The following is a 55,293-nucleotide window of genomic DNA, read 5'->3' on the forward strand; positions in this document are numbered from 1 at the left end:
GCCGAGGATACGAGCTGCGTAGCGGTCGATGAGCATGGCAGTTTTCGCGAGCAGGTGAACAGGGTAAACACCATGCAACGAAACTCCGCCATGTCAAGCCCAACTCGTGTTTGGTTCCGGCTACGCCGGGTTAGGGAATAGCCGGCAACGGCGGGCCGGATGCCGCTACTGCTGGCCCAGGTTCCGTGAGCAAGGGTCTTCGCAGCAGGTGGGGAACTCACACAGAGTCGACGGAGCCGGCAGAGGGCTCGATCCTCTGTTGACTCTGCTGACTCTGTGTGAGCCATCTTCACTTCAGGATATGCATCACTCCGGCGGCACCAGGATGCAGTCTTCCATCCGCACGCAGCCGCACTCCATGCCGGCCAGAATGGCCTGCTTCATCTGCCCGGCGCGGGCGATCAGCGCGTCCAGCTCGCGCAGCTTGGCGTTGGCCAGCGACCTCCACCGCTCGCCCAGCGGCGTCTGCGCGCCAAAGCCGTGGAACAGCGTGCGGATCTCGGCCAGCGTGAACCCCGCCTGCTGCGCGCACCGCAGCACCTGCACCCGCCGCAGCACCTCAGCGTCGTACCGCCTGCGCCCGCTCACCCGCCGCGGCGCGGGAAGCAGCCCCGCATCCTCGTAGTACCGCAGCGCCGAGGCCGGCACCCCGGTGCGCCGCGCCACCTCCCCGATCGACAGCTCCTCCATCCCGTGCTCCTTGACTTCGAGTCCACTTGAAGTTGTAGCCTGCTCCGCGGATGAGGGCAATCGACCCAACTGGAGAGGAGCGTGGATGATGGACACGGAAGCAGCCGTGCCGCTGGCGTGCGCCCCCGGCGCAATCCCCGCGGACGAGCGGCCGGCGCACTTCGCGCTGGCCGCGGAGCTGTTCGGCACCGGCGTGCGGGAGCGGCGGGCGCTGGAGGATGGATACGCGTTCGCCTTCGATGCGGCGTGGCTGGAGCGCGTGATGCGCTTCGTCCACAATGAACGGCGGTGCTGCCCGTTCCTGGAATTCGGCATCACCGTCTCGGCGGCGGAGGGGCCGGTGTGGCTGCGGCTTGCCGGGCCGCGGGGGACGCGCGCGTTCCTGGACGCGGAGCTGGGGCGCTGACGGGCCGGCGGATGGCTTGCGCGGGCGGCCGCGGATGCGCACCATCATCATGACGAGTGTGCACTCTGCTCATTCATCCGCCGGACTCCCATGCCGCGCATCCGCATCGACATCGACGAGCTCGCCATCGCCCTGAGCGACCACGACTCCGAATGGGTGCTCGACCTGCAGACGGGAACGACCCTAATGAAGGAATGGCTCCGCGACCCGAAGCTGCGTGGAGACCTGGACCTGGATCTGGACGAAGACGACGATCTGGATGACGAGTTCGGCGATCTGGACCCGCTGGAGAGCGGCCGATTCCTTTCGATCGAGCCCCTTCCCTCGCACCAGCGCTTTCGGTGGATGGAAGAGTTCGCCCGCGAACAGGAAGAGGAACGTGTGCGCCGGCGGCTGCTGAACGCGCTGGATCGTCCCCGGCCGTTCCGGAGCTTCAAGGATGCGCTCCACGAGCTTGGACCCGTCCGCGACGCGTGGTTCGCGTACGAAGAAGAGAAGCTGCGGGCGTGCGCACGCGCCTGGGTAGAGGAGCGCGAGCTGGACGCCGAGCTGTTTCAGGTACCGCGCCCGCCGGCCGCGTAGCCGCGGCCGCACGGCATTCGTGCCCATCAGCACACCAATCAACCAATCTCCGATCGGATCCATGTCCCAGGTTACCGTAGGCGCATCCGCCCTGGTCCATGCGCCGCCCGCGACGGTGTACGGCATCCTTGCCGACTACCACGACGGGCATCCCCACATCCTCCCCCGTCCGCCGTTTGGCGAACTCGTCGTGGAAAGCGGCGGCACCGGCGCGGGAACGGTGTTCCGCGTGCAGACGCGGCAGGGGATGAAGATGCGCACCTTTCGCATGGCCGTCACCGAGCCGGAGCCCGGGCGCCTGCTGAAGGAGCAGGACCTGGAGTCGGACCTGTTCAGCACCTTCAGGGTGGACCCGGCGGAGGGTGGGCACTGCCGCGTGACCATCACCACCCAGTGGATGCGCGGCGGCGTGCAGGGATGGCTGGAGAGCCTGCTGCTTCCGGTGCTCGCGGCGCCCGTCTACAAGAAGGAGATCGCGAACCTGGAGCGGCTGGCGCGCGAGTGGTCCGGCGGCTGAGGGTGGCGGCGCTCCCGCTGGCGCTGAGCCTGCTGGCCGCCGCCTGCGCCGCGCTCGCCGTGTGTGCGGATCGGCGTGCGGACCGCCGCGCGTTCTACCTGCTCAAGCCGCTCACCACGGTGCTCATCCTGGCGCTGGCGGCGACGGCGGCGCAGTCGGTGGGCGGCGGATATCGGGCGCTGGTGGTTGCCGGCCTGCTGTTTTCGCTGGCCGGCGACGTGTTCCTGATGCTGCCGCGCGACCGCTTCGTGGCGGGGCTCGCCAGCTTTCTGGTGGCGCACCTGTTCTACGTGGCCGCCTTTGCGCCGCGTTCGCCCAGGCTGGCCGCGCCGCTGGTCCTCGCGGCGCTGCTGGCGTACGGGGCCGTGCTGCTGCGGGCGCTGTGGCCGCGGCTGGGCGGCCTGCGCGCGCCGGTGGCGGCTTACGCGGCGGTGCTGCTGGCCATGGCGTGGCAGGCCGCCGCGCGGTGGGGGGTGGAGGATACGACGCCGGCGCTGCTGGCGGCGCTGGGGGCGGGATGGTTCGTGGTCTCGGACTCGGTGCTGGCGTGGGAGCGCTTTCGCGGGCGCCACGCGTACGGCCAGCCCGTGGTGCTGGGGACGTACTACGCCGCGCAGTGGCTGATCGCCACGTCGGTGTACGCCGCGCCCTTCGGGTAGGGGACGCGCGGACGCGGACGCGGCGGGATGGCCCCGGCGCGTCCGCGATCCGGCGGATGCGGTGGCTAGTTGGAGCCGCCGGAGCCCTTTACCTCCACGTCGGGCGCCTCCACCTGCGGCACGTTGACGTTGATGTCGGCGTCCTCACCGCCGCCGCGCATCACCAGCCAGATCACCAGCGCCAGCACCGCCAGAACCAGCAGCCCCAGGATCATCGTGCTGCCGCCGGTCCCGCGACCCGTCCCGGTTCCGCCGTCGGGTCCGCGGCCCGTGCCGCGCGTGTTCACGTACGCCATGCGCTTCTCCGTGGATCGCGTCCGCCCCTCCGCCGGCCCGGAGTGGGCCGGCGGCACCGTACGGTGCGTGCTCCGTGCCATGGGCTCGATCCTCATCCCCCATCCCCTTGTCCCCTACGATTCCGGGGCACGGACCGTGGACTCCAGACGGCGCCGGCCGGATCAGGGCGCCTTGGGCCAGTCGCGGCATCCGGCCCGCCCTTGCCGGCTATTCCCTATTCCCTATTCCCTATTCCCTGTCAGCCCGATCCGCTCTTGTGGAGCAGGCCGCCGCGCGGGATGTTGATGCGCCGACGGACGTCCGCCCGCCGCCGCCCGTCTATCCATCCACGGGAATCGATCGATGCGCATGGTTCCACGACTCGCCCTGCTGCTTCTTGCGCTCGCCACGATGGCGCAGGTGGACGCCGCCGCGCAGGATGCCGTGCACACGCTGGCGCCGGGCGACACGGTGCGGGTGCTGGCGCCGGCGTGGGGGCCGCGGATGGTGGAGGGCGAGGTGCTGGTGTACCACACGGACTCGCTTGCCGTGCGCGAGTCGGCGACGGGAAGGCGCTACGCGGTGGCGCTGGGCGGTGTTCAGGAGCTGATGAAGAACGAGGGGCCCAACCGGCGCCGCTCGGTGCGGCGCTCGGCGCTGGGCGGGCTGTTCGTGGGCTTTGCGCTGGGCGTGGTCGCCGGCCCGCTGCTTGCCATGGGGCGCAAGGACGACGACTTCCTCGGCACCACCGTGCTCACCAGCCTGGGCGGCGGCGCGATGGGGCTTGGCGTGGGCGCGGCGGCGGGCTCCGTCTTTGCCCGCGACCACTGGCAGCCCTTCCGCACCCCCATCCTCCCCGCCGACGTCTCCGCGCCGATCAGCTCCGTTCCCTGATCGGTTGTGTAGCTTCGGGGCTCGCTCGTGAAAGTCACTGGTCGCACACCCCGGACTGTCATTCCGAGGGAGCGCCTACCCGGTCTCTCCGCTACCTCCACGGCTGGTGCGCGACCGAGGAATCTACCGTCCGGTTCCTCGTGGCCTGCCGCGACGCCCCACACGGGCCCTGTCTGGCCGTTTCGCCGCCGCGGCGATGGCGCGGGCTGCCGCGTCCGGCCACGAGGAGGCCGAGAGTAGATTCCTCGGCCCCGCAATCCATGGCGCGAGCGGCTGGCGACAGTGCGGACGGGCCTCGGAATGACAGGCTGTCGCATCCGGCAGGGTGGGCCGGGCACCGCCGTATCCAAGATGACGACCTGTCTCGCCATCCGAGAGTGGCGGACCCTCTCACCAGCCGCTTCGCGTCCAGTAGTTGATCATCCCGCAGTGCGGTTGGGCGTACTGCCGCAGGTCCGGCGGAACGTCGCCGGGGACGTGGTATACCTCCACGCCCACGATGTCGCGCGGACGGAGCCAGAAGTCGATCTCGTTGTGGCCGTATTCGGGGTTGGAGGCGCCCAGCCGCGGCGGCACGCCGTTGAGCAGGGTGGTCATGCATCCCCAGCCGCGCGTGCTCACCGGCTTGCGCGGCGCCAGGCGTCCCGCGCAGCCGCTCCACGGCGACCTGCTTCCGCGGCGGGGCACGCACACCGGCGCCACCACCGCAAGGTCCGGAACGCCCTGCAGCAGGTCGCCCAGGTAGGTGGAGTGGTAGCGCCCGGCCAGGTACGCCGGGTCCAGGAACACTCCGTCCTCCGTAAGGCTCCGCCGCAGAAACGCGTCCCGCCCGCGCTCCGGGCCCCCGCCGGGCGCCACCACCCGCACCGTGTCCAGCGCCAGCGGCCGGGGCCGCAGCCGCACGTCCAGCGACACGCCGGCGCCTTCCACGCGCAACGCCGTACTCCCCTCCTGGTACCCGGCGCGGCGGACGATCACCTGGTACGCGCCGGCGGGAATCCGCAGCCGCACCGTCCCGTCCGGACGCGTGAACCCCGCGCGCACCACCCCGCCGGCCCCGTCTTCCACCCGCACCATCGCGGCGGCGACGGGGGCGCCGCTCTGCGCGTCGTGCACCGACACGCGCGCGGTCTGCGCGGCGGCCGCGCCCGCGCCCAGCTGCAGGAGCAGCGCGAGCGCGAAAAACCATGTGTTTCGGGAGAGGACCGGCAGGCGCGGGCGGGTGGGTTTGCGGGGCATGGGATGCGACGGGGCAGGGGACGAGTTCGCAAACCAGCGGAGCGCGCTGTCTACCGCGCCCCTTCGAGCGGAGTTCCCGGTGTGATTCCGCCAACTGCAACCGTTGCAGTTATGCGTCCTGTCCGCCTATCTTTCCGCCGTGAGCGCGTGCGACTCATCCTCGCATGCCGAACAGGATGCGGAGCGATGCCGACGCCGCTTCCGCACTCCCGATCCGACTCGCCACCGTTCCGGAGCGTCCGCCCGTGCCGATGCCGCGCATCATCCTCCCGATCCTTGCCGCCGCGCTGGCCGCGTGCGACGGCGGCAGCCCCACGCGCCCGCCGGTGGATGGCGGCGCGGACACCACGGGGCTGGGCCCCGGCGCCAGCCTGAACGGCCGCCGCCCCTTTCCCGCGGACAACGCGTGGAACACGGACGTCTCGGGCGAGCCGGTGGACCCCAACTCGGCGGCGCTGATCGCCGCATGCGGGGCCAACCGCGGGCTGCACGCGGACTTCGGCACGGTGTGGAATGGCGCGCCCAACGGCATTCCCTACGTGGTGGTCTCGGGCACGCAGGCAAAGGTGCCCGTCACCTTTGACTACGCCGACGAGAGCGATCCCGGGCCGTACCCCGTCCCCGCCGGCGCGCCCATCGAGGGCGGGCCTGGCGGCACCGGCGACCGGCACGTGCTGGTGATCGACCGCGACGCCTGGAAGCTGTACGAACTGTACGATGCGCGGCCGGTGAACGGCGGGCAGAGCTGGACGGCGGGCTCGGGCGCCGTGTTCGACCTGAACAGCAACGCGCTGCGGCCGGCGGGGTGGACGTCGGCGGACGCGGCGGGGCTCCCCATCTTTCCCGGCCTGGTGCGCTACGACGAGGTGGTGGAGCTAAAGGAGATCCGCCACGCGCTGCGCTTCACCTGCCCGACCACGCGGCGGGCGTACGTACACCCCGCGCGCCACTTCGCCAGCAGCCGCACGGACCCCAACCTGCCGCCCATGGGCATGCGCGTGCGGCTGCGGGCGGGCTTCGACGTGTCGGGCTTTTCGCCCAACGTCCGGGTGATCCTGGGGGCGATGAAGAGGTATGGGATGCTGCTGGCCGACAACGGGAGCGGCTGGTACGTGAGCGGCGCCCCCGACCCGCGCTGGAGTGACGACGAGCTCGCCACCCTCAGCCAGGTGCGCAGCAGCGACTTCGAGGTGGTGCGGATGGGGACGATCGTGACGCAGTGAGCGCGCAGCCGTTCCACCCTTTGATGATCCGTGTCATTCTGAGGAAGGCGCCGCCCCGAACCGTCCGGAACGCCCGGCAGCCCTGTGCGCCGACCGAAGAATCTCCGTCGGGAACGGGCGCCGGTCTCTCGCGCGGAACCCCATCGCAGCCGACGGGGATCGTGCGCCCCTCCGGCAGATTCTTCGGTCGGCGCGACAGGCGATGGTGCATCTAGAGGGACCGGGTGCGCGCCTTCCCCAGAATGACACAGGTCCGCCGGATTTCGTATCCCGCGCTTCTCCGCATCCGACATTCTCCCCGTCGCGGACGCGGAGACCGCCGCGTTCCGATGCGCAGCTCGCCACGCCGCCCTCGAGCCTCTCAGCTGCCGGGCGCCCAGACGGTCACGTCGTCACCTTTGCTGGGGAGCGCGATCCCTCCCCGTTCCGCGAAGTTCGGGATCGGGATGCGGCATCCGTGAATCGGTGCCGGCCTGGGGATGAATCGGGATACTTGCATCGACGCGCGTATTGGGACATTATATTTAGGAAGAACAGGAATTGATGAACACGGGTGGACGACGATGCACGAAGCAAGAATCAGATTGGCAGGGGCAGTCGCCGCACTGCTGGTTGTGGCGGCATGCGGCGACGGGGGATCGGGTCCCGGGCCTCGGCCGCAGCCGCCCCAGCCCGCCGCCGTAGCGCCGGTTTCCCCCACGCAGTCCACCTCGCCGGTCGCCAGCACCGTGCAGGCGCGCGTCAAGGTCACGGACGCCAGCGGGGCGCCGCTCTCCGGTGTGACGGTCGCATTCTCCGTGGTGTCGGGCGGCGGCTCGGCCGGCGCCGCCGCGCCTACGAATGCCACCGGCGAGACGGCGGCCACGTGGACGCTCGGCACACGCGCGGGGGAAAACAGGCTACGGGCGAGCGTGGGAAGCCTGGCGCCCGTCGAGTTCACCGCGACGGGCACACCCGGCCCCGCGGCGGCGCTCTCCGTCCGGGTGCAGCCGGAGGGTGCGCGCGTGGGCGCTCCGCTGGCCACGCAGCCAGTGGTGGAGGTGCAGGACGCGCACGGCAACCTGGTCGCGGCGTCGGTCCAGGTGACGGCCTCCGTATCCGTCGGGACCTTGGCGGGGACGGCTTCCGGCACCACAACCGGGGGCGTGGCCGCGTTCACGGACCTGGTACTCACGGGAGCGGTCGGGACCCGGCAGCTGACGTTCGCCTCGCCCGGGCTCACCTCCGCGTTCGCGACGGTGCTGCTGCTGCCGCCCCCCCGCTCGGGTACCGACCGGGCCGACGAGATCGTCGGGGCGCAGGTGCGCGTGCTGTACGTGATTCCCAGCGACGGTGAAGACCGCGGCTTCGACACGACCACGCACATTGCCTACACCGTGGCGTCGTTCCAGCGCTGGCTGGCGGGGCAGACGGGTGGGCGCGCGTTCCGCATGGACACGTACGCGGGTGTGCTGGACGTGGGCTTCTTTCGCCTCTCCCGCACCAATGCCGAGGTGAAGAGCCAGGGCGCGTTCGTGCGCAACGAGATCGAGCGGCAGCTGAGCGTGGCGGGGCTGATCTCGACGGGCAAGGTCTACCTGGTCTACTACGACGGGGGAAGCACCTACTCCTGCGGCGGCGCCAGCTGGCCGCCCAGCGTGCCGGGACGGGTGGCCGCCATGTACCTGCACGGCACACCGCCGGGTGCCTCGTGCGGGGAGAACACGTTCGTCACCGCGCCGGACGCGTTTCCCCGCTACTGGGAGTTCGCGGCGGTCCACGACCTCATCCATACGCTGGGGATCGTCTCGCGCGCAGCCCCGCACCACACGGCCGCCTACCCCGCGCACGTGCCGGAGCCGGAGGACCTGATGTACGCCGGTACCGCGCCGTGGGTGATCGGCCCTTCGACGGTCGTGGACGTCGGCCGCGACGACTACTTCGGGCCCGCGCTGCCCGCCACCCTCCCCACCCTGGACAAGAGCCCCTACCTGGCCTCGGTCCCTGCCAGCTTCTGGAGCGCGAGCCTGCAGAGCGCTGTGGCGCAGCAGGGCGCACCGGTGCAGGCCGCCGGGCTGCCGCCGCACCCGCCGTTCCCGGGCGCTCCGTGATGCGCCGGGCCGGGGGGCGGACGGGGTTCCTCTGTGCGCTGGTGCTCCTGGCGACGGCCGCGCGCTGCACCCCGGCGGCCTCCGCGCCGGGGCCCGGTGCGGGGGCCGCGGCCGGCGCGCTTTCCGCACTGGTGGAGCTGATGGCGGCGCGCGCAGGGGCGGACTCGGTGGCGGTGGCGCCTGCCCCGGGGTATTCGCGAGACCGGGTTCCGCTCGCGGTCTGGGGGCTGATCGCCAGCCTACCCGGGCTGGATCCCACCACCCTGACCGACTTCGAGCGCAGGAACGCGGCTCCCGCGCCCTTCCCCCGCCTGGCGTCCGCGAGCGTCGTCATCCGCCAGGACGCCTCCACGCCCGGTACGCTGGCGCTGCGGCTCTCGCCGGCCGGCATCTCCGCGTCGGGCGCGCAGGCGCTGGTGGTCGCGGAAACCGTCTGCGGCGCCGGCTGTATGCAGGGCGAGGCGTTCCTCCTCCGGCGCGAGGGGGGCGCCTGGCACGTGGCCACCTCGGCGACGCTGTTCATCTCCTGATTGCGCGGATGCTTGCGGGCTGCTGCCGTTGCAGAGACTGCGAGAGTGCCACCGATCTGCATTCCGCGGCTTCGACGTGTCGGGCTTTTCGCCCAACGTGCGGGTGATCCTGGAGGCGATGAAGAAGTACGGGATGCTGCTGGCCGACAACGGCAGCGGCTGGTACGTGAGCGGCGCCCCCGACCCGCGCTGGAGCGACGACGAACTCGCCACCCTCAGCCGTGTGCGCAGCAGCGACTTCGAGGTGGTGCGGATGGGGACGATCGTGACGCAGTGAGCGCGCAGCCGTTCCACCCTTTGATGATCCGTGTCATTCTGAGGAAGGCGCCGCCCGACCTGTCCGGAGCGCGCGGCAACCCGTGGCGCCGACCGAAGAATCTCCGTCGGGAACGGGCGCCGGTCTCTCGCGCGGAACTCCATCGCAGCCGACGGGATCGTGCGCCCATCCGGCAGATTCTTCGGTCGGCGCGACAGGCGATGGTGCATCTGGAGGGACCGGGTGCGCGCCTTCCTCAGAGTGTGCTGCCAAACCTCCCAGCGTGATTGATATGACTTCCTGAGGGAGGCGCCGCCCCGTAACTCGCTTGTACACTGCACCCTGGCGCCGACCGAAGGACCTCGCCAGCAGAACGGCGGGGCGGGTCCCGTGCCCTGATCTGGCCCCTGCGCCACCGAGACGAGGTCCTTCGGTCGCGCGCAATCTGTTGTGTGGCTTCTGATTACACGTGGTGCGCTCCCTCAGGAAGTCACCGCTTCGTTATGAATCTGAGGTTAGCAACAACACCCTCTCAATAACACCGATCCGCCGGGTGTCGTATCCCGCTTTCCCGGATTCGACAGTCTCCTCGTCGCGGACGCCTGCGCGGATATGGAAACCGCTGCTTCCGGATGCGCGGCTCGCCACGCCGGCCGCGAGTCTTCAACCGGCATCGGGGTCGGCGCCGCGCGAGGTGGAGTTCCAGCCGTCTTCGGTCCAGTAGACGATGAGGCCGCAGTAGCCGCGCTCCGCCGCGTACCGCCGCAGTTCCATGGGAACGCGGTCATAGATGGGGTACACCTCCACGGCCACCACGTCGCTGCGGCGCAGCGTCTCTTCCAGCGCCACCCAGCGCGGCCAGCCGCCGTAGAAGGGAAGCCCGTTCACCAGGTATGACAGGCAGCGCCCGCCCAGCCGCGTCGCCGGGCGGCGGATGCCGCGGGGCCCCGGCACGCCCCGCACCTCGATTCCCGGTACGGAGTACAGCAGGTCGCCCGGCCAGGTGGCGCTGCGCCGCGCCACGTACGCCGAGTCCAGGTAGATGCCGTCCGCCGCCGCGCGCCGCCGCTCGAAGCTCTGCCGGCCCACCTCCCGCTCGCCGGTTTCGGTGCGCACCACTTTCACGGTGTCCAGCGTCAACGGGCGCACGGCAAGGCGCAGCACGGCGTCGGTGCGGCCGGCGGAGGCCACGTCCACCGGCTGCGCACCTGGCGCGTACCCCGCGCGCGTGGCGCCGACCGTGTAGAGGCCGCCCTCCGGCAGCCGCAGCTGAACGGTGCCGCGGGCGTCGGAGAAGCCGGCGGCCGCCAGCGCCCCGGAGTCGGATTCCACGCGCACCATCGCACCCGCCACCGGCGCACCGGACGCCGCGTCGGCCACCGTCACGCGCACGGTCTGCGCGGCGGCCGGCGCCGCCAGCAGAAGCCCCAGGAAAAGAAATCCCGCACGCATCATCGTTCCCCTGCCAGCCGCTGGGTCGTGGAGTGCGGGAAGACTACCAACCGCGCTCCGCCTGGTCGGCCTGGTTCTCCTGGTCGGCGTCGTAAGCGTCGCTGGTGGGATTGCTCGCGTCGCTACGATCATCGTTCGGCGATCGGTCCGGCGAGCTCCCGCCCCTGTCTTCACCCGAACCGCCGCTCTGTCCGCCGCCTCCGTTGCGTGCCATCACAACCTCCCGCATCCAGGTGTCCGCAAGGCATTCCGGCCCGAGAGTCGGAAGGGAAGCCCGCGACGTGGATCATCAAGTTCAATGCCTTGATTTCGCCGGATATTGACGCCAGTTTGGCGGCCGTCCGTCTGCAGTTCTTCTCACCGGGCGATCACGTCCTGCTCGCCCGTCCGATCTCCATCCCTTCCCTCTCATCCCCACACGACCCATGCGGAAGATCATCACGGCGGGTGCGCTGGCACTGGCGCTTCCCGCATCCATCGCCGCGCAGGAGGCGGATACCACGCCGCGGCTTACGTTCGGCGCGTTCGTGGACGGCTACTACGCGTACGACTTCGGGCGGCCGGCGTCGCACGACCGGGCGTGGACCACGCAGGCCGCGCGGCACGACGAGTTCAACATCAACCTGGCGCACGTGGCGGTGCAGTACACGGCGCCGACGACGCGCGCGCGGCTGGCGCTGCAGGCCGGCACCAGCGTGCAGGTGAACTACGCATTCGAGCCGGACGAGATCGCCGGGCAGACCAACTACCTGCCGCTCATCCAGGAGGCCACGCTGGGGGTGGCGGTGGCGCCCACGCTGTGGATCGACGGGGGCATTTTCTTTTCGCACATCGGCAGCGAAAGCTGGATCAGCATCGACAACCCCACCTACACGCGCTCGCTCCCCACCGAGTTCGCGCCGTACTACCAGGCCGGCGTGCGCGCCACCTGGAACGCCACGCCCGCGCTGACCGCGCAGCTGAACGTGATCAACGGCTGGCAGGTGATCGCCGAGAACAACGAGGACAAGGCGGTGGGCGTGCGGCTGGACTGGGCCGCGTCGCCGGCGCTGACGGTGTCGTACAGCAACTTCGTGGGCCGCGAGCCGCACGCTGATACGGGCGAGCAGGGGATCCGCTTCTTCAACGACGTCAGCGCCCGCTTCGCCCCCACGGAGCGAACCACGCTGGTGGGCACCGTGGACGTGGGGACGCAGGAGGGCGACACCTGGTTCGCCGGCTCGCTGCTGGGGCGCCACTGGGTCACACCGGGCGTGGGGATCACCGCGCGCGTCGAGCGCTTCGACGACGAGGACGGCGTGGTTGCGCCGGGGCTGCGCACCTGGGGCGCGTCGGCGGGCGTGGACGTGGCGCGCGGATCGGCGCTGTGGCGCACCGAGGCGCGCTTCTTCAGCGCGGACGACGAGATCTTTCCCGGCCGCGACGCCGAGGGTGGTTTGTCGAAGGCCAGCACCACGCTGGTGACGTCGCTGTCCATCCGGATCTGAACCGCGGGCGGGAAAAGCATCACGCAGAGGCGCGGAGACGCGGAGAGAAGAACGAGGCGACGCTCTCTCCGCGTCTCAGCGTAATGCGAGTCTGCTGGTCATCGCAAAGAAGCCCCGTCCGGCCAGGGACAGGGCTTCTTTGCATCCGGCCGGCAGGGGTCCGCCGCTAGAGCTCGAGCTCGCGCGCGATGGCCACCTGGTCGGCCAGCACGCAGTCGATGTCGGACTCCTGCGTAAGCGGGTTGGCCAGCACCACGCGCAGCGCCACCATGGGCTCCGCGTCGCCCTTGTCCAGCGTGGTGCGCGAAACGAAGGTGCGCCCCAGGTCCCACTGCTGCTTCTGCAGGCGCGCGTTGAACTCGTTGAGCGCGTGCAGCTCCGCCGGCGTCAGCGTGCCGGCGTGCGCCCGCTCGCGCAGCGGCTCGGGAAGGTAGCGGTACAGCAGGATGTTCAGCTGCGGCTCGGCCACCAGCTGGAACTCGGGGCGCTGGCGCAGGCGGCCGGCCATGTACGCCGCCTTGCGCACACCCTCGTCCACCAGGTACTCGTAGCCGCGCCGCCCCAGCAGGTGCAGCCCCGCGTGCAGGTGCACCGCCGCCGCCGGGCGGGAGCCCTCCAGCGAGCGCCGCCCCAGGTCGCCCGAGCCGCGGCGCAGCACGTAGCTGGCCGTCTTTTCCACCGAGCGCGCCAGGTCCGGGTCGCGGAACAGGATGAGCCCCGTGCCCAGCGGCGTGTACATCTGCTTGTGGCCGTCGATGGTCACCGAGTCCGCGCGCTCGATCCCCGCCAGCACCGTGCGGTGGCGGCGCGAGAACAGCGTGGCGCCGCCCCAGGCCGCGTCCACGTGGTAGTGCGCGCCCGCCCCGGCGGCCACGTCGGCCAGCTCGTCCAGCGGGTCCACGCTTCCCGCCTCGGTGGTGCCGGCCACGCCCACCACCGCCAGCACCAGGTCGCCCTCGGCGCGGCAGCGCTCCACCGCCGCCCGAACGGCCTCGGGGTTGGCGCGCAGCCGCGCATCCACCGGCACCTTTACCACGCCGCGCACGCCCAGCCCCATCAGGTCCGCGGCCTTGTCGAAGCTGAAGTGCATGAGCGACGAGCCCACGATCACCGCGCGGCGGTGGCCGTAGTGCGCCAGCGCCGCCGCCAGCCCCTCCTGCTCCACCCCCGCAAAGCCGCCGTCGGCGCGCAGCGCCGTGTTGCGCGCGCACCACATGGCCGTCAGGTTGGCCACCGTGCCGCCCGAGGTCAGGATTCCCAGCGTGCTCTCGGGGGCCTGCACGTGCGCGTCGTAGAACGCGTCGCCGTACCCGTACGCCAGGCGGTGCATGATGCCCAGCGCCTGCCGCTCGTACGGGGTGAGCGACGCGGCCGTCTCGAGCTTGACCACGTTCTGGTTGAGCGCGGCCACCAGCCGGGCCAGCGGCTGCACGAAGTACGGCAGCGCCGACGTCATGTGGCCGATGTAGCGCGGCGACGCCACGCGGCTGGCGTGCGACACCACCTCGCGGTCCAGGTACGCCAGGTACGTGTCCAGGTCCACCGTGCCCTGCGGCACCTCGCTGGCGCCAAAGCGCGGGGTCAGCGTCTCGGCCGGGATTCCGTCACCTGCATCAGCGGCGTCCAGAAAGGCGCGCACCAGCTCGTCCACGCGCTCCTCGCCGCCGTCGTCCAGCGGGGGGGCGAACAGGTGGAGCGGGTTGTCCGCCAGCCGCACCTGCGGCAGTGGGCGGGTCGCCGGCGAGAGAGTGGGGGGCATGCGAGAATCTGCTGTAGGCGCGAGGCGCGGTTCATGTCGAGCGGTGGCCGTTCGGGCGCGGTTCCCCCGCGCATGCGCCGCGGGAAATGCCAAAGCATTCCGCCGCCGCGCGAACGGATAAGAGTAACTAGATTTGATTAATGTCGCAAATCGTTATCTAAAAAAGCCGTTATGGGCCCTTCCACGTGACCGCGAGAATGCCGGTGTGGACGCTCCAGGCCAGTCCGGACCTGCCCTGGAACGCGGCTGCGGCTCAATCCGCACCCCGCGCCGGCGGCAGTCCGTGACGTCGTTCGGTGTCGAGAATAGTATCAGCGGAAAACGGATGCGCCGTCCATGGCTTCCGGGATGCTGCCGATTCACAAGAAAGGTTGGGTACAGAGGAGCAGAGGTCAAAAGAGAGGAACAGAGGCCCAAGACGACGGTTTCCTCTGCTCCTCTCTTTCCTTCTCTGTTCCTCTGTACCCGACCCGTTCCTTGGTCAGCCGCCGGAGCCCTGCCCCAGCGCGTCCAGCAGCTTGCCGTGGATGCCGCCGAAGCCGCCGTTGCTCATCACCAGCACCACCTCGCCGCCCCTGAGCTCCGGCACCAGCCGCGCCACGATCTCGTCCGGGTCGGGGATGAAGTCGGCGGGCTTGCCGGCGGCGCGCCAGGCGTCCACCAGCTCCAGCGGGTTCATCGCCGTCTCCGCCGTGTAGCGCTCGGGGTGAAAGAGCCCCGCCAGCACCACGCGCTCGGCGCCGGCAAAGGCGTCGCGGTAGGCGTCCTGGAATTCGCGGCGCTGGGCCGTGTAGCTGCGCGGCTCGAAGACGGCCACCACCGGCCGGCCGGGGTAGCGCTGCCGCACCGCGTCGATGGTCTCGCGCACGGCCGTGGGATGGTGGGCAAAGTCGTCCATCACCGTTACGCCGCGCACCTCGCCGCGCACCTCCATCCGCCGCTTGACGCTGGCGAAGGTCCGCAGCCCCTCGCGCACCCCGTCACGGTCCGCGCCGATGGACTCGGCCGCGGCGATCACCGCCAGGCAGTTGCGCACGTTGAAGGCGCCGGTCAGCGGCGTCTGCACGTCGCCCCACACCTCGTCGCCGTGCAGCACCGTAAAGCGCGTTCCCTGCTCGCCGAACGACACGTCGCGGGCCGTCCAGCGCGGGTGCCCGCCCTCCGCCACGGAATCGTCCCCGTAGGCGAACGATTCGATCGGCGCGAAGGCCTTGGGCCCCAGCTCGCGCATGATCGGCGAATCCCATCCCGCCACCAGCGTGCCGTTGCGGGGCACCAGGTTGATGAAGCGCGCAAAGGCGAAGCGGTACGCCTCTTCGTCCCGGTAGATGTCGGCGTGGTCGAACTCGATGTTGTTGACGATGGCCGTAACGGGCAGGTAGTGCCACATCTTGGGCCCCTTGTCGAAGTACGCCGTGTCGTACTCGTCGGCCTCGATGACGAAGTAGTCGCTGTCCGTGAGCCGGAAGCTGCTGCCGAAGTTCTCGGCGATGCCGCCGATGAGGAACGACGGGTTGAGCCCCGCGCTCTCCAGGATCCACGCCAGCAGCGAGGTCGTCGTCGTCTTGCCGTGCGTGCCGGCGACGGCCAGCACGTGGCGGCCGCGCAGCAGCTCTTCCTTGATGACCACGGCGGCGGCGGTGTAGTGCATCCGCCGGTCGAGCACCGCCTCCAGCTCCTCGTTGCCGCGCGAGATGGCGTTGCCGACGACGACGATGTCGGGGTTCACGTCCAGGTTGGCGGGCGCGTACCCCTCGGCGTAGTGGATTCCCAGGTCCGCAAGCTGCGTGGACATGGGCGGATACACGGCCTCGTCGCTGCCGGTGACGCGGTGGCCGGCCGCGCGCAGCAGCCCGGCGAGCGACGCCATCGCCGTTCCCCCGATGCCGATCAGGTGGTAGTGGCGCGGGTTCGCGGCGTGGATCGCGTGGGGACGGGCGTTGGACGCGGACTGGGGCATGCCTGCATTCTCCTTGCGCAGTGGGATCAGGAGCGCGGCGGATTGCCAGAGGCGTGCCGCGCCCGGCGAACGAGCCCCGCGGCGTGTAGATTGTAGAGGCGAAAGCCCGGCGGCAACGGGCCGTTGCATCAACCAGACAAAGGCGGCGAAGAGGGATGGCGGAAGATACGGTCCTGCAGATCAACGACTCGCTGTGGATTCCGCGCGCGGAGCTCACCTACCGCGCCACACGGTCCGGCGGGCCGGGCGGACAGCACGTCAACACCTCGTCCAGCCGCGTGGAGCTGGCGTGGGACGTGGGCGCGTCGCCCAGCCTGACGGACGACCAGCGCGCGCGGATCCAGGAAAAGCTGGCCAACCGCATCAACTCCGAGGGCGTGCTGCTGATGTCGTCCAGCGAGCAGCGCAGCCAGCACCAGAACCGCGAGTCCGTCACCGCGCGCTTCGCGGAGCTGGTGGCCCAGGCGCTGGTCATCCCCAAGAAGCGCATCAAGACCAGGCCGTCCCGCGCCTCCAAGGAGGCGCGCCTGGACGAAAAGAAGAAGCGCTCCGCCGTAAAGAAGATGCGCGGCGACGTCCGCCACGACGAGTAAGCACGCGACCGGGTGCCCGCGGTGTCCGAAAACGAGAAATCGCCAACGTTTGCGTTGCTGGTGGCGTATTCGACCGGCTTGCTTCTCGGCCTGTTTCTCGTTGATATTGTTGCGCATCGGATCGCCGCCCACCCGCGCAAGGGGAACAGGATGAGCACCGCGGGAGTCGAAGTGCCGCCATTGCCCACGGGGCGGATGGAAACTGAAGAGGAGTACGCTGAACGCATCCGCAACGCCATTCGGCGTGGCGACGAGGCGTACCGGCAGGGACGTGTTTGGACGCATGAGGCAGCCATGCGTCGTCTGGCGCGGTGGCTCGGGGACTGATCTGGACCGATCCCGTCCTCGAGGACATCGAAGAACTCGCATCCACGCTGGAGCGGTACTCAAGCGCCTACTCGGTTACGGTTGTTCGTGCGTTGAGAAAGCAGGCTGAACGGCTTCCCCTGTTTCCATTCTCCGGCCGCATCGTACCGGAGTGGGGGAACCCCGCATACCGGGAAGTGATTGTCTTTCGACGCTATCGACTGATCTACCGGCTGGAGCCGGAGGTTGTGATCATTGAAACGGTGCAGGACACCCGGATTCCACTACCGGGATGGCATTGACAGCCATCGATGCTGGCTGGCAGGCGCGACGATCAGGGGAAAGAAGCCGGGGCGGCTCCGCGGTGGAGCCGCCCCGGCTTTTCTTTAATCGCACACCCCACCTCCGCCCTCCGCTCCTTGCGGGCGGCCGCCGCACACGCGCAGGATGGTGATGGTCATCTTACTGTAACCAAGATGCGCGGCGATGTCCGCCACGACAAATCCATGCGAGAGGGTGGCCGCAGTGTCCGGAGACGACGGGTTACCTACTTTCGCGTCGCTGGTGGCGTATTCGACCGGCTTGATCCTGGGCCTGTTTCTCGTTGATATTGTTGCGGATCGAATCGGCGCCCACCCGCGGAAAGGGAACAGGATGAGCACCGCGAAAGCAGACGTGCTGAGGCTGCTGGAGGACGTTCCCAGGAACGGCCAGCGCGCTCGCACCACCTTCATGAGGGATTATCCCCACCCCGAGAGCGTCGCGGCCGAAGGCAGGACCGATTTGTGGGAAGCACTGCGGGAGATCGCCGCGCCCACCGCAAAGCACGAAGTCCTGGCTGCGCTCGACGCGCTGCCGGACGGCTGCTCCGTGAACGACCTCCTTGAAGAGTTGGATGAGCGGGAGGATCTGCGGCGGGGCCTGGCATCCGCGATCTACGAGCCGCTCGTGAGCCAGGAAGAGATGGAAGCCCGGTTCGCACAGTGGGCGCACGAAGCATCTTCCAGCCATCCCGCCGAACTCCGTGAACCGCGCGAGGAGCTTCCGGCCCATTCCCCGCCGGAGGAGATCGAAGCACCGCTCTCCGCCAGCTACGAGGTGAGCCTCACGAGGGCCGAGGTTCTTGAAACCCTGGATGATCTTCCGGATGGCTGCGCCATGGAAGCCATCCTGCACACCCTGTATGTGCGAGAGCAGATCAAGCAGGGGATCTGGTCGCTGGAAAACGAGCCGACCTTCACGCAGGAAGAGGTCGAGCAAAGTCTTTCCCGGTGGCTCACCCGCTGATCTGGTCGATCAGGGCGAAGGCCGACATCCTCAAACTCGCGAAATACATCGAGCAGGACTCAAAGGCCAACGCGGACACGATGGTTGGCAGTATCATCGAAGCCGTTCGCCGTCTGCCCGAACTCCCGCTCTCCGGCAGAGTCGTCCCCGAGTGGAATCGGGCGGCATTCCGGGAGTTGATCGTTTACCCGTACCGCGTTGTGTACACGGTTTCCTCCGGACACGTGGGGATCGCCATGATCCGTCACTCCCGGCAGCCCCTTCCCAAGCGACCGCCGCGGGTCAGGTTCTGATATGACGGTGTCGCGATTGGCCATGCGCCGTCTGGCCCCGTGGCTTGGCGACTGACCTGGAGTGATCCCGTCCTCGAGGACGACGAAGAGTTCATCAAGACCCTGAACCGCTGTTTGCGCGCTGAGACAGCAGGCTGAAATGCGTCTCTGTCTCCGGCGTTCGATGCTGACAGACAGGCGTGACGCCGAGGGAAAGAAGCAGGGGCGGCTCCGAGGGAGAGCCGCCCCTGCTTCTCTTTATCATCCGGGGAAACAACACCTTTATGAGTACAGAGGAACAGAGTCAGACAGAGGAATCAAGATGATATCTCAGGTCACTTTCTCTGTCTGACCCTGTTCCTCTGTACGATTAATCTTTTTCAGGATCTGGTATCAGTTGATCGGCCTCGGCCGCGCGCAGGCGGATGCCGGTGCTGGCTTCGCCGCAGGTGCCGTCGGCGAGCAGGGCGTCGAGGGCGGCACCGATGGCCTCCTCCAGCTTTGCGTTCAGCCGGCTGAAGCCCAGCATCCCCCGCACCTCCGCCATCAGCTCCCTGCGCGGCAGGCCACCGCGCGCGCGGAGGACGGTGAGCGCAGCCTCGCGGTACTCCTCGGGAGGGATGCGCTCGGTGGGGATCTTGGTATCGCGGCGTGAGCGGACGGCGACGGTGCCGTCGGGGGCGTGGATGAAGGCGCCGCGGCGGACGAGGATGCCCTGCGCGGCGGCCGCGTCCACCGCCTGCGCGATCCGCGCGGCGATGCGCACGCCGGTGCGCGCGAGGCCCCACATGGCGGCGACGCGCGCCTCCACGTCGTCCACGTGCACGGGGGCCTCGGCATCCACCACCTCGCGCAGGGCGGCCAGCAGCAGCGACTGGGGGCTGGCCAGGATGTCCGTCCCCGCCCAGCGCGGCGTGACGTCAGCCATCACGTACGGCGCCACGGGGATCTCGGCGGGCGCGTCCGGCGGCGGATCGGCCGGGGGCGCGGCGTCCGCATCCGGGACGATCTTCTCCACCCGCACCTGCTCGCGCTGCTCGGCCTCGACGCGGCGGGCCTCCGCCTCGGCGTCGCGGGCGGCGGCGGACTGGTGCGTGTGGACGCGCGAGACTTCGATCAGCTTCATCAGCCGCTCGATCTGGCCCTCGCGGTCCTTGAACCAGTCGGTGGACCACACGCGGTGGATCTGCCAGCCGCGCGCCTCCAGCACCTGCTGCCGCAGCCGGTCGCGGTCGCGCGCGGTCTCGCTGGCGTGGTAGGCCACGCCGTCGCACTCGATGCCGCAGACGTAGCGGCCGGGCATCTCGTCATCCACCACGGCCATGTCGATGCGGTACCCCGCCGCGCCCACCTGCGCCTGCAGGTTGATTCCGCGCCGGGTGAGCTCCTCCATCACCTGCTGCTCGAAGACGGATTCCGCGTCCGCCGACAGCGAGACGGAGGCGCCCTGCAGCGTGCCCCGCTCCGCGAAGGTCAGGAAGTCGCGGAGCAGCGCGGGGCCGCGCGACGCCGACGACGAAGGATTGATCTCGTCGCCGCGCATGGAGGAGAAGACGACCATCCGCTGGCGGGCGCGGGTGGTGAGCACGTTCAGCCGCCGCCAGCCGTTTTCGCCGTTGATGGGGCCGAAGTTGTTGCGCAGCCGCCCGTCGCGCCCCTTCGCGTACGTCACGCTGAGCAGGATGACGTCGCGCTCGTCGCCCTGGATGTTCTCCAGGTTCTTGACGAAGAACGGCTCGGCGCGGTCGCGGGCGAAGAACGGCTCCAGCGAGGGATCCTGCCGGCGGCGCAGCTCCAGCTCGTCCTGAATGGCCAGCTGCTGGCGCAGGTTGAAGGTGCCGACGCCCAAGCTGACCTCCGGGCTCGCCTTTGCATGCCGCACCACCTCGTCCACCACGCGGCGCGCCTCCACCAGGTTCAGCCCCTTGCCCTCGTACACGCCGTCGGGCACGTGCACGAACGAGAGGCCGGATGCGCCGCTGGCCGCGTCCACGCTGGGAAAGGTGAACAGGTCCGCCTCGTAGAAGCTGACGTTGCTGAAGGTGATGAGCGACTCGTGCGCGCTGCGGTAGTGCCAGCGCAGCCGCGTCCTGGGCACACCGGCACCCAGGAACTCCTCCAGCACGCTCTCGGTGTCCTCGAACAGCGGCGTGCCGTCCTCCCCCAGCTCGGCCGTGGCCTGCCCGCTCATCACCGAAAAGAAGTTGGTGGGCGGCAGCTGGCGCGGATCGCCCACGACGATGAGCCGCGAGCCGCGGACGATGGAGCCCACCGCGTCCTCGGACGGAAGCTGGCTGGCCTCGTCGAAGATCACCAGGTCGAACGAGGGCGCGCCGCCGTCCAGCAGCTGCGCCACCGTCAGCGGGCTCATCATGAAGCAGGGCTTGATGGCGCGGATGGCCGATCCGGACTGCTGCAGCGTGCGCCGCAGCGGCGCGTGCCGGCGCTCCTTGGCCATCTGCGCCTGCAGAAAGGGCATGGCCTCCCTGGCGGCCGGCTCGCGCAACCGCGCCTGCACGGCGTCGCGCAACCGGCCGACGAGGGCGTCGCGGTTCTCGCGCAGCACCGCCTGGTCCAGCTGGCGGAACTCGGCCACACGCTGCTCGTGCGACAGGGTGGCGAACTGCCGCAGCGGCTCGCGCTCCTGCACGGCGGCCGTCACCCACTTCTGGTGGAAGGCGCGGCGAAAGGCGGCGGACAGGTCGCCGAACGCAATCTCCCCGCTGAAGGCGGGCGCCAGCAGCTCGCCCGCGATGCCGCCCGCCACCCGGGCCCGCACCAGCTCGAACGCCGCCCAGCGCGGCGCCAGGCCCAGCCCGGCCTCCAGCGCGGCGGCGCGCTCCGCGATCTCCGCCAGCGGCGCCTCCCCCAGGTAGTCCGCGGGCCACTCCGCCAGCGCGCGCAGCCCTTCCAGCGCCTTCGACGCGGCGTCCGCGGGGGCGCGCAAGGCGTCCGCCAGCGAGACGTCGGGCGTCGGCTGCGTGGCCAGCTCGGCGGTGGCATCGGCCAGCCGGTGCCGCACGGCGACGGCGCGGAACTCCACCACCCAGCGCACGTAGCCGTCCAGCGCATCCCAATCCGACCCCTCCCCCCGCCACAGCCCGCCGAACAGCTCGCGCCCGACGGAATCCAGCGCCTGCATGGAGGTCCGCTCGCGCCGCAGCTCGTCCACGCGGCGCATCTCCGCCGCCTGCTCGGCCAGCGAGCCGGTGTAGGAGGGCTGGCGATACGCCATCCACCGGTGCTTCGTGGCGCGGTGCTTTCCGCTCAGGAAGTTGAGGAAGCGGAGGGGGCTGGCCTCCTTTTCCTCCATGAACTGCGCGTCCGCCGCGTGGTCCTGCTGCAGCACGTCGGGGGTGAACCAGTGCGTCAGGCGGCGGTCCAGCTCGCTCACCCGCCGGCCGCGGGCGATCAGCTCCACCGCCTGCGACGGCGGCGCGTTCCACTCCGCGCTGGTCAGCACGCCCAGCGGCGCGCCCGGCGAGCGCGCCAGCACGGCGGCCACGCGCACGGCGGTGTCCACGTCCGCCAGGGTGCGCAGCGGCGGCAGGCCGAACGCCGCCTCCACCGCCGGCGCCTGCGCCGCGATCTGCGACAGGGCGGACCGAAGCTCCGCGATTCGCGTCCGCGCGTCGTCCAGCGCATCCTCCGGCCACAGCGTGCGCCGCGAGTCGCGCCAGGGATGGCCGCGCACGTCACCCGTATCCGCCGCCGCCTTGGCCAGGTCCTCCAGCGCGCGCACCGCCTCGTCGAACTGCTCGCGGGTGACGGCGGTGACCGGCTTTTCCAGCTTGACGCGCGGGGCGTCGCGCAGCGCCATCAGCTCGCCGAAGCCGCGGTAGGGGGCAAAGGCGATGGCCCCGTACGGCGCGTGGACGGCCTGCGCGTACTCCGTCAGCGTGTGGCGCACGCCGCCCAGGCGCCCCGCGACCGGCTCGCCGGCCTTGGGGCGCTGCAGGGACGCGTCCAGCGAGCGGCCGATCTCCTTGACCACGGCGCGCTTGTTGGCCTTGGTGCTGTGCATCTCCAGGCAGAAGTCGCCCAGGCCGGCGCGCACCAGCCGCTCGTGAACGACGGAGAGCGCCGCCATCTTTTCGGCGACGAAGAGCACGGACTGCCCCGCGTGCAGCGCCTGCGCGATCAGGTTGGTGATGGTCTGCGACTTTCCCGTCCCCGGCGGCCCTTCGAGCACAAGGTCGTGCCCGCGCGACACGGCGGCGATGGCGCGCAGCTGGCTGCTGTCGGCATCCACCACCTGCGCCGTGGACTCGGGGGGGAACTGCGCGTCCAGGTCCATCTGCCGCACGTCGTCCGGCAGCGCGGCGAAGGCGTCGCCCCGGCGCGTGACCAGCTGGCGGACCAGGCGATGGCCGGCAAAGGCGCCGCCGTTGGCCTCGAGGTCCTTGTACATCACGAACTTCTGGAACGCGAACAGCCCCAGGTAGATTTCCGTGGTCACCCGCCAGCCGGACTGCGTCCTGACGGCCTCGGTGACGCCGGCCATGAACTGCTGCAGGTCGTAGTCGTCGGGGATGGACGCCGGGTCGGGAAGCTCCGGCAGGGCGATGCCGAAGTCGCGGCGCAGGTACTCCGCCAGCGCGGGGTTGACGATGTAGTCGTCGTCCGTGACGGCCACCGTGTACCCCGCCCCCGCTGCGGTGCGCGCCAGCGCGACGGGAAGAAGGACGAGCGGCGCGCGGAACGCCTGCCCGGAATCCTTTGATTCGGTGTAGTGCAGCATTCCCAGCGCCAGGAAGAGCGCGTTCACGCCCTGCTCCTCCTGCGTCTCGCGCGCCTGCTCCTCGATGCGGCGCAGCGACATGTCCAGCCGCTCCGCGGGCGAGGTGGTCTGCAGCACGTCGTCGCGGTGCTTCGCCGGGATGGCGTCCGCCGCGTACGGCGCGAACTCCGCCGCCGTCGCCAGCGCGTCGTCATCCTCCCCCAGGTCGTCGAACCCGCCCGCCGTCGCGGCTTCGGGTGCCTCAGGCGCGGCGGCGGCCTCGGGCTCGTTGGTGCGATCTGCCTGATCCGCCTCGTCCATCCCCACCGTCGGATGTCCATCCGTTCCCTCGGCACCCGCGGTGTCCGCCCCGGGAGCGAACGAATTCGCCGCGGGAACGTCGCGAAGTCCGCCTTCAGGAGCGAATGAATTCGCCGCGGGAACGTCGCGAAGTCCACCTTCGTGGACTGCGTCGGCTGGGTTTTCGGGCGTGGCGGCGGGATGGGGGGCGGCGGAAGGCGCGGCATCCGGCGGCGTGGCATCCGCCCCGGCTTCTGCGGCGGGATGCGGTGCGGCGGTGGCCGACGTATCCGCCGACACCGTTTCGCTCCCCTGCCCGGGCGCCGTCACCGGGGATGCGGCAGGCGCGTCGCCCTCCGCGGGTTTGGGCGCGGGGGGCGGGGCGGCCTGAAAGCGCATCCGTTTTTCCAGCAGGTACAGCCGGCGGAAGACCTCGGCGGGCTGCTCGTCCGCGATGGCGACGGTGGACGCGCGCGTCACGCGGAAGTTGAGCGCCCGGTTGCGCTTGCTCAGGTCCAGCAGCCGGCGCTTCCAGTTGTCCAGCGCCGCCGCGATGCGGGCGTCGTCCGTGGGCGCGGCGGGGGTCTGCGTGTCGCTCATGAGATATGCGGGAGACAGATAGGGGCGCGCTGAGCACGATTGAGAAAGCTCGTTTCCAGGCCGGGATGAGACAAGCGGCGCGTAAGATCGTCGCGCCAGCATAATAATTGCCTCAGGCATAGAGTGAGATAAACACAGAACTGTCTTGCGCAACGGTATGATTTGTGGGTAGCTTTCGGCCATGGGATCTGCCGAGCGACGCCTGTATAAGAACCCGCCCCTGCGCGAGGCTGTCGTAGAATTCCGGTTCGAGGGTGACGAGAACTGGGACTCTGTGTTCTTCGGGCAGCTTCTAGTTGCCCTCCCCGACTTTCCCGAACATGAAACCGTCCATCAAGCATCACTTCTGATCGCGCCGGATGAAATGGGCTTTGGGCCGTCAGTGGAGTTGAAGCGATTTTGGCGTGCTGATCGAGGAATGGTTGTAACCGTCGGGCCGGGGCTCCTCGCGGTGAGTTCCTTACCAATGGCCATGCCTGAGGGACACAGTTGGGAGCGTTTGCGCGATACCGCTTTCGCGGTACTCGTGACGTACCAAGAGATAGTTAAACCTGGTCCTGTTCGGCTGTCTGGACTACGATACATCAACGCTGTACCGATATCTCCCTCGGCTTTTCGGCTGCGAGATTATATCGCGAATGAAGCGGGGCTCTTTCCACCTGTTCTCCTGAAGGAGGCGAACCCGTTTTCTGCTCGATTTGAACGGTTCTCATTGGCTACGACTGAGGTAAGGCGTCGTGAAACGGTCACATTGGCAGCCCAATCTGCACCGGATGGTACGGGCGAGTTGATCTTCGACATCGATCAAGTGATCCAGTGGGTCCAACTACCGGGATCGTCGGAGTTGGAAAAGGGGTATGAGAAGATGCACGCGAGAGTGCACAAGATGTTCAATCAGGTATTCCTTCCCGAGGTGCTGGCCAGCTTTGGCCCGCTCGAATCCGAAAAGGGGAGTTGACGATGTTTAACGCTTGGCCAGCAGAATTCGAGAACGTCACTGACGCGCGTAGCGGCCGCAACGCGTCCTTTGCTGTACGGCCTGTGACATCTCACGTCCAGGAGCGTGGGAGAACTACATCGATCACCCTCAATGAACGCAGTTGGAGGGCAGATTCGCTTCACCGCAGATCACATCAGTTCATTGATGCCCTCGGTGGAGAGATTCGTCCTGATGCCGAAGCCGAAGCGGCTTTTGCTGCTGTACGAGCAAACCACGTGCGGCCGGCTACAGCCGCTCGCCAGCGCGTTGGTGCCCCCCGGCCCATATCGGAGGGGCGTTAGCGCCCTTCGCTAGGGCCTGCGGAGACATGGACCCTATCCGGGACATCCTGCAGTTTCACCGTCCTTTGGACGATGAAACATTCAAGCGTGAGGCGAAGCGGCTAAGTACAGCGGCTCAGAGTGAGCGCTGGCTGTACATGGAAACCGAAGAGAGCAAGCGCGAGCCGTGGCAGGGGGACGTGTGCCCCGGCCTGCGGCTCGCGTTCGTCGCAGAGGACGGCCAAATCGAGGAGTACGTGGGCACTGTTATGCTGTTGTCCACTACGTGCGATGCTGTTCCCGGCCAAGATCCGTATGCGGTGTTTGCTCCGGTTTTCGCCGTAGCGGAGTTCCTAGAGGGGCTTACGGCCGCGCAACAAACGAGTAAGCTGAACGCTCTGAAGGGGGGGCATTATGCAAGGTACTTGTATCTTCCTGCTGCCAACGGATATCCGGATTCGTATGTAGACTTCTCCCAAGCAGCATCTGTGTCGACTCGGTACGCTGAGCGTATTTTCGAGGATGCTCCACTCGGCGCTCGCCTTAGATTGAGTCGACTGGGGTGGTACTTTTTCAATTATAAGCTTGGATACTACTACGCACGCGCGGAGGATGAAGGAGAGATACCCCGCCGGACTACAATCCAGAATACATGGGCTGTGGTCGATGGGGCCGACCACTGAGAGTAGCCATAAGAACAAAGTCAAGAAACGGGCTGGCCCACATCGGGACAGCCCGTTTTCCTACTCGTTTGCTGCTGTAGATATGCCACTTACTCGACTTGGGCACACAACGATCTCAGGACTTGTTACAACCCCAGTGGGCCGGCTCGCAACACGCTGTCTCGCAATGAGACAGTGTTGAAACCAAGCGTTCCCTAGACGCGTGTTCCTGTAAACACCCCATCCACAATGGCTAAGCCCCGCCCGGCACCCTCGCGCCGGGCGGGGTCCCCGTGTTGCCAAAGGAGTGTGCACGACACCGGGCCGTACCGTCCGCACACCGCGGGCGATCACGTGTCGGCAGCAGAAGGAGCAGGGATGCAGACGAAGTGGATGATTGCCTTGGCGCTGGCCGCGGCGGCGGCCGGGTGCGGCGGCGGCGGCGCGGCGCCGGTCACCGGCGGTCCGGGCACCCCCGCCCCGCTGGGCTCGGTGACGCTCTCGCACCCGAAAGGCGCGGTGCCGGTGGGCGACACCATCGTCATCACCATCGAGGCGCGCGACGGCGCCGGCCAGCCGGTCAGTGGCATCCAGCCGCAATTCAGCTCCAGCGACGCCACGGTGGCCACGGTGGACCCGGCCGGCGTGGTCCGCGGCCTCAAGGCCGGCGCGGCCACCATCACCGCGTCCGTGACGGTGGAAGGAATCACCAAGACGGGCACCTATGGCATCGCCGTGCTCGAGGCCGCCGCCCCGCCGCCTCCCCCGCCCGGCAACGGCATCGCCGCGTTCGCGCTGAGCCCGGCCACCGTCACGCTGGCCCCCGGCGGCAGCGCGCCGCTGGAGCCGGTGGCGACCACCGCGTCCGGCGCCCGCGTCCCCATCCTGCCGCAGGTCGCCTGGTCGGTGCAGGACGCCAGCCGCATCCGCGTCGCCGGAGGCGTGGTCACCGCGCTGGCGGCGGGGGCCACCACCGTCACCGCGTCGTTCACGGCGGAGGGGCGGACGTGGACGGCCACCGCAAACGTCATCGTCACCGCGCCGCCGGCCAACTCCACGGCCACGGTGCAGGGGGTGGAGGATGCGTTCACCCCCTCCACCGTCACCATCGCCCCCGGCGGCACGGTGACGTGGACCATGGAGGACGAGGAGCACGACGTCACCTGGACCGGCGCGGCGCCTCCGGGCGGCAACACGGGCCGCATCGACGACGACGAGGCCGTCAGCCGCACCTTTCCCGCGGCGGGCACCTACGCCTACACCTGCGCCCGCCACGACGGGGACCACGGCGGCACGGTGGTCGTGGAGGGCTCCACCGCGGCACCCGTGCTCACCGCCGTCGTCATCTCCCCCGCGAGCCCCTCCGTGGCGGTGAGCGCCACGGCGCAGCTGTCGGCCACCGGGCTGGACCAGGCGGGCCGGACGATGGCGGGCCTCCCCGCCGCGCAGTGGTCCACCGCAGACGCGGCGAAGGCCACCGTCAGCGCGACCGGGCTGGTGACGGGCGTGGCCGCGGGCACCGTGGCCGTCACCGCGCGCATCACCCACGGCGGCGCCACCCGCGAGGCCACGGTGACCGTCACCGTCGGCGGCACCACCACGCCCCCGCCGCCCACCAACCCGCCGCCGCCGCTGGCCGCGACCGTCACCACGCCGGGCGAAAGCTTCAGCCCCGCCAGCGTCACCCTCCGCGCGGGCGGCACGGTGACCTGGCAGTTCACCGGCGGCACGCGGCACAACGTGACCTTCAACGGCAACGCGCCGGCGGGCGGGAACATCCCCGACACGGACGCCGGCGGCAGCGCCCAGCGCCAGTTCGCCACCGCGGGGACGTATGCGTACACGTGCACCCGGCATTCCGGGATGAACGGGACGGTGGTGGTGGTGCCGTGACGGTGAAGGGGTGAGCGGGTGAAGGGGTGAAGGGGTGAAGGGGTGAACGAGAGCGGGAGTCGGAGTTGTGAGTCGTGAATGCGGATGGATCACCAGGCACTGGGCACCAGGCACTGCCTTCCATCCATCAACCCCCAACGCAGCACCAGGAGCACAGAACCATGAAGAAGTCCCTGACCTTGCTGATGCTGGCGGCGCTGGCCGCCCCGGCCGCCGTGCTGGCCACCCGCGCGGAGGCGGACGCCGCGACGACGCCCACGCAGCACGAGGTGCGCATGGTGCTGGCGGGCACCACCTACCGGTTCGAGCCGGCCAGCCTCACCATCCGCTCGGGCGACCGGGTGCGCTTTACCACCGCCAGCGGCGGGCCGCACAACGTGGCGTTCGACCCGGCGAAGATCCCCGACGCCGCCGAGGCGCGCATCGCGGCGGGAATGCCGCAGCAGATGTCGCCGCTCTCCGGGCCCTTCGTGCTGAACGCGGGCGACAGCTACACGGTCAGCTTCGCGGGCGTGCCGGCGGGGAGCTACGAGTTCTACTGCATGCCGCACATGGGGGTGAACATGAAGGGCGTCGTCACCGTCCAGTGACCCGCCCCGACCCACGTACGGGGACGGGCCGCGCGGCCCGCCCCGCCACCCGACCGGAGGCACCGTTGACCCGCATCATCCCCCTTGCCGCGCTCGCGGCCGCGCTGGCCCTTCCCGCGGCGGCCGGCGCCCAGTCGCTGCTGGACCGCCCGCCCAACCTGTCCGGCGGCTGGGTGGGCAACTCCGGCACGCTGTACTTCAACTTCCTGCACCGCTTCAGCGCCAGTGACGCGCCGGTGCGCAAGGTGGGCAACGTGCCCACCTTTACCGTGGCGGCGGGGCTCCCCCTGCGCACGATGGTGGGCTTTCATTACGCCACCAACTCGGCGCTGGCCCCGGGCTACCCCAACGAGTGGGAGTTCTGGGCGCGCCACCAGCTCTTTCAGCAGGACGCGGGCGCCCCGCTGGACGTGGGCGGGCAGGTGGGATACAACCTGGCCGCCGACGGGGTGGACGGCGAGGTCTCGCTGGCGCGGCGCGTGGGCCCCGTGCGCATCGTCAGCGCGGCGCGGGTGCTCAGCGACCCGCTGGCGGCGGGGGAGACGCGATTCGCGGTGGCGGGCGGGGGCACGCTGCGCATCAGCCGCTACTTCGCCTTGGCCGGCGACGTGGCCACGCTGATGGACCGGCGGGAGGGCGAACGGATGGCGTGGAGCGCCGGGCTGCACCTGGCCATCCCCCTTACGCCGCACACGCTGTCGCTGCAGGCGTCCAACACCAACGCCTACACGCTGCAGGGAATGTCGCGCGGCGAGGAAAGCGTGCGATACGGGTTCGAGTTCACCATTCCGCTCACCCTGTCGCGCTGGTTCGGCTCCGGTGCCGCGGCCGGTGGCGGGCACGGCGCGGTGCCGCCGCCCCCGGCCGGGCCCGCCACCGCCGCCGCGGACGCCTCCGCCGCGGACGCCGCGGGAACGCTGCAGCGGGCGGGGATGCGCAACATGGCGTACGCGCCGGCGCGCATCGAGGTGGCGGTGGGGACCACGGTGGAGTGGACCAACAACGACCCGCTGGCGCACACGGTGACGGCGGCGGACGGCAGCTTCGACAGCGGCCTCATCCAGCCCGGGGGAAAGTGGGCCCACACCTTTTCCGCGCCCGGCACCTACGACTTCAGCTGCACCCCGCACCCGTTCATGAAGGGAGTGGTGATCGTCCAATGAACCTGCGCGCCACCTGCAGCTTTGCGTGCGCCGCCTTTGCCGCGCTGGTCGCGGCGGGGTCGCTGGCCGGGTGCTTTTCGGAGCGCGTGGCCGGCACCACGCCGCCCGGCGGCGACCTGTGCGAGGGCACGCCCGCCAACACCATCCAGATCCGCAACTACGCGTTCGTGCAGACGTCCATCACGGTGCCGCGCGGCACGCAGGTCACCTGGGCCAACTGCGACCCCGACGTGCACACCTCCACGTCCGACAACAACGTCTGGGACTCGGGCGCCATCAACCCCGACGGCACTTTTCAGCGCACCTTCGACGCGGCGGGCTCGTTCCCCTTCCACTGCACCCCCCACCCGGGGATGAAGGCTACCATCATCGTCACGTAGCGCCCACAACCCGTCTCATTCACCCCCCGAAAAGCGGGGGTACAGAGGAACAGACAAAAGCCAGAGGAACAGAGGAAGATCGATCGTCCTCTGCTCCTCTGGCTGTTCTCTGTCCCTCTGTACCCCCCCGCTTTTGTTTTTCCCGCGTTCTTCAGGACTCCGCGGCGGCGGGAGCCAGCATCCGCTCGGCGTCCGCGGCTTCCATCGGCTTGCCCCACAGGTAGCCCTGCCCGTAGGTGCAGCCCATCCACCGCAGCGCATCCGCCTGGGCCGGGTCGTCCACGCCCTCGGCGGTGGTCTCCAATCCCAGCGCGGCCGCCAGGGCGATGATGGCGCGCACGATGGCCAGGTGCTTTTCGCCGCCGGCCATGGCCACGATGAACGAGCGGTCGATCTTCAGCACGTCCAGCGGAATGCGGTGCAGGTACGAAAGCGCGCTGTACCCCGTGCCGAAGTCGTCCACCTGCAGCTGCACCCCCAGCGCCTTGAGCGCGTGCAGCGCGTCGATGGCCGTGTCCGCGTTGCCCATCACGATGCTCTCCGTCACCTCCAGCTTGAGCGTGTCCGGCCCCACGCCGGTGCGCCGCAGCACCGCTTGGACGTGCTCCACCAGCCCCGGCTGCGCGAACTGGCGCAGCGACAGGTTGATGCCCATCGCCAGCGGCGGATCCGCGGGAAAGCGGGCGTGCCAGTCGCGCAGCTGCTCCGCCGCCCGCTCCAGCACCCACTCGCCGATCGGGACGATGAGCCCCGTGTCCTCGGCCACGGGGATGAACTCCACGGGCGAGACCAGGCCGCGCTCGGGGTGCATCCACCGCACCAGCGCCTCGAACGCGCGCACCCGCTGGTCGTCGAGCCCCACGATGGGCTGGTAGAACACGCGCAGCTCGCCGCGGGCCAGCGCATGGTGCAGGTCGCCGTGCAGGCGCAGCGCGGCCACGGAGCGGGCGTGCATCTCGTCCGTGAACAGCTGCACCTCCCCCGTCTGCCGCCCGCGCGCCATGGCGCCCTCGGCGCTGCGCAGCACCTGCTCGGCGTCCGCGTACCCGGCACCGCCCAGCACCACCCCCACGTCCGCGTCGCAGAACACCTCGTGCCCGCCCAGGTGGTAGCCGCCCGCCAGCGCCCGCCCCATCCGCCGCGCCACGTTCAGCGCCTCGTCCTCGCTGCGGATGGCGTTCAGCAGCACCAGGAAGTCGTCGCCGGCCGCGCGCGAGACCACGTCGCCGGGGCGCACGCAGGCGCCCAGGCGCTGCGCGGCCAGGGCCAGCAACTCGTCGCCGCGCTGGTGCCCCAGCGTCTCGTTGATGCGCTGAAAGCGGTTCAGGTCCAGGTGAATGACGGCAAAGCGGTGCTCCGGCCGCTCCGCGCTCTCGGCCAGGGCGCGCGCCACGTGGTCCAGGAACGCCGTGCGGTTGGGCACCCCCGTCTCCGCGTCGAACAGCGCGTCCATCGCCTCCGCCGCCGGGTTGTGCGCGGGCGCGTGGACGATGGCCTGGATCTGCAGCGCGCCTTCCGTGCCGTGCATCCCCACGCACGTCATCTGCGCGTGCTCCGGCTCGCCGTCCGCCCCGCGCAGGCGTACGGTGCGCCGGGCCACCTCCCCGCCCTCCACCTCCGCCCGCATCCCGTCCCACTCGTCCGCGTCGGTCAGCAGGTCGCGCAGGTGCCGCGGCGGCCCGCCGTCCTCCCCCGGCCCAAAGCGCGCTACGGCGGCGGGGTTCGCCTGCACGATGCGCCCCTCCGCGTCGGCCATGCAGACCGCGTCCTGCGTATGATGGAAAAGCGATTGAAAGCGCTGCGGCATGTCGGAAAGATGGAGTGCGGAGGATCAGAAACGAAGATGGCCCCACCCGGAAGCGCCGGAGCCGGCGGAGAGCGTTCCTCCGTTGACTCCGTCGACTCCGTGTGAGGCCGATCTGTTCAGCGGACCGGGACTTACGCCGGCGTTCCCGCCCCGTTGGTCCGCGTGCGGGCCACGAACACGTGCGCCGGCGGAACGTTCAGCGGCTCGAAGCTGGTGTCCATGCTGGCGAACACCCGCTCCAGGTCCGCGCGCACCTTGCTGGAGAACTGGTAGACCAGGAAGGCCCCGCCCGGCCGCAGCGCATCGTGCGTGCTTTGCACGATGGACTCGCGGAGGTCGGCCGGCATGGTGCTGAACGGAATGCCGCTGATGGCGTAGTCGGCCTTGCCCAGCCCCCGCTCTTCCAGCACCCGCTCCACGTCCGCCGCCGAGCCGTGCACCACGTGCAGCCGCGGGTCGGGGATGGCGCCGCGCAGGTACTCCACGAAGTCGCCGTTGGTCTCGAGCACCAGCACCTGCGCGTCGCGGTGCATGCGCTTCAGCACGTGGCGGGTAATGGTGCCCACGCCGGGCCCGTATTCCACGAACACGCGCGCGCGCTCCCAGTCCACCTGCTTGAGCACCTGCCCGATGAGAAAGCGGGAGCTCGGGATCACCGACCCCAGCATCCTGGGATGCTTGATGAAGTTGCGCGAAAAAAGCAGGATGGGGTGCTGGCGATGCACGGGCTGCTTGCTGCGAGTGGGCACGGCTTCCTCTCGGTACGCTCGGTTTAATTGGGCTCGGTGCGCGGCCCCGCGGGTGCACGTGCAGCAACCGGGCCGGTCGGTTCTACCCCGCGGGACCCGGAAAGCTGCGTCCGGACCGCCGCGGCGCGCGGAAGGGTACGTTGCGCCGGGCCACTGCGCCACACGTATATTCCGTGCCGCCATTCGATGCACGCCGTTATCTCCAGTCCACGCCCCGCCTTCAAGCCGCGCCCATGCCCCTGACGACGTGCCCCGACTGCGGGCGTGAAGTGTCCACCCTGGCCCCCGCCTGCATCCACTGCGGCCGGCCGCTGACGGACTCCGCGGCGCCGTCCCCGGCTGTTTCGCCGTCCGCTTCGCCTGCACCCGCCGCTCCCCCGGTGGCCCAGGCGGACAAGCCGATGGCGGGGATCGTCACCGCGCTGGTGCTGGGGGTGCTGACGATCGTCTGGGTGCTGCAGCGCGACGAGCCGACCACGCCGCAGGCGGAGGAGGTCGGCTCGCTGTTCGACGCGGTACACATGCTGGGCAACGTGGTGCTGGTCATCGCCGCGCTGCTGGCCCTTGCGGGGCGCCGGGCGGCCCACGGGTGGATCCGCGGCCTGTCGGCGGTGATGATCCTGGCGATCTGCGGGTCGATGGTGGTGGTCTGGAGCGTCGCCGAGACGATGATCGCCGAGTCGCCCCCCCTCCCCGAGGGCGGCCGCGGCATGCTGGGCGCCATCTTCATCCTGGGCACGGTGTTCCAGCTGGTGCCCTGGATGCTGTACCTGTACCTGTTCCGCTCGTCCCGCTATCCATGAGCGGGCCGTGACCGTCATCCACCCTTTTGCCTGACGTGAATCCGTGAAGCTGCCCCGGCACGCCGCCATCCTGGAGCTGGTCCGCACGCACCGCATCCCCTCGCAGGAGGCGCTGCGCGAGCTGCTGCTGGAGCGCGGCATCGACGTGGCGCAGGCCACCCTTTCGCGCGACATCCGCAACCTGGGGCTGGTCAAGGCGCCCGACGGGCAGGGCGGCAGCGCGTACGTGATCCCCGTGGGCGGCGGCGAAACGGGGCCCACGCTCACGCGGCTGCTGCCGGCGCTGTACGTGGGCGCGGACGGCGTGGGCAACCTGCTGGTGCTCAAGACGCTGGTGGGCGGCGCGCAGCCCATCGCGGTGGCCATCGACGCGGCGGGGTGGCCGGAGATCGTGGGAACCATCGGGGGCGATGACACCATTCTCATCGTGCTGCGCAGCCCCGACCACCGCGAAACCATCGTCTCGCGCATCGAGTCCATCGCGGACCGGCGAGGCGAGTGAAAAGTGCGTGAGTGCGGAAGTGCGGAAGTGCGGAAGTGCGGAAGTGCGTGAGCAGGGATCCACGGAAGAGGGCCTCACACGGAGTCAACGGAGTTAACGGAGTTAACGGAGTTTTCTCGTGCCGGCTCCGCTGAGCTTCATGGAAGGCCCTGGGTCAAAAGGGGGATGGATGATGACGATCGGGAGTGAGCGGAGGGAGCTGAGCAGGGCCGAGGTCGCCGGGCAGCTGCGGGCGCTGGGGGTGGAGGAGGGCGGGGTGCTGCTGGTGCATACGTCCTTTCGCGCCGTGCGGCCGGTGGAGGGCGGGCCGGGCGGGCTGATCCAGGCGCTGCGCGACGCGCTGGGCCCCGGCGGCACGCTGGTGATGCCGGCGTGGACGGGGGATGACGAGGCGCCGTTCGACCCGCGCGTCACGCCGGCGTCGGAGGACCTGGGGGTGGTGGCGGATACGTTCTGGCGGATCGACGGCGTACTGCGCAGCGATCACCTGCAGGCGTTCGCGGCGGCCGGGCCGCGGGCCGCGTACATCCACCGCGACCCGCTCCCGCTGCCGCCGCACCTTCCCGAAAGCCCGGTGGGCCGTGTGCACGACCTGGACGGCCAAGTGCTCCTGCTGGGCGTGGGCCACGACGCGGACACCACGCTGCACCTGGCGGAGCTCATCGCCGGGGTACCGTACGGCCTGCCGAAGCACTGCACGGTGCTGCGGGACGGCCGCCCCGTCCGCGTCGACTACCGGGAGAACGACCACTGCTGCCAGCGGTTCGCCCTGGCGGACGAGTGGCTGCGTGCGCGGGGGCTGCAGCGCGAAGGCCTGGTGGGCCACGCGCACGCCCGCCTCGCGCGCAGCCGCGACATCGTCGCCGCGGCGCTGGAGCACCTCGAGCGCGACCCTCTCGTCTTTCTGCACCCGGCGAATGCGGGGTGCGAGGAGTGCAACGAGGCGCGGGCGAGCGTGCCCGCCTGATGCGCCGCGGGTCGGCTTGCCCGTCAATGCAGCGCGCCGGAGAAGCATCTGCCTCTCCGGCGCGTTTTCTTTGCCAGGGCACCCTCAGGAAGTCAGCCGCGAGGGCGAGGTCTGGCGGCACCGTCTTGGAGGGTGTTGCTAAACTCACCCCGCGATTGACTTCCTGAGGGAGGCGCCGCGCCTGACCCGCTGCTACGAAAAGGCTTGGCGCCGACCGAAGGATCTAGCCGGCAGTACGAATGGGCTGGATCTCAGCGCTGGATCTGGCCCCGTCGTGCCCGAGAGTAGATCCTTCGGTCGCACGCAGGTGGTTGTGTAGCTTCTGGTTACTCGTGGTGCGCTCCCTCATGAAGTCACGCTCCGTTGTGAGTTTGAGGGTTTAGCAACACCGTCTCAGGCTCAGGGAACGCGGCACTCGCAGTACCCGTTCCCGATCAAGCAGCGCGCGCGCCCGCTGTAGCCCAGGTCATAGCACGCCTCGCCGCACATCTGCGTGGAATTGATGTCATAGGGATCGCACGCCTGGGAAATCCCGACCCACGTAACCTCCGCGAAGGCCTGGGTGACTCCAAACCCCATGCACCCCGCGAACGTGAGCCCAAAGACGATCCGCCGCAGGTTTGGAAGGGACAGTGTCATCATATCCTCGCAGTTTCAGGTGAACCACGCATCACGAGCGCGGCTAACACACCTTACCAGACGAATTGCGAAACGTCAACGCCCATCCCAGGTCACCGCGCCAGGGCCGGACGCGCCCCGCGAGGAGCATGGCTCGATATCGTGCGCCAGGTCCAGGCATCCCGGGACTGTCCCCTTCACCCGTTCACCCGCTCACCCGCTCACCCCTTCACCCCTTCACTCCATATCCACCTGCCGCACCTCCAGAATCTCCGGCTTCCCCGCCAGCAGTTCGATCACGTCCTGCGGAATGCGGCTGTCGACGGTCACGGCGGCCAGGGCCTCGCCGCCTACCTGCAGGCGCGCCTGGTGGTACTCGGCGATGTTCACCCCCGCCTCGCCCAGCAGCGTCCCCACGCGGCCGATGACGCCGGGGACGTCGCGGTTGCGCAGCACCAGCATGACCCCCCGCGGCGCCACGTCCACGCGAAACGGGCCGATGCGGACGATGCGCCCGTGCGTCTCGCCCAGCACCGCGCCGCCCACGCGAATGCTGCGCTCGCCGCCCTCCAGCCGCAGCTCGATCTCTTCGCCCAGCTCGCCGCGCCCGTCCACGTGCGTGGAGGCGGTTTCGATTCCCCGCTCGGCCGCCACGTGCTGCGCGTTCACCAGGTTGATGGCGCGCCGCTCCACCACGTCGCGCATGGCGCCCTGCAGCGCCGCCAGCAGCAGCGGCCGCGGCGCCTCGGCCCGGGCGCCGGTATAGCGCACCTCCAGCGAGGTCAGCGCACCCGGCACCAGCGCGCGCCCCAGCCGGCCCAGCCGGTCCGCCAGCGCCAGCAGCGGACGCAGCTCGCGCATTCCCGCGCCGCCCACGCTGGTCGCGTTCATCGCCGCGCTCAGGTCGCCGGTGACCAGCGCGTCGCGCACCGCCTCGCACGCCTCGATGGCCACGTTGCGCTGCGCGTCGCGCGTGCTGGCGCCCAGGTGCGGCGTCAGCACCAGGTTGGGCACCGAGCGCAGCGGGTGGTCCGCGGCCAGCGGCTCGCTGTCGAACACGTCCAGCGCCGCCCCGCCGATGCGCCCCGCCCGCAGCGCCTCCGTCAGCGCGTCCTCCACCACCACGCCCCCGCGGGCCAGGTTCAGCACGAAGGCGTTGCGCGGCAGCCGCGCCAGCTCCGGCGCGCCGATCATCCCCCGCGTCTCGTTGTTCAGCGGCACGTGCACCGTAAGCACCTCGGCCCGGTCCAGCGCCTCCGCCAGCCGCGCCACCGGCTCGATGCCCAGCTCCTCGAACCTGCCGGGGCCCACGTACGGGTCGTAGCCGATGACGTGCATCCCGAACGCCCGGGCCCGCCGCGCCATCTCGCTGCCGATGCGGCCCACGCCCACGATCGCCATCGTCTTTCCGCGCAGCTCCACGCCGCCCAGCTTCGATCGATCCCAGCGCCCCGCGTGCATGGATGCCCACGCCTGCGGCAGGTTGCGCGCAAGGCCGATCAGCACCCCGAACGCCAGCTCCGCCACCGAGACCGTGTTGCCGCCGGGGGCGTTGATGACGGCGATGCCCAGCTCCGTGGCGGTGGCCAGGTCCACGTTGTCCACGCCCACCCCGGCGCGGCCGACGACACGCAGCCGATCACCGCCCTGCAGCAGCTCGCGGCTGATGCGGGTGGCGCTGCGGCCGATGATGGCGTCGAACTCGCCGATCTCCGCCAGCACCTCCGCCGCGGGGCGGGTGGGCTTTTCGGAGACTTCGATCAGGGGATGCGCGCGCAGCAGGGCCACCCCCTCGGGGTCGATGTCGTCCGTCACCAGGACGCGAAAGCGCTCCGTCATCCCAGCACCTCTTCCAGCGCCGCCAGCAGCGCGTCCAGCTCATCCACCGTGTGGTCTCCCATGTGCCCGATGCGGAACGTCGAATCCTTCAGCTTTCCGTAGCCTGTGCCCAGCGTCCACCCGCGCGCCGTCATCCCCGCGCAGATCTCCGTCCCCGACGTCCCCCCGTTGACGCCGATCGTCGTCACCGTGGGCGAGCGGCGGCCGGGGGGGGCAAAGAGGGAAAGGCCCCAGCGCGGGCCTCGCTCCTCCACCCACCCCCACGTGCGCTCGGCCATGGTCCAGTGCCGCAGCGCCCGCGCCTCCACCCCCTCCGCGTGAATGCGCTGCGCCTGCGCGGCCAGGGCGTAGATCAGCGAAAGGGCGGGCGTGGTGGGCGTCTGGTGCCTGCGCCAGTAGGCGTCGAACTCGATCAGGTCGAAGTACTGCCCACGCCCGGAGAGCGTCCTGGCGCGGTTCATCATCCGCTCCGACGCCGCGCCGAACGCCAGCCCCGGCGGCAGCGCCATGGCCTTCTGCGAGCCGGTGAGCAGAAAGTCGAGCCCCCACGTCTCGGCCTCCACCAGCATGCCGCCCACGCTGGTGACGCCGTCCACCAGCAGCAGGATCTCCTCCCCCGTCTCCATCTCCGCGCGGCGCACCGCCTCGGCGATCTCCGTGAGCGGGTCCAGCACGCCGGTGGAGGTCTCTGAGTGCACCACCGTCACCGCGTCGTACTCGCCGCCGCGCAGCCGCCGGAACACCTCGTCGGGCGCGTGGGCCTGGCCCATGGGCACCTCGTACGTCTCCACCTCGCGCCCGCAGTCGGCCACCAGGTCGCGAAAGCGCTCGCTGAACGCGCCGTTCACCAGCGCCAGCGCGCGTGTGCGCACGCCGTTGCGCACCGCGCCCTCCATGAGCCCCGTGGCCGACGAGCTGGCCACGTACACCGGCCGCGAGGTGCGGAACAGCGCGCGCAGCACCGGGTCCACGCCGCGCAGGATGTCCGACATCTCCGCGCCGCGGTGCCCGATGACGGGGCGCGTCATGGCCGCGAGCACGTCCGGGTGCACCTCGGTGGGCCCGGGAAGAAAAAAGCGGCCGAACTCCGTCTGCGGCGGCAGGTCCAGCATGGGATCGGTCACGGGTGGTCTGGTATTTCGGTCGGTGATGGAGCACGGCGGCGGGCGAGGTGCCCCTCCCCCGGCCCCTCCCCGTTCGTTCCTCACGGAGAGGGGAGAATTCGATCCCGCTACGACACGCTTTCGAGCGCGTCCGCCGGCCGCCCCCTCCGGCTCGCCTAGGCTCGCCACCTCCCCCAAAACTGCTGGGGGAGGTTGGGGTTGCCGATGGGACTGGGCGGAACGAATTACAACGAACTGCGTCCGCGGGGTGCCCCACCCCCGGCCCCTCCCCGTTCGTTCCTCACGGAGAGGGGAGAATTCGATCCCGCTTCGACAAGCCCGTGGAGCGCGTCACCCTCCCCTGCGCTGTTTGCGGGGGAGGGCCGGGGTGGGGGGCGGCCCACCATTTCGCACCGACTCTTCCGAGGCAACCCGGCCGCCAGCCCCACCCCCCACCTCCCCCAGCAGTTTTGGGGGAGGTGGGCGAGTGGTGCGAGCCCGGAGGGGCGCCCGCCCCTGGCGAGGGAGCTATCCCGCCGCGTCCAGCAGCCCCGCCCAGGGGCTGTCCGCCAGCCGCGCGCGGTCGTCCGGCGAGCAGGCGAGGGCGAGCACGGCGGCCAGGGTGGGCTCGCGCAGCACGAAGTCCGCGCCCTCCATGGCCGCGGGGCGGGCGACGACGGCGGTGTAGGCGGCAAAGGCGTCCACCGCCGGGCGCGCCTCGCGGTCCGTTACCCCATCGCCCACCAGCAGCGCGGGGCGCGGCAGGTTCCAGGCGCGGATCACCGGCGTCTTGCCGTTGTTGCGCGTCAGCGGCGACGTGTCGTCGAAGCCCGCGTACTCGCCGTCCGCGTCGAAGCGGATGCCGACCGCGGCCACGTCGCCGTCCTCCATCCCCAGCTCACGCGCCACGGCCTGCACCGCCGGCAGCAGCCCGCCGGAGACGATGCGCACCGTCTTGCCCAGCCAGCGCAGCGCCGCCACCGTCTCGCGCGCGTGGGGCATCAGCGCACGGACGTACGTGCGCCCCACCTCGTCCAGCTGCGCGCGGGTGGGGCGGATGATCTCCAGGCGCCGGCCGTACACCGCCTCCAGCGGCACCGAGCCGTCCATGGCCGCGTCGGTCAGCGCCGCAATCCGGTCGCGAAACGGTCCGGAAAGCTCGTCGATGCCCTCCACCGCCACAAGGGTGGAGTCGCAGTCGAAGACGACGGACGCAAAGCCGTTCATGCCGCGCGGAGGAGGTCGCAGGGTGTTGCCGGCATGCGACGCACGCGGCCTGACGCACGGTGGGGAAATGAGCCGCGCTTGGCAAGGTAGGTTACAGGTTACAGGGGACAGGTTACAGCGGGCAGGGCATCCCCTCGTTCCCACTGTCACCTGTCCCCTGTAACCTGTCCCCTCGACAAAACGCGGCGCCCTTCGAAGCGCCCGAAACCCTCAGGCTACCGGAAGCGTCACCTGGTACGTCGTCGTTTCGCCGCCGCGCGACTTGGCGGGCTCGGTCGCCACCGTGTCGACCATGGGACGCACGCGCAGCAGGTGCTGAAAGAAGCCGGCGATCACCCCGCGGTCGAAGTCGTCCGGGTACGGCGTGCCCGTGGTGATGGTGGCGGTGCGCGGGTTCTTGAGCGAGAAGGTGATGGTCCCCGCCGAAATGCCGCGGTGGTTCATGTCGAACGCCATCCCGAACGACGCCAGCACCTTTTCGAACGTGTCCAGCCCCGGCGGCAGCGGTACGTGGTTGGGGATCTGGCGGCCGATCTGGAACAGCGTGTTGGGCCCCATCTTTTCGCCGATCGCCCGCAGGCTGCGCACGTACGCCTCCAGCGAGTACCACCCCTCGGCCGTGACCGAGTACACGCCGTGCTCCTCCAGGATCTGCTCGCCGCGCTTGCGGAACGGGCCCATGGCGGCCAGCATCGAAAGGATGTTGCCGCCGCTTACCGTGGCGTCGCGCGCAAAACGGGGCGAAAGGACGGGTGTGTCCGCGGGCAAGGTGGGCATGGCTGAGGTCTTCCTGCGTGGAGTGGAGGGAGGCTGATGGGGTCGTGCAGCTGCAACCGTCGCCTGCTACAATACGGTGTCGCAGAGTGAGCGGATAGATAACGTTCGCCGCGTCCCTCTGTCAAGGCGGTGTTTGCTTCTATATGCTCCAGCTTCATCGGTTTACGAAAACGGGCCCGGGGGATGCGTTGCGCCGCGTGGACGGCAGGCACAGACGTAAACGGAGTGGCCGGAACCCGTGTTTGCGGGCTCCGGCCACTCCTGTTTTGCGTGCCGCGAGCGGATCAGGCCACCTGCTCCAGGAGCAGCGGCGAGATGCGTCCGGCGCGCGCCGGCACCCCCGACGTGGCGCAGACGATGGCGACCAGCGTCTCGTCGCCGTAGTCCAGCCCCAGGTAACCGTCGCACACCGCCACCCGCACCGGCCCCGCCGTGGGCCCGGCCACCATCCCGAAGTCCGTGCAGGGGGTGAACCCCGCCTCGCGCAGCCGCCGCACCCAGGCGTCCACGGGCTCGTGCCGCTCGCAGCGGCTTTCCTCGGCGTTGGCCAGGATGTCCTCGATCTCGCGGGCAAAGAACATCTTCATGGCGCTCTTTTCGCCGCCGCCAATCTGCAGCCCGTCGATGATGCGGAAGGTGAGGCCGAAGTGGTGCCACGACGCCTCGAACCGCTCGCGCAGGCTGGGCGAGTCGTGGTTGCTGCTGGGCTCGCACAGCACCACCGCGTCCGGCTGCAGCGCGCGCAGCCGGCGGAACAGCGTGTCGCGCGCGCTGGTCCCCCCGGTGGAGCGCACGTGGTGCACCGCGAACGCGCCCAGCACCACCAGCGGCGCGCCAAACGAGCCGAAAAGGCGCCAGTCCGTCTCGTCCAATTCTTCGACCACCTTGTGCACGGCGTGGAACTCCAGCTCCACGCCCAGCGTCTGCGCCGCCTCGGCCAGCGACTCGCCCGCCTCGAGCAGGCTGCCCGCGTCGGGCTCGATGGCGATCACGTTGAGCTTGCGGGGCAGGCGGCGCTGCGTGGCCAGCAGGTACAGAAGCCCCACCTCCTGCCGCCCGGAGCCGATGCCCACGTCCAGCAGCGTCACTTCGTCGTGCCCGCCGATGTACCCGGCCAGCACCTCGTTGGCCATGGGACCGGCCATCTGCACGGTGGGCAGGTGCTGGGCGAGCAGGTTGAACAGAGAGATCTGCGTCCGCTCGAACTGGCGCAGGTACAGGTTGATCTCGGCCGCCTGGTCCGACTCGAGCCGCTTGGAAAGCGCCGAGGCGAAGATGTAGTACTGAAGGTCATCGGTTCCGGTGGCGTCCAGCGTCTTCACCAGCTCCGAAAGAAGCCTGCGCGCATCCCCGGTGCGCCCGGCCAGCGTCTCGTCTACCACCGAAGCCAGCGTCGCATACTTTTTTGCATCCATGCAGGGAGTCTCCGCGGAAAAGGGGTGGGGTTGGCCAGCGTAGCCGATTGATTGTGTCCGCTTAGGACAGCGGGGTGGAGAGTGCCGCAGTCCGCTCACGAGAGCACCCGCGACGCTGCGGCCGGGGCGCGATGGAGCGGAAGAGAAAGAGGGAACCGCACTGTTGGTGACGTCGCGTCGCCACCAACATAACCACTCCGTTTACGTCTGTAAAGGTCTTCGCGCGAATTCCTCCAGACAGGGCGGGGTAAAACGTAGCAGAACGCGTGGTGGTGCACACCGGTGCCACCGATGGAATTCGCGGATCCTGGCCAACTCCTTCGCCGGTGCTGCGTTTGTCCACGCTGCCGCTGTTTTCGCCGTTGGAGGTGGCGGCAGAGATTGACCCCTGCCGCCCGCGCCCTTCAGGCGCTGCCCTTTCGCCCGTCTTCAGTGGAACGCACAGGATACCGTTTTCTGACGCATGCGGGACGTCCGTGCCTGAAACGAAGAATCCGGTGCACTCCGGAAAGGCGGATCGCCCCACCGTTCGGGGCGCCGCGGAGCCCCCTTGTTCAAAAAAGAGCCGCGTATGCGTTTACCTGGAACCGCGGCGGGGAATGTCGCCGCGTCAAAAAGTTTTCACCTGATCGACTGAACGGACCGATGGAAATCGAGATCGATACGGACGTCGCCATCGTGGGCTGCGGGCCCGTGGGCGCCGTGGCGGCCAACCTGCTGGGGCTGCAGGGGCTGCGGGTGATGGTCCTGGAGCGCGAGCGCGTGGGGCACGCCCAGCCGCGCGCCTTCAGCTGCGACGACGAGGCGCTGCGCGTGTACCAGGCCGCCGGGCTGGCGGACGAGGTGCGCGCGCACATGGCCCGCGCCAGCATGGTGCACTACACCGGCGTGGACGGCCGGCAGTTCGCGGAGATCGACATTGCCGGGCTGGACTTCGGCAACGGCTTTCCGCCGCTCAACTTCTTCTATCAGCCCACCCTGGAGGCGGAGCTGCGCCGCGGATTGGAGCGCTTCGAGCACGTGGAAATGCACCTGGGGCGAGAGGTCACGGCGATCGCGCAGGACGCGGGCGGCGCGACGCTGCAGGTGCGGGAGGTGGAGGGCGGCGAGCGGTGGCGGGTGCGCGCCAGGTACGTGCTGGGGTGCGACGGCGCGCGCAGCACCGTGCGGCGGCTGGCGGGGATTGGATTGACGGGCGACAGCTATCCCGATCGCTGGCTGGCCGTTTCCGGACAGCCAGAGGACGAGCGCGCCATGCGCATCCGCGACGCGACCTTCGTCTGCGATCCCCATCGCCCCACCTTCGTGGCCGAGGGCGCGGAGAACGATTTCCGGGTGGAGATGATGGTGAACCCCGGCGAGACGGACGCGCAGCTGGAGGATCCGGAGAACGTCGCGCGCCTCATCTCGCGCTACGTGGACCCGGCACGCTTCCGCATCACCCGCTCCGTTGTGTACGCCTTCCACAACATGGTGGCGGAGCGGTGGCGGGACGGCCGCATCTTTCTGCTGGGCGACGCCGCGCACCAGATGCCGCCGATGATGGGCCAGGGATTGGTCAGCGGCCTGCGCGACGCGGCGAATTTGACGTGGAAGCTGGCGCTGGTGCTGCGCGGCGCCGCGGCGGATTCACTGCTGGACAGCTACGAGACGGAGCGCCGCCCGCACGTAAAGGCGATGGCGGACGCGAGCGTGGGGATGTCGAAGGTGTTCCTGGCGCGGAGGCGGTGGACGGCGGTGCTGCGGGACCGGTTCTTCGTGGCGATCCAGAAGGTGCCGCGCATCCGCCGCGCCATCCGCAACATGGAGTTCAAGCCCGGCGCCGTGTACCCGGCGGGCGCCTTCATCCACGGCGGCCGCAGGGGAAAGAAGGACGTGCAGGGGACGATGTTCCCGCAGTACCCGGTCGCCACGACGTCCGGCACCGTCCTCTCCGACGCGGTGCTGGGCGACGGCTTCGCGCTGGTCGTGTCCGGCGCCGAAGCCGTGGATCGCGATGCGTGGGACCGTCTCGGCGCGCGCGTCGTCATCCTGCTCCCCGCCGGCTCCGCGCCGCGCGACGGTGCGATGGTGGACGAGACGGGCAGGATCGGCGCGTGGCTCGCCGCGCGCGGGGTGCAGTGCGTGCTGGTGCGCCCCGACCGCTTCGTCTTTGCCGCCGGCGCGCTCGTCGAACTCCCCGCGATCGCCCGCGCCGCCGAGCGGACCTTCCTGGGCGCCGCCCCGCACGGGGCGACTCCCAGGCGCTCTGCCGCGGCGGCCTGATTCAGCAGGCTGGAGTACAGAGGAACAGAAAAAAGCCAGAGGAACAGAGGAAAACCGGGAGCGGCTTCCTCTGTTCCTCTGGCTTTTTTCTGTTCCTCTGTACCCTTACGCCCTTTGCCGTTCGGGGATCACGCCTCGTCGTCGTGGTCGCCCCACTTGATGTACTCGAAGGCGGTGCGGCAGCGGCGGCACCAGTACTGGGCCACCGAAAGCTGCCCGCCGAACGGGTTCACCAGGTCCGTGTCCATTCCATCGCAGAACGGACAGGGCGCGGACTTGGGGACCAGCTCCTCGTCCGCCGGATGGGCCGCGGGGCGGTCCGCCATCAGTCCAGCAGAAGGGCGCGGTTCTTGTCGCCGCGGGCGCGGGCGGCCGTCACCTCGTCCAGGCTGCCGCCCGACCGGCGCGTCGACTCGTCCCATCCATCGAACGAAAGCGGCTGCGCGATGGTCCACTCGCCACCGTCGCGCCGCTCCAGCCCCAGCCCGTCGGCCAGCCCCGCATCCGCCAGCACGGGGACGACGCGCGAGAGGAAGCGGGCGCGCAGCGTGGACGGCCCGGCGCTCACCAGTCCCTCGCCCACCAGCCGCCCCGCCGTGTCGCCCGAATCATCCCCCAGCCACTGCAGCGCCTGCGGAAGGTAGCGCGCCAGCGACGCGGCCAGCTCCTCGCGCACCTCCGGCACGGCGGCCATGCGGCGCACCCAGCCGGCGGCGTACTGAAAGTGAAAGCGCTCCTCGTCCAGCATCTTCTGCACGCGGTTGTGCGCGGGCGTGTAGCGGCTTTCCACCAGCGCGCCGTACTGCACGACGAGGGACGTATCCACCAGCAGAATGCACGCGATGAAGTCCGCCCACGAGCCGAGCTCCGCGTCCAGCGCCGGGTGGCTGCGGTACTCGGCGGCCGGGCGCTCGTGCTCCAGCGCCTTGGGGTCGTCGCCAAAGTCGCCCAGCAGGGCGTAGGTCAGGCGCGCGTGGCCCCACTCGTCCTGCGCCATCGACGATGCGGCGATCCCCGCCTCCAGCGTGGGCGCGCCCAGCATGCGGTCGCTGTAGCGCAGCCCCAGCACGCGCTTGCTGTCCGCCAGCGTAAGGATCAGCGAGCGCAGCGCGGCGCGGGCGTCGTCGTCCAGTTCGGCGGCGCTCTCCACGCGCGCCGACAGGCTGTTCAGGCCTTCCAGGCTCATCGCGTGCCCCCCGCCACCTCGGCGCCGCCGTACGAGCCGGTGCCCTTGCTGTGGACGAGCGCCTGCTCGCCGTCGCGGCCCATCATGGTCACGAACTGGCTTTCTTCGGGATTCACGGGGATGATGGCGGTGCGCGGAATCACGCACATCTCTCCCCAGTTCTGCTCGTCGTACATCTTCCACGCGTACACCTTCGCGAGGTCGCCATCCACGGCGTTCACGAAGCCGATGTGGCGCAGCGGCTCGCCCCGCGACTTGCGGGCAAAGACTTCGAATACGGGCTCGATCACGGGAACTCAGTGCGTGAGTGCGTTAGTGCGTGAGTGCGGAAGTACGCCGTGCCCGTGCAGTTCACTCCCGCACTGACGCACTCACGCACTAACGCACTTCTTCTCTACATCGACACGCCGAACTTCCGGAGCGCCTCTCTGCCTTCGGGCGTGATCCGCGACTTGGTCCACGCCGGCGTCCACGTCTCGATCACCTTCACCTCTTCGACGCCGGGCTCGCGCTGCAGGCGGTCCGCGATGTCGTAGTGGATGAAGGCCATGCACGGGCACGCGGTCGCCGTGAAGGTCAGGTCCACTTCCACCTGTCCGCCGTCCTGGCGGATGTCGTAGATGAGGCCAAGGTCCACGAGGGAGATGGGGATCTCGGGATCCATCACCTCACGCAGCGCGTCCCACAGCGGACCGGTGCGCTCCTCGGGCGGACACGGATAGGCGGACGGCGCGTCCAGCACCGCCGTGCCGCCCTCCTCCAATCCGCCGAAGCGCGATTCCGTCGTGCTGCACGACATCAGGCGGCCGCCTCGAGCTGCTTGCGGAAGCCGCGGCCGTCCTGGATGGCCTCGACGAACGCCTTGTTGCTGGGGCCGCGGCGCTTCCACCGCTCGAACACCTGCTCCCAGCTGATCTGGCCCTCGCCAAACAGCCAGCGCTTCTCGTCTTCGTCGTACTCGCAGGGGAACGAGTACTCCAGCACGAACTTCTGCTGCTCCTCGTCCCAGTGCGCCGGCACGTCGATGCCGATGCTCTCGCACAGCGGCACGGTAGACTTCATCCACGTCTGCCGCAGCTCGTCGTTGGTCATCCCCTTGAGGCGGTACTCCAGCTGGCCGCTGTGGCGCTTCATGTCGTCCGGCAGGCCGAACCACTCCACCGCCATGGGGAACATCCAGTCCACCGCGCGCTGGATCTGCGCCTTGGCCTCGCCGCCGGCGTTGCTCAGGCGCTTCATCCACATCTCGCCGTGGCGCAGGTGAAAGGTCTCTTCCTGGTCCACCTTGACCAGCGCGCGCTTCAGTGGCCCGTACGACGTGTTCTTGAAGACGTCGCCCAGCAGCGTGATCCCCGCGCGGTCGTACAGGCCGTTGGCCACCACCAGCTCCGCCCAGTTCTCCAGCGGATGGTCGAAGCCGTACGGGTGCTTGAACTCGTGCGGCTGGCGTCCGTAGACCAGCTGCTCCTTGTCCAGCCCCAGGTCTTCCAGCAGGCGGTACGCGATGTTGGCGTGCGCAAGCTCGTCCTGGATGATGGCCGTGGCGCTCACCATGGTGTTGGTGCTCGGCGCGTCCTTGGCCGCGCCGAAGTACGCCGGCGCGCTGACCAGCTCCGTGTCGGCCTGCACCAGCAGCTGTACGATCAGGGCCTTGCGGTACCCCTCCGTCATGTCGTCCGGGTACTCGACGATGAAGCCGTTCTGTACCTTTTCCTTGAGCTCTTCGTCGGTAAAGCGGGCCATTCGTGCGTCTCCGTACCTGGTGCGAAGGGCTTGATCTCCCTCGATGCTCTCGCGGCGGCATCGGCTGCCGGCGCAAATGCCGGTTCCGTGCCGCCCCACCCTCTATCGAACGATCGTTCGAACGAACGTTCGGTGAGCGTGAACCTAACCCGCGGGCGGAGGGGGTGTCAAGGCAAACGCGGTTCCTTTGTTACCGCCCCTCCTAAGAGTCTTGCAGATCCGAGCCTTTGGAGTTTCGGTTCATTTCAAAAGCAAGCTGCTCAATCGGCTCTATGATCAGACTGAGTAATTTGTACGAGAGTTGATCAGGGATCGTGTCGAGAAAAAGGAATAGATCGAAGTCCACGCGTCCATCGGCCTGTAGACGACGGAGGCTGTCAGCCACGTTCCCAATTATACGAGAATCTCTCCGCAGCACAGCTCGGTATACCTCGACGATGACCTCGTAAATCCCAGGAGCACTGTCGCGGAAATGTGCGGCTGCGATAAGCCAGAGCGTAGTCCGTTCTGTGGGCGGTAATGTTTTGGACAGAGATAGAATATCGTTGAAAGATACAAGTCCCGAGTCATCCTGAAGGTTGGGGGGCACTCGCCTTACAGTAGCTCTGAGACTGCGATCCAGACGCTCTGGAAGTTCCCGAAACATGACTTTAACTTCCTCGAATAGCTTCGTAACGTCTTCCGTATCCTTCAACTCGGCGTGACCGGTAATAGTGACCTCCTGCCGAGCCGCTAGCAACTCGGAGACTATTTCTCGGAACGCGATCACTTGGCGGCGAACAGCTTCCTCGCGGGGCGCAGCATCTGGGTTGCGACGGATGAGTTGGAGCACAAGCTTCGTTAATGAGTCTTCATCATCCCCCGAGTTTTGGAATTGCGCAAATGGACCGACATTTGTGTCCGTGAGTGGAATTCCAATCGCAAGCCCAAATACAATTCTATTCAGCTTCCCCTTGGCTACGCCTGCTTCATAGAGAATCCAAGGGCGGTTTATGCTGAATGTAGTCAACAGCGCGACCACATCCGTGGCACTGTCAATTCTTTCCATGATTGTACGATACCACTCAGCCCCAAACTCAATCCCTGCGACACCTTTGCGATCGGACGACCTGAATGACAGAAGAATACCTCCGCTTGCGTCGGTGAGAAGATTGCTGAAAGCCTCAGCGATGTCAGCATCCCGCGTGTCGTGACTGATAAATACCAAAGGCTTTTTTGACTCGGAAAGGACCTCTTCGCCTGCTTGACTCGATACTTCTAGCGTGGGTTGTTTGCGTGCCATACGTTCTCGGTGCTCCTATCTGGTTGCCTGTTTTTCTTTCGTTAGCCCGCTCGTACAGATTCGCTCCGAAGCTCGTGAGCGAGTCGCTCCGCTGCTTCCGCTCGCTCGCGATTGGCCGTCGCGCCACGCATAGCCATCTGCGCCAATGCCGCCTCCCATCCTGGGCGTGGCTTGTGGCGACCAGTTTCCGAGCGCCAGCGCTGCGCCATGTTCAGCGTCACGCCGAACTCCTGCGCGACCTCGTCCATCGAGTAGCCGCAGGACTGCCGGAGCCGGTCAACCGCATCGCGGAATCGTGCGCGTTCGCTCGCCGCATCCATGCTGGTGTGTGGTCTGCATGACTATAGACAAACGGCCTCTGGTCTGCTACATTAGTGACCAGCAGGGACAAAGAAAAGGCTGACCGTTACTCCCGCGAAGAAGACCGGCCAGCCTCACCCGCGAACAGACCCGAAGGCGCCCGCTACCGCAAGTGTAGCCCTGCCGGGCGCCAGGGGTCAAGCCCACCGGAGGCCACGATGCCCACCGAGCAGAACCGCAAGGCGCCCGCCCCGCAGCCGCAGCACGGCTACACCATCCGCAAGAAGGATCGCAACTGGGCGGTCATCGATCCGCAGGGCCAGCTGGTGTGCCTGACCGTCTACAAGCGCGGCGCGGTCGAACTGGTGCGGCGGCTGACGAACTGAGCCATCGACGAAAAAGGCAGCCGCGGGACGAGACGCCCGCGGCTGCCGGACAAAGGGCTCTGTATCTCTCGTCGATGCGCTCACAGCGGGGCGGCGCCATCCTCCCCGCCGGTTCCGTGCCGCCACCCTATCGAACGATCGACAGATCGCGCAGGGAGCGCGAGCCTACTCCGCAGGCACCGGGGGTTGTCAAGGCGGGACGGGCGCTGGGGCAGGTGGGAATGTCGAATGGCGTCAAGTAGCACACCCAGCTTGTTCAGGCGATTTCTTGCACCGGCATGCCGTTGGGGGGCATACATGCGATTCTCAGTTGTAAGCCCAGGTCAGTTACCGTGTGTCCATCGAGCACAGGAAATACGTCTTCCCTCACGGTGATGATCGTTCGGGATACGTTTCGCTGAGTGAGGCCAAGCGCAACTAAGGCGTCGCAGGACGCGCGGACTACCTCAGAAGAGAGAGACAAGCCCAATTTTTCATTGATCTGTTCCGCCAACTCCCCCGGCGTAGGGCCAGCGAATCCAGACAGGCCGGGAGAAACATGAGGATGCATCGGCCTCGTCTGTTGAGACTGGACGGGTCGAAAGCTGTGGGGTGGAAGCGTCTGTTTTGGCAGGAGAGAGAGGACATGCGCGTCTAGCGGAGTTAACTGCTCCAGAATGTACGCGAGCTTCGGACGCTCCACGGTTCCCAACGCGGTGTTCGCCAGCAGCGCCGCCCACATCTCAAAGAGCTTGGGATCGTCCTCAAGACTTGCCTTTTCAAGCAATGGCAGCAGAGTGCCCACCGGAACCTCTTTGGGGTTTCCGCCTGATTGCCGAACCATCTCGGCCGCCCGCGCAGCAAGTTTCAGCGACTGACCGTAACGCATCAACCGCACGCGTTCCGCAAACATCTTACCGAACTCGTCAGCAGCGCCTCCAGCGATGCGGGCGAGGAATCCCCGCCCTTCTTCTGCTACGTACCCCACCGCGCTCGCGCCAAGCTGCGTCAGTGCGCCGGAAATCGGATCAGTCATGCTCGTAGAGTAATCTGGTCTGAAGGACGCTCTATGACGTTCCTCGAAGCGAATCCGGCTACGATGACACGCCGCCGCCGGATTCCTGCGTGTGGTGTTCCGGCAGTGAGGTTGATATGTAAATGGCAGCCACTCGGCTGAACGTGTACGTAAATCTATGCGTCCAGATGATCGCGTGGGCAACCCTTCTGCTTCGCCGCAGTCTGTAGGGCGACTGCCCCCGGCGACGGAGCATGCCGCCGTTGGCCGGAGTTCTCAGCGCACGAGATTGGGGCTAAGCAGATTAGCTCGAGACACGCAGCTTCACCCGCCCCCGCTCAAGAGGACGCAATTCACTATCCCCTCCTAGGGGTTGGTATTGTGTAAGCTGCTCGAGGCCTGTTCAGACGTGCTCCCGAAGTTCTCTAGCCAGCTGCTCCGCCGTTCCCGCCCGCTCACGGTTCGCCCCGGCGCCGCGCTCAGCCATCCCCGCCAGCACCGCCTCCCACCCCGCGCGCGGCTTGTGGCAGCCAGTCTCGGAGCGCCAGCGCTGCGCCATGTTCAGCGTGACGGCCGAACTCGGCCGCGACCTCCTCCATCGAATAGCCGCAGGACTGCCGAAGCCGGTCAACCGCATCGCGGAACCGTGCGCGTTCGCTTGCCGCATCCATGCTGGTCTGTGGTCTGCGTGACTATAGACAAACGGCCTGTGGTCTGCTATATTAGTGACCAGCAGGGACAAAGAAAAGGCTGACCGTTACTCCCGCGAAGAAGACTGGCCAGCCTCACCAGCGAACAGACCCGAAGGCCGCCCGCTACCGCAAGTGTAGCCCTGCCGGGCGCCAGGGGTCAAGCCCACCGGAGGCCACGATGCCCAGGAAGCAGAACCGCCAGGCGCCCGTCCCGCAGCCGCAGCACGGCTACACCATCCGCAAGAAGGATCGCAACTGGGCGGTGATCGATCCGCAGGGCCAGCTGGTGTGCCTGACCGTCCACAAGCGCGGCGCGGTTGAGGTGGTGCGGCGGCTGGCGGCGTAACAAAAGACGGTAGCCGCGGGAAGGGATTCCCGCGGCTGCCGTTCTTCGTGCGATCATGTGCCGAACCGGGCCTTACCGATGCGCCATCGGCCTGTCGCTCACCGCTTCAAGCAGTTCCGAGAGTTCCTCGCGCGCCCAGGGGAGGAGCGCCTCCGATTCCAGGAGGCTCGTGATGGTCTGCTCCGCCTCGGAGAACGCCTGGCCTTTGTACAGCAGTGACGCGAGGCTCACCGCGAGCACGCTCCACGTTCGCACCTGGTCGCGCCGCACGAACGCGAGGGCCTGCCGTTCGGCTGAGGCCGCCCGGCGGTACAGTTCCGCTGCCTCTCGGACATCTCCGCGCCGGGACAGCAGGCTCGCCTCCGCCGCGTACGCTTCGGCCTGTCGATGTTCATCCGTCATCGTACGTCTCCCCAAGGACGACCGCGATCAGGATCAGTTGGTGCAAAAACGCCACCACGCTCGCCAGGGCGGGCCGGTTGGATTGTCCCGCCCGTGCCTGGTCGACTTTCGCTCCAAGCCGGCGATAGACAGCGGCGGCGCTCTGCGCATCTACACCGGAAACCTCCAAACGATACGCGGATTCCAGATCCGTCGATCCGGGCGGTCCCACGTAGTAGTCGGCGCCGGTACGCGTTTCGGCACGGGCCACCGCCACGAGCCCGAGTTCCGCCTCGACCGCCGCCAGCGCAAGGATGTACGCGGCGTCTCGCGTGGCATCATCATGATTGTTGAACGCGCGCTGCGCGGCAAGCGAGGGCTGTCGCCAAGCGACGTACCCGGCACGGCGGGTATGCTGCCGCCGGACAGAAAAGCGCGTGAGAGGCGGCCGATGATGCCGGGCCAGGCAAACCTCGGCCGCTTCCGCGTAGGCGGCCGCGACGGCGGGTGTGAGGCCAGGGTGGCGGGGAAAGCAGATGGAGCGCAGCTTCGGCAGCAGGTAGATCATCGGCGAACATCCCAAAAGTGGATGGAGATTGCGCCGAATTGATACGAAAAGGGAGCGCACCGGGCAAGTACATGCTGCAGATGCCGGTCTGAGACCGCCGCCCGATGGATCAGGAGCCGAGTTCCAGGCATCCGCCGCGAACATGCCGCACCGGTTGGGATCGATCCACGGGGCGAACCGGTGTGCCTGACCGTCTACAAGCGCGGCGCGGTGGAGGTGGTGCGGCGGCTGGCGGCGTGACTCGAAAGCAGAACGGCAGCCGCGGGTGACTGAGCCGCGGCTGCCGTATCCAACCTCCTAATCGCCTGCAGCTATGCCGGCTCCGGCACCTGCTCCTGGCGATCTGTTCAGGGCGTTAGCGGGGCGGCTTCCAATCCGCCCTGCACTTTCTGGACGCGCTAGCTCTTCAAAGGAAATTGCTCAGGACGGGCCGAGGGAGCCCAGGATCTGCCGCGCCTCTGCCAGGTGCGCCTCGACGACGGGGAGCACCTTCTGCTGAATGGTCGCGCGGAGCTGCGGGTTCTGTGCCGACGGGATGAGATCTGTGGTCACGGCTTGGAGCGCACCCTCATGTGACGCCACCATGTACTGCATGAACGCGCGGTCCAGCTGGGCACCGGAGAGGCCCTGGAACTGCTGCACCGTTGCGCTGCTCGTGGAATCGAGCTGCGCGCTCACTGCGTTGGGGGCCGGCGTGATGTTGTTCTGCCGGGCGACCGTGCTGACCGTATCGTTCAGCGCGGTGTGCTGCGTGATCATGTGCTGGGCGAACTGCTTCACCTGCGCGTTCTCCACGCGGTCCAGGACGGCCTGGCTGGGCACGATCTCCGCGTTTCCCGAGGCCGCCAGGATGGCGACGATGTTGCCGTCGGTGAGCGCGCTCGCGGAGGCGGGCGGGGGAGGCGGCGGCGCTTGCGTGGTGGCCGGTGTCGTGTCCGCGGTGGCGTCTCCGCCGACTTGGTCTTGGTCGTCGGCGCCCGAGCAGGCGGTTATCAGGACCAGCAGGGGAGCCGTGAGAACCCAGCGGTGGCCGCGTAGGGGGAACTTCATCTTTTCCTCCAAGTCGCATTGTATTCGGGCGAATGCTCGCCCTGCGGAAGCGCGCCGCGGTTCGGTGCGCTTGATCGCCATCCGTCAAAATTATCGAATTCGGGAGATTGTCTCGCACACGGCGTAGGGAGGCGCGATTCATCGCGCCCGCTGGATGTTTGGAGAGTGGAAGGTGGGGAAGCCCTGGATGGTGAACGTGGAAACCGTCGGTCCGGTCAAAGTGACCCGCACGGTATCCGCCGATGCGTGCAGAAGTCTACAACTGGCGTGGCAGAACTGCAACGATCCTGTTTTTGGCATTACTACGTCCAGCGCTGGATGAGCGGCCCTCGGCTGTTTTGAAGGCTACATGGTTTCAGGCCACGATGCCCACCAGGCAGAACCGCGCAGGCGCCCGCCCCGCAACCGCAGCCCGGCTACACCATCCGCAAGAAGGATCGCAACTGGGCGGTGATCGATCCGCGGGGCCAGCTGGTGTGCCTGACCGTCTACAAGCGCGACGCGGTGGAGGTGGTGCGGCGGCTGGCGGCTTGACTCACGAATCAACGCAGCAGCCGCGGGCGAGGGAGCCTGCGGTTGCTGGGTTCGATCGATCTTCCGCAAAACTCACTTGCGCGCCGTTCTGCGCAGCCTACAGTTAATTCGCGCGTCTCGCAGGCAGCGCGCGACTGATTGTCAATTCCGCTGTCTCCGGCAAACCCCGCAAGCAGGAGGACGTATGCGCCCCACATTCCCACGGATGCGCTACATCACCGCCTTGGTCGTTGTGCCTTGCCTGAGCTTTGGCGCTGTCCAGGCAGTGGCCGCGCCGACTGCGGCCGCGGCCGTGGACGCGTGCTACAACTACCCCGACGCCGATATGCGCTGCAACAAGTTGTGCAGGGCGCAAGGGGCGAGCTCCGGCTTCTGCGATCAGGAAGACGGCTTCTGCATCTGCACACTTTAAGATGAGCAGGTGATCGATCCGCAGGGCCAGCTGGTGTGCCTGACCGTCTACAAGCGCGGGGCGGTGGAGGTGGTGCGGCGGCTGGCGGGGTAAGGCGGGGAACCCGCGCAGCCGCGGGACGGGGTTCGTGGGGGAGGCAAACGCGGCGGCGGAGCCGAAGCCCCGCCGCCGCGGCGTGCGCGGACGCTGCCCGTCAGCAGGTGTAGCAGGTGATCGTGCGCGTCCCGGCGGTCGTCCACGGGCCCACCCCGAGCGAGATCAGGCTCGAGGCGTAGCCGTCCGGCCCGGTCACCTCCACCGTCAGCTCGATGTCCGCCACGACCTGCTGATCCGGGATCGTCAACGCGTGGAGCCCGTACCCCTCCTGCACCACGGTGAAGCCACGCGTCCAGGTGAAGTAGTAATCGAAGATGTTCCCCGAGGAGTAGTTGTCCATCTCCACCCCGAAGTACCAGTTCTCGCCCGGGTTCACGGGGGCTCCCTGCAACTCGGCCGTGATCCCGAAGGTGCTGGACGTGGAGGCCGAGGCCGCCTCGGGAGCCGCGGCGCGCGCGGGCGCGGTCGGGGCGTCGGCGCACGCGGTGGCGAGGGCGGCGAGGGCCAGGCTGAGCAGGATCTTTTTCATGGTGCCTCAGAAGCAAAGGTGGATCGTCACGGCGCATCCGCGGCCGGCGTGGTCCGCGTGCCCGTGCCACCAAGTTGGATGAGGACACCAGATCGTACCACGCATTGGGAACCAAACGGGCGTCTGCCGGAACGAGGGGGACGCGTGGCGGATCGGAACGGCCCCGCCGGACTCTCCGGGGCCCGTCATCCGCGATTTCGAAGCGTCCCTCCCTCACGCCGTAGACCTCCAGGTCACCGCGGTCGAGGTCGCCGCGCAGCTCCCGCTCGAAGTAGATCGTAAGCCGTCGCCTGACGTCCGGGCGTCACGATGAAAAACAGCCGCGGGCACAGAGCCGCGGCTGTTTTCACGCATCCGATCATCCAACCGCGAGCCATGCGATGGAGGCTACATCACCAGGGCAGCGGGCCGTCCGGACCCGTGAACGTGCCCGTGGGGCCGTCCGTGTCCAGGGCGACGGCCACGGGGGCGCGGGATCCTTCCTCGATCGACTCCACGCCCTGGAAGTTGTTGAGCGCCGTCGCGGTAAAGCCCGGGCTCACGGCGTTGACCTTGATGTTCGTCCCCTCCAGGTCGTTCGCAAAGGCAAGCGTGACCGCGTTCAGCGCGGTCTTGGACGCGGCGTACCCAAGGCCGAACACGCTGCGGTACGGAAAGTTCGGATCGGCGTTCAGGG

The 55,293-nt window shown here is 68.8% G+C and carries 56 protein-coding genes (1 of these 56 only partly in view); 28 read left to right on the forward strand and 28 right to left on the reverse strand.

Going from position 1 to position 55,293, the window contains the following annotated elements; genetic code table 11:
* Positions 1-306: 306 nt before the first annotated feature.
* Positions 307-690 (reverse strand): MerR family transcriptional regulator, encoded by a 384-nt coding sequence (locus VGC13_RS24695; protein WP_331127980.1) that lies wholly within the window; start codon positions 688-690, stop codon positions 307-309.
* Between the two features lie 88 nt (positions 691-778).
* Between VGC13_RS24695 and VGC13_RS24700 the strand changes: the two genes are divergently transcribed.
* The 4 genes from VGC13_RS24700 to VGC13_RS24715 all read left to right on the forward strand — a co-directional run bounded on the left by VGC13_RS24700 (position 779) and on the right by VGC13_RS24715 (position 2,854).
* On the forward strand, positions 779-1,096 hold the full coding sequence (locus VGC13_RS24700; protein WP_331127981.1) for a hypothetical protein: 318 nt from the start codon (positions 779-781) through the stop codon (positions 1,094-1,096).
* A gap of 90 nt (positions 1,097-1,186) precedes the next feature.
* Positions 1,187-1,678 (forward strand): UPF0158 family protein, encoded by a 492-nt coding sequence (locus VGC13_RS24705; RefSeq protein WP_331127982.1) that lies wholly within the window; start codon positions 1,187-1,189, stop codon positions 1,676-1,678.
* Between the two features lie 61 nt (positions 1,679-1,739).
* Positions 1,740-2,195: an SRPBCC family protein gene (locus tag VGC13_RS24710; RefSeq protein ID WP_331127983.1), complete on the forward strand. Its 456-nt coding sequence runs from the start codon at positions 1,740-1,742 to the stop codon at positions 2,193-2,195.
* A gap of 2 nt (positions 2,196-2,197) precedes the next feature.
* On the forward strand, positions 2,198-2,854 hold the full coding sequence (locus VGC13_RS24715; protein WP_331127984.1) for a lysoplasmalogenase: 657 nt from the start codon (positions 2,198-2,200) through the stop codon (positions 2,852-2,854).
* Positions 2,855-2,919: 65 nt separating this feature from the next.
* Here VGC13_RS24715 and VGC13_RS24720 read toward each other — a convergent pair whose 3' ends face one another.
* Complete coding sequence (locus VGC13_RS24720) at positions 2,920-3,231, reverse strand: hypothetical protein (protein WP_331127985.1); 312 nt, start codon at positions 3,229-3,231, stop codon at positions 2,920-2,922.
* 262 nt (positions 3,232-3,493) lie between these two features.
* Here VGC13_RS24720 and VGC13_RS24725 point away from each other — a divergent pair, with 262 nt between their 5' ends.
* Positions 3,494-4,024 carry a hypothetical protein gene (locus VGC13_RS24725; RefSeq protein ID WP_331127986.1) on the forward strand — a complete coding sequence of 177 codons (531 nt, stop codon included), beginning with the start codon at positions 3,494-3,496 and terminating at the stop codon, positions 4,022-4,024.
* 390 nt (positions 4,025-4,414) lie between these two features.
* Here the strand turns inward: VGC13_RS24725 and VGC13_RS24730 are convergent, their stop codons facing one another.
* A complete protein-coding gene (locus VGC13_RS24730; RefSeq protein WP_331127987.1) occupies positions 4,415-5,263 on the reverse strand; it encodes a carboxypeptidase-like regulatory domain-containing protein in 849 nt (282 codons plus the stop codon).
* 251 nt (positions 5,264-5,514) lie between these two features.
* On the opposite strand from VGC13_RS24730, the gene VGC13_RS24735 reads away from it, so the two are divergent.
* From VGC13_RS24735 to VGC13_RS24750, 4 genes are all read left to right on the forward strand, one after another.
* Positions 5,515-6,486 carry a hypothetical protein gene (locus VGC13_RS24735; RefSeq protein WP_331127988.1) on the forward strand — a complete coding sequence of 324 codons (972 nt, stop codon included), beginning with the start codon at positions 5,515-5,517 and terminating at the stop codon, positions 6,484-6,486.
* 584 nt (positions 6,487-7,070) lie between these two features.
* Entirely contained in the window at positions 7,071-8,576 is a 1,506-nt protein-coding gene (locus VGC13_RS24740) for a hypothetical protein (protein ID WP_331127989.1), read from the forward strand.
* On the forward strand, positions 8,576-9,106 hold the full coding sequence (locus tag VGC13_RS24745) for a hypothetical protein (protein WP_331127990.1): 531 nt from the start codon (positions 8,576-8,578) through the stop codon (positions 9,104-9,106). The genes VGC13_RS24740 and VGC13_RS24745 overlap by 1 nt, the downstream gene beginning before the upstream one ends.
* Positions 9,107-9,134: 28 nt before the next feature.
* Positions 9,135-9,383 (forward strand): hypothetical protein, encoded by a 249-nt coding sequence (locus tag VGC13_RS24750; protein WP_331127991.1) that lies wholly within the window; start codon positions 9,135-9,137, stop codon positions 9,381-9,383.
* Positions 9,384-10,025: 642 nt separating this feature from the next.
* On the opposite strand, the gene VGC13_RS24755 is transcribed toward VGC13_RS24750, so the two are convergent.
* Positions 10,026-10,817 carry a carboxypeptidase-like regulatory domain-containing protein gene (locus VGC13_RS24755; protein ID WP_331127992.1) on the reverse strand — a complete coding sequence of 264 codons (792 nt, stop codon included), beginning with the start codon at positions 10,815-10,817 and terminating at the stop codon, positions 10,026-10,028.
* Positions 10,818-11,239: 422 nt separating this feature from the next.
* Between VGC13_RS24755 and VGC13_RS24760 the strand changes: the two genes are divergently transcribed.
* Complete coding sequence (locus VGC13_RS24760; RefSeq protein WP_331127993.1) at positions 11,240-12,301, forward strand: porin; 1,062 nt, start codon at positions 11,240-11,242, stop codon at positions 12,299-12,301.
* Positions 12,302-12,467: 166 nt separating this feature from the next.
* Here the strand turns inward: VGC13_RS24760 and VGC13_RS24765 are convergent, their stop codons facing one another.
* Entirely contained in the window at positions 12,468-14,060 is a 1,593-nt protein-coding gene (locus VGC13_RS24765) for an aminotransferase class V-fold PLP-dependent enzyme (RefSeq protein ID WP_331127994.1), read from the reverse strand.
* Between the two features lie 481 nt (positions 14,061-14,541).
* Positions 14,542-16,020, reverse strand: a complete 1,479-nt coding sequence (gene mpl, locus VGC13_RS24770) for a UDP-N-acetylmuramate:L-alanyl-gamma-D-glutamyl-meso-diaminopimelate ligase (RefSeq protein ID WP_331127995.1) — start codon at positions 16,018-16,020, stop codon at positions 14,542-14,544.
* A 155-nt stretch (positions 16,021-16,175) separates the two neighbouring features.
* Between mpl and arfB the strand changes: the two genes are divergently transcribed.
* The 5 genes from arfB (at position 16,176) to VGC13_RS24795 (ending at position 18,499) form a co-directional block, all read left to right on the forward strand.
* Complete coding sequence (arfB, locus tag VGC13_RS24775) at positions 16,176-16,613, forward strand: alternative ribosome rescue aminoacyl-tRNA hydrolase ArfB (RefSeq protein WP_331127996.1); 438 nt, start codon at positions 16,176-16,178, stop codon at positions 16,611-16,613.
* A 21-nt stretch (positions 16,614-16,634) separates the two neighbouring features.
* Positions 16,635-16,940 carry a hypothetical protein gene (locus VGC13_RS24780; protein WP_331127997.1) on the forward strand — a complete coding sequence of 102 codons (306 nt, stop codon included), beginning with the start codon at positions 16,635-16,637 and terminating at the stop codon, positions 16,938-16,940.
* Positions 16,925-17,221 carry a type II toxin-antitoxin system RelE/ParE family toxin gene (locus VGC13_RS24785; RefSeq protein WP_331127998.1) on the forward strand — a complete coding sequence of 99 codons (297 nt, stop codon included), beginning with the start codon at positions 16,925-16,927 and terminating at the stop codon, positions 17,219-17,221. The genes VGC13_RS24780 and VGC13_RS24785 overlap by 16 nt, the downstream gene beginning before the upstream one ends.
* 223 nt (positions 17,222-17,444) lie before the next feature.
* The gene (locus VGC13_RS24790; protein WP_331127999.1) at positions 17,445-18,206 is read left to right on the forward strand and encodes a hypothetical protein; all 762 of its coding nucleotides are present in this window, start codon (positions 17,445-17,447) and stop codon (positions 18,204-18,206) included.
* A complete protein-coding gene (locus VGC13_RS24795; protein WP_331128000.1) occupies positions 18,191-18,499 on the forward strand; it encodes a type II toxin-antitoxin system RelE/ParE family toxin in 309 nt (102 codons plus the stop codon). Before VGC13_RS24790 ends, VGC13_RS24795 begins: the two co-directional genes overlap by 16 nt.
* Positions 18,500-18,848: 349 nt before the next feature.
* On the opposite strand, the gene VGC13_RS24800 is transcribed toward VGC13_RS24795, so the two are convergent.
* Complete coding sequence (locus tag VGC13_RS24800; protein ID WP_331128001.1) at positions 18,849-24,098, reverse strand: DUF3320 domain-containing protein; 5,250 nt, start codon at positions 24,096-24,098, stop codon at positions 18,849-18,851.
* Between the two features lie 181 nt (positions 24,099-24,279).
* On the opposite strand from VGC13_RS24800, the gene VGC13_RS24805 reads away from it, so the two are divergent.
* The 6 genes from VGC13_RS24805 to VGC13_RS24830 all read left to right on the forward strand — a co-directional run bounded on the left by VGC13_RS24805 (position 24,280) and on the right by VGC13_RS24830 (position 30,046).
* The gene (locus VGC13_RS24805; RefSeq protein ID WP_331128002.1) at positions 24,280-25,056 is read left to right on the forward strand and encodes a TIGR04255 family protein; all 777 of its coding nucleotides are present in this window, start codon (positions 24,280-24,282) and stop codon (positions 25,054-25,056) included.
* 349 nt (positions 25,057-25,405) lie between these two features.
* A complete protein-coding gene (locus tag VGC13_RS24810; protein WP_331128003.1) occupies positions 25,406-26,041 on the forward strand; it encodes a hypothetical protein in 636 nt (211 codons plus the stop codon).
* A 357-nt stretch (positions 26,042-26,398) separates the two neighbouring features.
* Positions 26,399-27,913, forward strand: a complete 1,515-nt coding sequence (locus VGC13_RS24815) for an Ig-like domain-containing protein (RefSeq protein ID WP_331128004.1) — start codon at positions 26,399-26,401, stop codon at positions 27,911-27,913.
* 161 nt (positions 27,914-28,074) lie between these two features.
* Positions 28,075-28,503 carry a plastocyanin/azurin family copper-binding protein gene (locus VGC13_RS24820; protein WP_331128005.1) on the forward strand — a complete coding sequence of 143 codons (429 nt, stop codon included), beginning with the start codon at positions 28,075-28,077 and terminating at the stop codon, positions 28,501-28,503.
* 65 nt (positions 28,504-28,568) lie between these two features.
* Positions 28,569-29,666, forward strand: coding sequence for a cupredoxin family copper-binding protein (locus tag VGC13_RS24825; protein ID WP_331128006.1), 1,098 nt, complete (start codon positions 28,569-28,571; stop codon positions 29,664-29,666).
* Positions 29,663-30,046, forward strand: a complete 384-nt coding sequence (locus VGC13_RS24830; protein WP_331128007.1) for a cupredoxin domain-containing protein — start codon at positions 29,663-29,665, stop codon at positions 30,044-30,046. The genes VGC13_RS24825 and VGC13_RS24830 overlap by 4 nt, the downstream gene beginning before the upstream one ends.
* 151 nt (positions 30,047-30,197) lie before the next feature.
* On the opposite strand, the gene VGC13_RS24835 is transcribed toward VGC13_RS24830, so the two are convergent.
* Both VGC13_RS24835 and VGC13_RS24840 read right to left on the reverse strand, forming a co-directional pair.
* Positions 30,198-31,853 (reverse strand): GGDEF domain-containing protein, encoded by a 1,656-nt coding sequence (locus VGC13_RS24835; protein WP_331128008.1) that lies wholly within the window; start codon positions 31,851-31,853, stop codon positions 30,198-30,200.
* Between the two features lie 131 nt (positions 31,854-31,984).
* A complete protein-coding gene (locus VGC13_RS24840) occupies positions 31,985-32,602 on the reverse strand; it encodes a class I SAM-dependent methyltransferase (protein ID WP_331128009.1) in 618 nt (205 codons plus the stop codon).
* 233 nt (positions 32,603-32,835) lie between these two features.
* Here VGC13_RS24840 and VGC13_RS24845 point away from each other — a divergent pair, with 233 nt between their 5' ends.
* The 3 genes from VGC13_RS24845 (at position 32,836) to aac(3)-IV (ending at position 34,874) form a co-directional block, all read left to right on the forward strand.
* Positions 32,836-33,405, forward strand: a complete 570-nt coding sequence (locus VGC13_RS24845; RefSeq protein WP_331128010.1) for a hypothetical protein — start codon at positions 32,836-32,838, stop codon at positions 33,403-33,405.
* 43 nt (positions 33,406-33,448) lie between these two features.
* On the forward strand, positions 33,449-33,907 hold the full coding sequence (locus tag VGC13_RS24850; protein ID WP_331128011.1) for an arginine repressor: 459 nt from the start codon (positions 33,449-33,451) through the stop codon (positions 33,905-33,907).
* A 172-nt stretch (positions 33,908-34,079) separates the two neighbouring features.
* On the forward strand, positions 34,080-34,874 hold the full coding sequence (gene aac(3)-IV / locus VGC13_RS24855; protein WP_331128012.1) for an AAC(3)-IV family aminoglycoside N-acetyltransferase: 795 nt from the start codon (positions 34,080-34,082) through the stop codon (positions 34,872-34,874).
* Positions 34,875-35,729: 855 nt separating this feature from the next.
* Here aac(3)-IV and serA read toward each other — a convergent pair.
* From serA to VGC13_RS24880, 5 genes are all read right to left on the reverse strand, one after another.
* Complete coding sequence (serA, locus tag VGC13_RS24860) at positions 35,730-37,331, reverse strand: phosphoglycerate dehydrogenase (RefSeq protein ID WP_331128013.1); 1,602 nt, start codon at positions 37,329-37,331, stop codon at positions 35,730-35,732.
* Positions 37,328-38,455 (reverse strand): alanine--glyoxylate aminotransferase family protein, encoded by a 1,128-nt coding sequence (locus tag VGC13_RS24865; RefSeq protein WP_331128014.1) that lies wholly within the window; start codon positions 38,453-38,455, stop codon positions 37,328-37,330. The genes serA and VGC13_RS24865 overlap by 4 nt, the downstream gene beginning before the upstream one ends.
* A gap of 507 nt (positions 38,456-38,962) precedes the next feature.
* Entirely contained in the window at positions 38,963-39,661 is a 699-nt protein-coding gene (locus tag VGC13_RS24870; RefSeq protein ID WP_331128015.1) for an HAD-IB family phosphatase, read from the reverse strand.
* Positions 39,662-39,871: 210 nt separating this feature from the next.
* A complete protein-coding gene (locus VGC13_RS24875; RefSeq protein ID WP_331128016.1) occupies positions 39,872-40,438 on the reverse strand; it encodes a hypothetical protein in 567 nt (188 codons plus the stop codon).
* A gap of 284 nt (positions 40,439-40,722) precedes the next feature.
* A complete protein-coding gene (locus tag VGC13_RS24880; protein WP_331128017.1) occupies positions 40,723-41,853 on the reverse strand; it encodes a GRAS family protein in 1,131 nt (376 codons plus the stop codon).
* Positions 41,854-42,498: 645 nt separating this feature from the next.
* On the opposite strand from VGC13_RS24880, the gene VGC13_RS24885 reads away from it, so the two are divergent.
* Positions 42,499-44,118, forward strand: a complete 1,620-nt coding sequence (locus tag VGC13_RS24885) for a bifunctional 3-(3-hydroxy-phenyl)propionate/3-hydroxycinnamic acid hydroxylase (RefSeq protein ID WP_331128018.1) — start codon at positions 42,499-42,501, stop codon at positions 44,116-44,118.
* Between the two features lie 128 nt (positions 44,119-44,246).
* Here the strand turns inward: VGC13_RS24885 and VGC13_RS24890 are convergent, their stop codons facing one another.
* The 7 genes from VGC13_RS24890 to VGC13_RS24920 form a co-directional block, all read right to left on the reverse strand.
* Entirely contained in the window at positions 44,247-44,444 is a 198-nt protein-coding gene (locus tag VGC13_RS24890; RefSeq protein WP_331128019.1) for a hypothetical protein, read from the reverse strand.
* Complete coding sequence (locus VGC13_RS24895; protein ID WP_331128020.1) at positions 44,444-45,304, reverse strand: 1,2-phenylacetyl-CoA epoxidase subunit PaaC; 861 nt, start codon at positions 45,302-45,304, stop codon at positions 44,444-44,446. The genes VGC13_RS24890 and VGC13_RS24895 overlap by 1 nt, the downstream gene beginning before the upstream one ends.
* On the reverse strand, positions 45,301-45,594 hold the full coding sequence (locus tag VGC13_RS24900) for a hypothetical protein (RefSeq protein WP_331128021.1): 294 nt from the start codon (positions 45,592-45,594) through the stop codon (positions 45,301-45,303). Before VGC13_RS24900 ends, VGC13_RS24895 begins: the two co-directional genes overlap by 4 nt.
* A 104-nt stretch (positions 45,595-45,698) precedes the next feature.
* Positions 45,699-46,103: a metal-sulfur cluster assembly factor gene (locus VGC13_RS24905; RefSeq protein WP_331128022.1), complete on the reverse strand. Its 405-nt coding sequence runs from the start codon at positions 46,101-46,103 to the stop codon at positions 45,699-45,701.
* Positions 46,103-47,047: a Phenylacetic acid catabolic protein gene (locus tag VGC13_RS24910; protein ID WP_331128023.1), complete on the reverse strand. Its 945-nt coding sequence runs from the start codon at positions 47,045-47,047 to the stop codon at positions 46,103-46,105. Before VGC13_RS24910 ends, VGC13_RS24905 begins: the two co-directional genes overlap by 1 nt.
* Positions 47,048-47,249: 202 nt before the next feature.
* Positions 47,250-48,329: a toll/interleukin-1 receptor domain-containing protein gene (locus tag VGC13_RS24915; RefSeq protein ID WP_331128024.1), complete on the reverse strand. Its 1,080-nt coding sequence runs from the start codon at positions 48,327-48,329 to the stop codon at positions 47,250-47,252.
* 41 nt (positions 48,330-48,370) lie between these two features.
* Positions 48,371-48,649 (reverse strand): hypothetical protein, encoded by a 279-nt coding sequence (locus VGC13_RS24920; protein ID WP_331128025.1) that lies wholly within the window; start codon positions 48,647-48,649, stop codon positions 48,371-48,373.
* A gap of 198 nt (positions 48,650-48,847) precedes the next feature.
* Between VGC13_RS24920 and VGC13_RS24925 the strand changes: the two genes are divergently transcribed.
* The gene (locus VGC13_RS24925) at positions 48,848-49,015 is read left to right on the forward strand and encodes a hypothetical protein (protein WP_331128026.1); all 168 of its coding nucleotides are present in this window, start codon (positions 48,848-48,850) and stop codon (positions 49,013-49,015) included.
* Between the two features lie 256 nt (positions 49,016-49,271).
* Here the strand turns inward: VGC13_RS24925 and VGC13_RS24930 are convergent, their stop codons facing one another.
* Together VGC13_RS24930 and VGC13_RS24935 are read right to left on the reverse strand one after the other, a co-directional pair.
* Positions 49,272-50,030: a hypothetical protein gene (locus VGC13_RS24930; protein WP_331128027.1), complete on the reverse strand. Its 759-nt coding sequence runs from the start codon at positions 50,028-50,030 to the stop codon at positions 49,272-49,274.
* Positions 50,031-50,412: 382 nt separating this feature from the next.
* A complete protein-coding gene (locus VGC13_RS24935; RefSeq protein WP_331128028.1) occupies positions 50,413-50,568 on the reverse strand; it encodes a hypothetical protein in 156 nt (51 codons plus the stop codon).
* A gap of 311 nt (positions 50,569-50,879) precedes the next feature.
* Here VGC13_RS24935 and VGC13_RS24940 point away from each other — a divergent pair, with 311 nt between their 5' ends.
* The gene (locus tag VGC13_RS24940; protein ID WP_331128029.1) at positions 50,880-51,047 is read left to right on the forward strand and encodes a hypothetical protein; all 168 of its coding nucleotides are present in this window, start codon (positions 50,880-50,882) and stop codon (positions 51,045-51,047) included.
* A gap of 72 nt (positions 51,048-51,119) precedes the next feature.
* On the opposite strand, the gene VGC13_RS24945 is transcribed toward VGC13_RS24940, so the two are convergent.
* The 3 genes from VGC13_RS24945 to VGC13_RS24955 form a co-directional block, all read right to left on the reverse strand.
* Complete coding sequence (locus VGC13_RS24945; protein ID WP_331128030.1) at positions 51,120-51,449, reverse strand: hypothetical protein; 330 nt, start codon at positions 51,447-51,449, stop codon at positions 51,120-51,122.
* Entirely contained in the window at positions 51,439-51,996 is a 558-nt protein-coding gene (locus VGC13_RS24950) for a hypothetical protein (RefSeq protein ID WP_331128031.1), read from the reverse strand. Before VGC13_RS24950 ends, VGC13_RS24945 begins: the two co-directional genes overlap by 11 nt.
* Positions 51,997-52,416: 420 nt before the next feature.
* A complete protein-coding gene (locus tag VGC13_RS24955; RefSeq protein WP_331128032.1) occupies positions 52,417-53,127 on the reverse strand; it encodes a DUF4142 domain-containing protein in 711 nt (236 codons plus the stop codon).
* Between the two features lie 658 nt (positions 53,128-53,785).
* On the opposite strand from VGC13_RS24955, the gene VGC13_RS24960 reads away from it, so the two are divergent.
* Complete coding sequence (locus tag VGC13_RS24960; protein ID WP_331128033.1) at positions 53,786-53,992, forward strand: hypothetical protein; 207 nt, start codon at positions 53,786-53,788, stop codon at positions 53,990-53,992.
* 193 nt (positions 53,993-54,185) lie between these two features.
* Here VGC13_RS24960 and VGC13_RS24965 read toward each other — a convergent pair whose 3' ends face one another.
* Positions 54,186-54,617: a hypothetical protein gene (locus VGC13_RS24965; RefSeq protein WP_331128034.1), complete on the reverse strand. Its 432-nt coding sequence runs from the start codon at positions 54,615-54,617 to the stop codon at positions 54,186-54,188.
* A gap of 392 nt (positions 54,618-55,009) precedes the next feature.
* On the reverse strand, positions 55,010-55,293 hold the 3' portion of the coding sequence (locus tag VGC13_RS24970) for an SDR family NAD(P)-dependent oxidoreductase (RefSeq protein ID WP_331128035.1). The gene runs 466 nt beyond the window's last position; 284 of the gene's 750 nt are visible here — the last part of the coding sequence; the start codon falls outside the window, past its right edge — the gene reads right to left on this strand; its stop codon occupies positions 55,010-55,012.

The organism is Longimicrobium sp. (genome assembly GCF_036399255.1).
Classification (GTDB): domain Bacteria; phylum Gemmatimonadota; class Gemmatimonadetes; order Longimicrobiales; family Longimicrobiaceae; genus Longimicrobium.

Bases quoted from the DNA above. Each gene is read 5' to 3' on its own strand.
- VGC13_RS24965 (WP_331128034.1), bottom strand. From the start codon at position 54,617: ATGAAAAAGATCCTGCTCAGCCTGGCCCTCGCCGCCCTCGCCACCGCG.
- VGC13_RS24705 (WP_331127982.1), top strand. From the start codon at position 1,187: ATGCCGCGCATCCGCATCGACATCGACGAGCTCGCCATCGCCCTGAGC.
- VGC13_RS24925 (WP_331128026.1), top strand. From the start codon at position 48,848: ATGCCCACCGAGCAGAACCGCAAGGCGCCCGCCCCGCAGCCGCAGCAC.
- VGC13_RS24885 (WP_331128018.1), top strand. From the start codon at position 42,499: ATGGAAATCGAGATCGATACGGACGTCGCCATCGTGGGCTGCGGGCCC.
- VGC13_RS24745 (WP_331127990.1), top strand. From the start codon at position 8,576: ATGCGCCGGGCCGGGGGGCGGACGGGGTTCCTCTGTGCGCTGGTGCTC.
- VGC13_RS24880 (WP_331128017.1), bottom strand. From the start codon at position 41,853: ATGGATGCAAAAAAGTATGCGACGCTGGCTTCGGTGGTAGACGAGACG.
- VGC13_RS24735 (WP_331127988.1), top strand. From the start codon at position 5,515: ATGCCGCGCATCATCCTCCCGATCCTTGCCGCCGCGCTGGCCGCGTGC.
- VGC13_RS24725 (WP_331127986.1), top strand. From the start codon at position 3,494: ATGCGCATGGTTCCACGACTCGCCCTGCTGCTTCTTGCGCTCGCCACG.
- VGC13_RS24930 (WP_331128027.1), bottom strand. From the start codon at position 50,030: ATGACTGATCCGATTTCCGGCGCACTGACGCAGCTTGGCGCGAGCGCG.
- VGC13_RS24895 (WP_331128020.1), bottom strand. From the start codon at position 45,304: ATGAGCCTGGAAGGCCTGAACAGCCTGTCGGCGCGCGTGGAGAGCGCC.
- VGC13_RS24915 (WP_331128024.1), bottom strand. From the start codon at position 48,329: ATGGCACGCAAACAACCCACGCTAGAAGTATCGAGTCAAGCAGGCGAA.
- VGC13_RS24905 (WP_331128022.1), bottom strand. From the start codon at position 46,103: ATGTCGTGCAGCACGACGGAATCGCGCTTCGGCGGATTGGAGGAGGGC.
- VGC13_RS24955 (WP_331128032.1), bottom strand. From the start codon at position 53,127: ATGGCGATCAAGCGCACCGAACCGCGGCGCGCTTCCGCAGGGCGAGCA.
- VGC13_RS24940 (WP_331128029.1), top strand. From the start codon at position 50,880: ATGCCCAGGAAGCAGAACCGCCAGGCGCCCGTCCCGCAGCCGCAGCAC.
- serA (WP_331128013.1), bottom strand. From the start codon at position 37,331: ATGACGGAGCGCTTTCGCGTCCTGGTGACGGACGACATCGACCCCGAG.
- VGC13_RS24845 (WP_331128010.1), top strand. From the start codon at position 32,836: ATGCCCCTGACGACGTGCCCCGACTGCGGGCGTGAAGTGTCCACCCTG.
- mpl (WP_331127995.1), bottom strand. From the start codon at position 16,020: ATGCCCCAGTCCGCGTCCAACGCCCGTCCCCACGCGATCCACGCCGCG.
- VGC13_RS24700 (WP_331127981.1), top strand. From the start codon at position 779: ATGGACACGGAAGCAGCCGTGCCGCTGGCGTGCGCCCCCGGCGCAATC.
- VGC13_RS24835 (WP_331128008.1), bottom strand. From the start codon at position 31,853: ATGCCGCAGCGCTTTCAATCGCTTTTCCATCATACGCAGGACGCGGTC.
- VGC13_RS24760 (WP_331127993.1), top strand. From the start codon at position 11,240: ATGCGGAAGATCATCACGGCGGGTGCGCTGGCACTGGCGCTTCCCGCA.
- VGC13_RS24920 (WP_331128025.1), bottom strand. From the start codon at position 48,649: ATGGATGCGGCGAGCGAACGCGCACGATTCCGCGATGCGGTTGACCGG.
- VGC13_RS24870 (WP_331128015.1), bottom strand. From the start codon at position 39,661: ATGAACGGCTTTGCGTCCGTCGTCTTCGACTGCGACTCCACCCTTGTG.
- VGC13_RS24815 (WP_331128004.1), top strand. From the start codon at position 26,399: ATGCAGACGAAGTGGATGATTGCCTTGGCGCTGGCCGCGGCGGCGGCC.
- VGC13_RS24720 (WP_331127985.1), bottom strand. From the start codon at position 3,231: ATGGCACGGAGCACGCACCGTACGGTGCCGCCGGCCCACTCCGGGCCG.
- VGC13_RS24960 (WP_331128033.1), top strand. From the start codon at position 53,786: ATGCGCTACATCACCGCCTTGGTCGTTGTGCCTTGCCTGAGCTTTGGC.
- VGC13_RS24755 (WP_331127992.1), bottom strand. From the start codon at position 10,817: ATGATGCGTGCGGGATTTCTTTTCCTGGGGCTTCTGCTGGCGGCGCCG.
- VGC13_RS24890 (WP_331128019.1), bottom strand. From the start codon at position 44,444: ATGGCGGACCGCCCCGCGGCCCATCCGGCGGACGAGGAGCTGGTCCCC.
- VGC13_RS24935 (WP_331128028.1), bottom strand. From the start codon at position 50,568: ATGGCGCAGCGCTGGCGCTCCGAGACTGGCTGCCACAAGCCGCGCGCG.
- VGC13_RS24820 (WP_331128005.1), top strand. From the start codon at position 28,075: ATGAAGAAGTCCCTGACCTTGCTGATGCTGGCGGCGCTGGCCGCCCCG.
- VGC13_RS24945 (WP_331128030.1), bottom strand. From the start codon at position 51,449: ATGACGGATGAACATCGACAGGCCGAAGCGTACGCGGCGGAGGCGAGC.
- VGC13_RS24800 (WP_331128001.1), bottom strand. From the start codon at position 24,098: ATGAGCGACACGCAGACCCCCGCCGCGCCCACGGACGACGCCCGCATC.
- VGC13_RS24695 (WP_331127980.1), bottom strand. From the start codon at position 690: ATGGAGGAGCTGTCGATCGGGGAGGTGGCGCGGCGCACCGGGGTGCCG.
- VGC13_RS24765 (WP_331127994.1), bottom strand. From the start codon at position 14,060: ATGCCCCCCACTCTCTCGCCGGCGACCCGCCCACTGCCGCAGGTGCGG.
- VGC13_RS24810 (WP_331128003.1), top strand. From the start codon at position 25,406: ATGGACCCTATCCGGGACATCCTGCAGTTTCACCGTCCTTTGGACGAT.
- VGC13_RS24830 (WP_331128007.1), top strand. From the start codon at position 29,663: ATGAACCTGCGCGCCACCTGCAGCTTTGCGTGCGCCGCCTTTGCCGCG.
- VGC13_RS24910 (WP_331128023.1), bottom strand. From the start codon at position 47,047: ATGGCCCGCTTTACCGACGAAGAGCTCAAGGAAAAGGTACAGAACGGC.
- VGC13_RS24875 (WP_331128016.1), bottom strand. From the start codon at position 40,438: ATGCCCACCTTGCCCGCGGACACACCCGTCCTTTCGCCCCGTTTTGCG.
- arfB (WP_331127996.1), top strand. From the start codon at position 16,176: ATGGCGGAAGATACGGTCCTGCAGATCAACGACTCGCTGTGGATTCCG.
- VGC13_RS24710 (WP_331127983.1), top strand. From the start codon at position 1,740: ATGTCCCAGGTTACCGTAGGCGCATCCGCCCTGGTCCATGCGCCGCCC.
- VGC13_RS24950 (WP_331128031.1), bottom strand. From the start codon at position 51,996: ATGATCTACCTGCTGCCGAAGCTGCGCTCCATCTGCTTTCCCCGCCAC.
- VGC13_RS24805 (WP_331128002.1), top strand. From the start codon at position 24,280: ATGGGATCTGCCGAGCGACGCCTGTATAAGAACCCGCCCCTGCGCGAG.
- VGC13_RS24730 (WP_331127987.1), bottom strand. From the start codon at position 5,263: ATGCCCCGCAAACCCACCCGCCCGCGCCTGCCGGTCCTCTCCCGAAAC.